At 65.9% G+C, this 54,424-nt stretch carries 56 protein-coding genes and 1 riboswitch (2 of these 57 only partly in view); of the genes, 15 read left to right on the top strand and 41 right to left on the bottom strand.

The window, feature by feature from the left end; translation table 11 throughout:
- A protein-coding gene (locus ABV408_RS01025) for an AEC family transporter (RefSeq protein WP_353980699.1) crosses the window boundary here: on the top strand, window positions 1-588 show its 3' portion. The gene continues 333 nt to the left of window position 1, outside the view; 588 of the gene's 921 nt are visible here — the last part of the coding sequence; its start codon lies off the left edge, out of view; it ends in the stop codon at window positions 586-588.
- A gap of 307 nt (window positions 589-895) precedes the next feature.
- Here ABV408_RS01025 and ABV408_RS01020 read toward each other — a convergent pair whose 3' ends face one another.
- Entirely contained in the window at window positions 896-1,810 is a 915-nt protein-coding gene (locus ABV408_RS01020) for a LysR family transcriptional regulator (protein ID WP_353980698.1), read from the bottom strand.
- Between the two features lie 121 nt (window positions 1,811-1,931).
- Between ABV408_RS01020 and ABV408_RS01015 the strand changes: the two genes are divergently transcribed.
- Window positions 1,932-2,870 carry a DMT family transporter gene (locus ABV408_RS01015; RefSeq protein WP_353980697.1) on the top strand — a complete coding sequence of 313 codons (939 nt, stop codon included), beginning with the start codon at window positions 1,932-1,934 and terminating at the stop codon, window positions 2,868-2,870.
- A gap of 7 nt (window positions 2,871-2,877) precedes the next feature.
- Here ABV408_RS01015 and trmB read toward each other — a convergent pair whose 3' ends face one another.
- The 4 genes from trmB to ABV408_RS00995 form a co-directional block, all read right to left on the bottom strand.
- Entirely contained in the window at window positions 2,878-3,603 is a 726-nt protein-coding gene (trmB, locus tag ABV408_RS01010; RefSeq protein ID WP_353980696.1) for a tRNA (guanosine(46)-N7)-methyltransferase TrmB, read from the bottom strand.
- 64 nt (window positions 3,604-3,667) lie between these two features.
- Window positions 3,668-4,465: a thiazole synthase gene (locus ABV408_RS01005; RefSeq protein ID WP_353980695.1), complete on the bottom strand. Its 798-nt coding sequence runs from the start codon at window positions 4,463-4,465 to the stop codon at window positions 3,668-3,670.
- A 28-nt stretch (window positions 4,466-4,493) separates the two neighbouring features.
- Window positions 4,494-4,694: a sulfur carrier protein ThiS gene (gene thiS / locus ABV408_RS01000; protein WP_035476393.1), complete on the bottom strand. Its 201-nt coding sequence runs from the start codon at window positions 4,692-4,694 to the stop codon at window positions 4,494-4,496.
- Between the two features lie 161 nt (window positions 4,695-4,855).
- A complete protein-coding gene (locus ABV408_RS00995) occupies window positions 4,856-6,328 on the bottom strand; it encodes an alanine/glycine:cation symporter family protein (RefSeq protein WP_353980693.1) in 1,473 nt (490 codons plus the stop codon).
- 275 nt (window positions 6,329-6,603) lie between these two features.
- On the opposite strand from ABV408_RS00995, the gene ABV408_RS00990 reads away from it, so the two are divergent.
- Window positions 6,604-7,002 (top strand): DUF423 domain-containing protein, encoded by a 399-nt coding sequence (locus ABV408_RS00990; protein WP_353980692.1) that lies wholly within the window; start codon window positions 6,604-6,606, stop codon window positions 7,000-7,002.
- Between the two features lie 15 nt (window positions 7,003-7,017).
- Here the strand turns inward: ABV408_RS00990 and ABV408_RS00985 are convergent, their stop codons facing one another.
- Window positions 7,018-7,434, bottom strand: coding sequence for a PaaI family thioesterase (locus tag ABV408_RS00985; RefSeq protein ID WP_035476385.1), 417 nt, complete (start codon window positions 7,432-7,434; stop codon window positions 7,018-7,020).
- 421 nt (window positions 7,435-7,855) lie between these two features.
- On the bottom strand, window positions 7,856-10,024 hold the full coding sequence (locus tag ABV408_RS00980) for a malate synthase G (protein ID WP_353980691.1): 2,169 nt from the start codon (window positions 10,022-10,024) through the stop codon (window positions 7,856-7,858).
- A 268-nt stretch (window positions 10,025-10,292) separates the two neighbouring features.
- Here ABV408_RS00980 and ABV408_RS00975 point away from each other — a divergent pair, with 268 nt between their 5' ends.
- From ABV408_RS00975 to ABV408_RS00965, 3 genes are read left to right on the top strand one after another with little or no spacing between them, the layout of a single operon-like run.
- On the top strand, window positions 10,293-11,306 hold the full coding sequence (locus ABV408_RS00975; RefSeq protein WP_353980690.1) for an alpha/beta hydrolase: 1,014 nt from the start codon (window positions 10,293-10,295) through the stop codon (window positions 11,304-11,306).
- A gap of 8 nt (window positions 11,307-11,314) precedes the next feature.
- On the top strand, window positions 11,315-11,821 hold the full coding sequence (locus ABV408_RS00970; RefSeq protein WP_353980689.1) for a hypothetical protein: 507 nt from the start codon (window positions 11,315-11,317) through the stop codon (window positions 11,819-11,821).
- 39 nt (window positions 11,822-11,860) lie between these two features.
- On the top strand, window positions 11,861-12,982 hold the full coding sequence (locus ABV408_RS00965) for an aminotransferase class I/II-fold pyridoxal phosphate-dependent enzyme (RefSeq protein WP_353980688.1): 1,122 nt from the start codon (window positions 11,861-11,863) through the stop codon (window positions 12,980-12,982).
- A 162-nt stretch (window positions 12,983-13,144) separates the two neighbouring features.
- Here ABV408_RS00965 and ABV408_RS00960 read toward each other — a convergent pair whose 3' ends face one another.
- The 7 genes from ABV408_RS00960 to ABV408_RS00930 form a co-directional block, all read right to left on the bottom strand.
- Window positions 13,145-13,795, bottom strand: a complete 651-nt coding sequence (locus ABV408_RS00960; protein WP_353980687.1) for a LysE family translocator — start codon at window positions 13,793-13,795, stop codon at window positions 13,145-13,147.
- A gap of 126 nt (window positions 13,796-13,921) precedes the next feature.
- Window positions 13,922-14,548, bottom strand: a complete 627-nt coding sequence (gene rhtB, locus ABV408_RS00955; protein WP_353980686.1) for a homoserine/homoserine lactone efflux protein — start codon at window positions 14,546-14,548, stop codon at window positions 13,922-13,924.
- Between the two features lie 91 nt (window positions 14,549-14,639).
- Window positions 14,640-16,160 (bottom strand): YifB family Mg chelatase-like AAA ATPase, encoded by a 1,521-nt coding sequence (locus tag ABV408_RS00950; RefSeq protein ID WP_353980685.1) that lies wholly within the window; start codon window positions 16,158-16,160, stop codon window positions 14,640-14,642.
- Between the two features lie 276 nt (window positions 16,161-16,436).
- Window positions 16,437-16,808 carry a very short patch repair endonuclease gene (locus ABV408_RS00945; RefSeq protein WP_353982188.1) on the bottom strand — a complete coding sequence of 124 codons (372 nt, stop codon included), beginning with the start codon at window positions 16,806-16,808 and terminating at the stop codon, window positions 16,437-16,439.
- 64 nt (window positions 16,809-16,872) lie between these two features.
- The gene (locus tag ABV408_RS00940) at window positions 16,873-17,667 is read right to left on the bottom strand and encodes a hypothetical protein (protein WP_353980684.1); all 795 of its coding nucleotides are present in this window, start codon (window positions 17,665-17,667) and stop codon (window positions 16,873-16,875) included.
- On the bottom strand, window positions 17,664-18,857 hold the full coding sequence (locus tag ABV408_RS00935; protein WP_353980683.1) for a DNA (cytosine-5-)-methyltransferase: 1,194 nt from the start codon (window positions 18,855-18,857) through the stop codon (window positions 17,664-17,666). Before ABV408_RS00935 ends, ABV408_RS00940 begins: the two co-directional genes overlap by 4 nt.
- A 621-nt stretch (window positions 18,858-19,478) precedes the next feature.
- A complete protein-coding gene (locus ABV408_RS00930) occupies window positions 19,479-19,796 on the bottom strand; it encodes an accessory factor UbiK family protein (protein ID WP_353980682.1) in 318 nt (105 codons plus the stop codon).
- A gap of 285 nt (window positions 19,797-20,081) precedes the next feature.
- Between ABV408_RS00930 and ABV408_RS00925 the strand changes: the two genes are divergently transcribed.
- From ABV408_RS00925 to glnK, 3 genes are all read left to right on the top strand, one after another.
- Window positions 20,082-20,420 (top strand): P-II family nitrogen regulator, encoded by a 339-nt coding sequence (locus tag ABV408_RS00925; protein WP_353980681.1) that lies wholly within the window; start codon window positions 20,082-20,084, stop codon window positions 20,418-20,420.
- Window positions 20,421-20,448: 28 nt separating this feature from the next.
- Window positions 20,449-21,699: an ammonium transporter gene (locus ABV408_RS00920; protein WP_353980680.1), complete on the top strand. Its 1,251-nt coding sequence runs from the start codon at window positions 20,449-20,451 to the stop codon at window positions 21,697-21,699.
- A 250-nt stretch (window positions 21,700-21,949) separates the two neighbouring features.
- Complete coding sequence (glnK, locus tag ABV408_RS00915) at window positions 21,950-22,288, top strand: P-II family nitrogen regulator (RefSeq protein ID WP_035476361.1); 339 nt, start codon at window positions 21,950-21,952, stop codon at window positions 22,286-22,288.
- A 109-nt stretch (window positions 22,289-22,397) separates the two neighbouring features.
- Here glnK and ABV408_RS00910 read toward each other — a convergent pair whose 3' ends face one another.
- On the bottom strand, window positions 22,398-23,174 hold the full coding sequence (locus ABV408_RS00910; RefSeq protein WP_353980679.1) for a ferredoxin--NADP reductase: 777 nt from the start codon (window positions 23,172-23,174) through the stop codon (window positions 22,398-22,400).
- A gap of 154 nt (window positions 23,175-23,328) precedes the next feature.
- On the opposite strand from ABV408_RS00910, the gene ABV408_RS00905 reads away from it, so the two are divergent.
- A complete protein-coding gene (locus ABV408_RS00905; RefSeq protein ID WP_035476357.1) occupies window positions 23,329-24,255 on the top strand; it encodes a LysR family transcriptional regulator in 927 nt (308 codons plus the stop codon).
- A gap of 135 nt (window positions 24,256-24,390) precedes the next feature.
- Here the strand turns inward: ABV408_RS00905 and ABV408_RS00900 are convergent, their stop codons facing one another.
- From ABV408_RS00900 to hemE, 10 genes are all read right to left on the bottom strand, one after another.
- Window positions 24,391-24,813, bottom strand: a complete 423-nt coding sequence (locus ABV408_RS00900; protein ID WP_035476355.1) for a host attachment protein — start codon at window positions 24,811-24,813, stop codon at window positions 24,391-24,393.
- Between the two features lie 94 nt (window positions 24,814-24,907).
- On the bottom strand, window positions 24,908-26,740 hold the full coding sequence (locus ABV408_RS00895; RefSeq protein ID WP_353980678.1) for a methyl-accepting chemotaxis protein: 1,833 nt from the start codon (window positions 26,738-26,740) through the stop codon (window positions 24,908-24,910).
- 180 nt (window positions 26,741-26,920) lie between these two features.
- The gene (locus ABV408_RS00890; protein ID WP_353980677.1) at window positions 26,921-27,316 is read right to left on the bottom strand and encodes a Rid family detoxifying hydrolase; all 396 of its coding nucleotides are present in this window, start codon (window positions 27,314-27,316) and stop codon (window positions 26,921-26,923) included.
- A 1-nt stretch (window position 27,317) separates the two neighbouring features.
- Complete coding sequence (locus ABV408_RS00885) at window positions 27,318-28,046, bottom strand: amino acid ABC transporter ATP-binding protein (RefSeq protein WP_405049934.1); 729 nt, start codon at window positions 28,044-28,046, stop codon at window positions 27,318-27,320.
- Between the two features lie 146 nt (window positions 28,047-28,192).
- Complete coding sequence (locus tag ABV408_RS00880; RefSeq protein ID WP_051896484.1) at window positions 28,193-29,302, bottom strand: amino acid ABC transporter permease; 1,110 nt, start codon at window positions 29,300-29,302, stop codon at window positions 28,193-28,195.
- Between the two features lies 1 nt (window position 29,303).
- Window positions 29,304-30,494, bottom strand: a complete 1,191-nt coding sequence (locus ABV408_RS00875; RefSeq protein WP_353980675.1) for an amino acid ABC transporter permease — start codon at window positions 30,492-30,494, stop codon at window positions 29,304-29,306.
- Window positions 30,495-30,626: 132 nt separating this feature from the next.
- Window positions 30,627-31,655: an amino acid ABC transporter substrate-binding protein gene (locus ABV408_RS00870; protein ID WP_353980674.1), complete on the bottom strand. Its 1,029-nt coding sequence runs from the start codon at window positions 31,653-31,655 to the stop codon at window positions 30,627-30,629.
- Between the two features lie 391 nt (window positions 31,656-32,046).
- Window positions 32,047-32,442: a VanZ family protein gene (locus ABV408_RS00865; protein ID WP_353980673.1), complete on the bottom strand. Its 396-nt coding sequence runs from the start codon at window positions 32,440-32,442 to the stop codon at window positions 32,047-32,049.
- Window positions 32,439-32,936 (bottom strand): DCC1-like thiol-disulfide oxidoreductase family protein, encoded by a 498-nt coding sequence (locus ABV408_RS00860; protein ID WP_353980672.1) that lies wholly within the window; start codon window positions 32,934-32,936, stop codon window positions 32,439-32,441. The genes ABV408_RS00865 and ABV408_RS00860 overlap by 4 nt, the downstream gene beginning before the upstream one ends.
- Complete coding sequence (hemE, locus tag ABV408_RS00855) at window positions 32,908-33,969, bottom strand: uroporphyrinogen decarboxylase (RefSeq protein ID WP_353980671.1); 1,062 nt, start codon at window positions 33,967-33,969, stop codon at window positions 32,908-32,910. Before hemE ends, ABV408_RS00860 begins: the two co-directional genes overlap by 29 nt.
- Window positions 33,970-34,095: 126 nt before the next feature.
- On the opposite strand from hemE, the gene ribA reads away from it, so the two are divergent.
- Window positions 34,096-34,731 carry a GTP cyclohydrolase II gene (ribA, locus tag ABV408_RS00850; protein WP_353980670.1) on the top strand — a complete coding sequence of 212 codons (636 nt, stop codon included), beginning with the start codon at window positions 34,096-34,098 and terminating at the stop codon, window positions 34,729-34,731.
- Window positions 34,732-34,873: 142 nt separating this feature from the next.
- Complete coding sequence (locus ABV408_RS00845) at window positions 34,874-35,611, top strand: hemolysin III family protein (RefSeq protein WP_353980669.1); 738 nt, start codon at window positions 34,874-34,876, stop codon at window positions 35,609-35,611.
- Between the two features lie 22 nt (window positions 35,612-35,633).
- Here the strand turns inward: ABV408_RS00845 and ABV408_RS00840 are convergent, their stop codons facing one another.
- Together ABV408_RS00840 and ABV408_RS00835 are read right to left on the bottom strand one after the other, a co-directional pair.
- On the bottom strand, window positions 35,634-36,275 hold the full coding sequence (locus ABV408_RS00840) for an NAD(P)H-binding protein (RefSeq protein ID WP_353980668.1): 642 nt from the start codon (window positions 36,273-36,275) through the stop codon (window positions 35,634-35,636).
- Window positions 36,272-37,159, bottom strand: coding sequence for an EamA family transporter (locus tag ABV408_RS00835; RefSeq protein WP_353980667.1), 888 nt, complete (start codon window positions 37,157-37,159; stop codon window positions 36,272-36,274). Before ABV408_RS00835 ends, ABV408_RS00840 begins: the two co-directional genes overlap by 4 nt.
- Window positions 37,160-37,268: 109 nt before the next feature.
- On the opposite strand from ABV408_RS00835, the gene ABV408_RS00830 reads away from it, so the two are divergent.
- Entirely contained in the window at window positions 37,269-37,754 is a 486-nt protein-coding gene (locus ABV408_RS00830) for a MarR family transcriptional regulator (protein ID WP_353980666.1), read from the top strand.
- A gap of 68 nt (window positions 37,755-37,822) precedes the next feature.
- On the opposite strand, the gene soxR is transcribed toward ABV408_RS00830, so the two are convergent.
- Entirely contained in the window at window positions 37,823-38,293 is a 471-nt protein-coding gene (gene soxR, locus ABV408_RS00825; RefSeq protein ID WP_353980665.1) for a redox-sensitive transcriptional activator SoxR, read from the bottom strand.
- Window positions 38,294-38,473: 180 nt separating this feature from the next.
- Here soxR and ABV408_RS00820 point away from each other — a divergent pair, with 180 nt between their 5' ends.
- Window positions 38,474-40,321 carry an ABC transporter ATP-binding protein gene (locus ABV408_RS00820; RefSeq protein ID WP_353980664.1) on the top strand — a complete coding sequence of 616 codons (1,848 nt, stop codon included), beginning with the start codon at window positions 38,474-38,476 and terminating at the stop codon, window positions 40,319-40,321.
- Between the two features lie 7 nt (window positions 40,322-40,328).
- Here the strand turns inward: ABV408_RS00820 and ABV408_RS00815 are convergent, their stop codons facing one another.
- The 10 genes from ABV408_RS00815 to ABV408_RS00770 form a co-directional block, all read right to left on the bottom strand.
- Window positions 40,329-40,829, bottom strand: coding sequence for a YetF domain-containing protein (locus tag ABV408_RS00815; RefSeq protein ID WP_353980663.1), 501 nt, complete (start codon window positions 40,827-40,829; stop codon window positions 40,329-40,331).
- Window positions 40,830-41,018: 189 nt separating this feature from the next.
- Window positions 41,019-42,836 (bottom strand): allophanate hydrolase, encoded by a 1,818-nt coding sequence (atzF, locus tag ABV408_RS00810; RefSeq protein WP_353980662.1) that lies wholly within the window; start codon window positions 42,834-42,836, stop codon window positions 41,019-41,021.
- Window positions 42,833-46,450, bottom strand: a complete 3,618-nt coding sequence (gene uca / locus ABV408_RS00805) for an urea carboxylase (RefSeq protein WP_353982187.1) — start codon at window positions 46,448-46,450, stop codon at window positions 42,833-42,835. Before uca ends, atzF begins: the two co-directional genes overlap by 4 nt.
- Window positions 46,451-46,722: 272 nt before the next feature.
- Complete coding sequence (locus tag ABV408_RS00800; RefSeq protein ID WP_207036352.1) at window positions 46,723-47,361, bottom strand: urea amidolyase associated protein UAAP2; 639 nt, start codon at window positions 47,359-47,361, stop codon at window positions 46,723-46,725.
- A 14-nt stretch (window positions 47,362-47,375) separates the two neighbouring features.
- The gene (locus ABV408_RS00795) at window positions 47,376-48,110 is read right to left on the bottom strand and encodes an urea amidolyase associated protein UAAP1 (RefSeq protein ID WP_353980661.1); all 735 of its coding nucleotides are present in this window, start codon (window positions 48,108-48,110) and stop codon (window positions 47,376-47,378) included.
- Complete coding sequence (locus ABV408_RS00790) at window positions 48,107-48,928, bottom strand: ABC transporter ATP-binding protein (protein WP_353980660.1); 822 nt, start codon at window positions 48,926-48,928, stop codon at window positions 48,107-48,109. The genes ABV408_RS00795 and ABV408_RS00790 overlap by 4 nt, the downstream gene beginning before the upstream one ends.
- Window positions 48,925-49,752 carry an ABC transporter permease gene (locus ABV408_RS00785; protein ID WP_353980659.1) on the bottom strand — a complete coding sequence of 276 codons (828 nt, stop codon included), beginning with the start codon at window positions 49,750-49,752 and terminating at the stop codon, window positions 48,925-48,927. The genes ABV408_RS00790 and ABV408_RS00785 overlap by 4 nt, the downstream gene beginning before the upstream one ends.
- Before the next feature lie 36 nt (window positions 49,753-49,788).
- Window positions 49,789-50,841: a putative urea ABC transporter substrate-binding protein gene (locus ABV408_RS00780; protein WP_353980658.1), complete on the bottom strand. Its 1,053-nt coding sequence runs from the start codon at window positions 50,839-50,841 to the stop codon at window positions 49,789-49,791.
- A gap of 69 nt (window positions 50,842-50,910) precedes the next feature.
- Window positions 50,911-51,048: riboswitch (guanidine-I (ykkC/yxkD leader) on the bottom strand.
- A 223-nt stretch (window positions 51,049-51,271) separates the two neighbouring features.
- Window positions 51,272-51,607: a multidrug efflux SMR transporter gene (locus tag ABV408_RS00775; RefSeq protein WP_353980657.1), complete on the bottom strand. Its 336-nt coding sequence runs from the start codon at window positions 51,605-51,607 to the stop codon at window positions 51,272-51,274.
- Window positions 51,604-51,951, bottom strand: a complete 348-nt coding sequence (locus tag ABV408_RS00770; RefSeq protein WP_353980656.1) for an SMR family transporter — start codon at window positions 51,949-51,951, stop codon at window positions 51,604-51,606. The genes ABV408_RS00775 and ABV408_RS00770 overlap by 4 nt, the downstream gene beginning before the upstream one ends.
- Window positions 51,952-52,296: 345 nt before the next feature.
- On the opposite strand from ABV408_RS00770, the gene ABV408_RS00765 reads away from it, so the two are divergent.
- A complete protein-coding gene (locus tag ABV408_RS00765) occupies window positions 52,297-52,881 on the top strand; it encodes a TetR/AcrR family transcriptional regulator (protein ID WP_353980655.1) in 585 nt (194 codons plus the stop codon).
- A gap of 10 nt (window positions 52,882-52,891) precedes the next feature.
- Here ABV408_RS00765 and ABV408_RS00760 read toward each other — a convergent pair whose 3' ends face one another.
- From ABV408_RS00760 to ABV408_RS00750, 3 genes are all read right to left on the bottom strand, one after another.
- Window positions 52,892-53,491: a class I SAM-dependent methyltransferase gene (locus tag ABV408_RS00760; RefSeq protein ID WP_035476324.1), complete on the bottom strand. Its 600-nt coding sequence runs from the start codon at window positions 53,489-53,491 to the stop codon at window positions 52,892-52,894.
- Window positions 53,492-53,573: 82 nt separating this feature from the next.
- The gene (djlA, locus tag ABV408_RS00755; RefSeq protein WP_353980654.1) at window positions 53,574-54,350 is read right to left on the bottom strand and encodes a co-chaperone DjlA; all 777 of its coding nucleotides are present in this window, start codon (window positions 54,348-54,350) and stop codon (window positions 53,574-53,576) included.
- A 10-nt stretch (window positions 54,351-54,360) separates the two neighbouring features.
- Window positions 54,361-54,424, bottom strand: the 3' end of a protein-coding gene (locus ABV408_RS00750) for a 1-deoxy-D-xylulose-5-phosphate synthase (RefSeq protein ID WP_353980653.1). The gene runs 1,949 nt beyond the window's last position; only the last 64 of its 2,013 coding nucleotides appear in the window; the start codon falls outside the window, past its right edge — the gene reads right to left on this strand; its stop codon occupies window positions 54,361-54,363.

Below are 54,424 nucleotides of genomic sequence, written 5' to 3'. Positions count from 1 at the left end.
GGCGCCGCGGCCCTGCACGGCAGCGCCGGCACCACCGTGGCGGCGGTCGCGGTGGCGCTGATGGTACCTACCGCCAATCTGCTCTGCGTGCTGGCATTCATCGCCAGCGGCACGCTGGGCCGCGCCAGTCTCGGCCGCAGCGCCCTGGCGCTGGCGCGCAATCCGCTGATCCTGGCCTGCCTGCTGGGGGTTGCGCTCAACCTCAGTGGCATCGGTCTGCCCGGCTGGAGCGCACCCGCCGTGGAACTGCTCGGGCGCGCGGCGCTACCGCTGGGGCTGGTCGCCGTAGGCGTGGCGCTACGCCCGCAGGCGCTGTTACGCGGCGGGCGGGCGTTCTGGACCTCGAGCGCGCTGAAGCTGATTGTCACGCCGCTTGCGGTGGCCGCCATCGCCGCGCTGGCCGGTCTCTCCGGCATCGAGCGCGACGTAGTGCTGCTGTTCGCCGCCCTGCCGACGGCGACCTCCGCCTATATCCTGGCGCGCCAGCTGGGCGGCGACGCCGAGCTGATGGCGGCGACGATCACCGGCCAGACGCTGCTGGCGATGCTCTCGCTGCCACTGCTGCTGCCGCTGCTCGGGGTCGGCTGAGCAGCTAAATAAAAAAGATTCTCGTTTCGCTTGCAATCACAAATGAGAATGATTACCTTTGACTTGTGGCGTCGCCAAACGCCACTGACCAACGTCAGGAATGTCAGGTTCCTGCCATGGTTATCTCCTCATCAAGCTAGTCACGGTCCTTCACGCCGCCCTGCCCAGGGCGGCTTTTTTTGCTGCAGCGCCTGCGGCGGCACAACGCCAAGCAACGCGCCTGGCGGGAGTTGGCCGCCGCTGACACGCCCTGTCGGACGCCCCCGCCGCACCACACCGCCACGGCCTGTGAGAATCACCGACGCGTTCAGCCACGCGCGCTCAGCGCATCCCACTGCCACGGTCCGCGCCCACTCAGGCGCTGACGCAGCAGCTCCGCCAATGCTTCCACCGCGGGCTGGGAGGCGTCATCGATAGCGCGGGCGAAGTGCAGGCGCGCCTCGCAACGCCTCAGCACAGGCAGGCCGTCGCTCTCATCCAGCGCGCGCATGGCGCCGGTCACCCTTTCGCGGTCGAGCACTCCGATCGCCATGCCGGTCTCGATCGCCTTCTCCACCGCGTGGATGCTGGTACTGGTGAAGATCGCCCGCCACGGCCGCCGCGCCGCATCGAGGGCATCGGCCGCCAGTTGGCGGTAGGGACACTCCGCCGGGTGCACCGCCAATGGCACGATCGCCTCCTGGTGCAGCGCACCCTGAGCCGGCCCCGCCCACACCGGGGTGGGGTGCCACAGGGGCTCGCCGCCCTCCAGCCCGGCGGCGTGGTCGAGCACCACCGCCAGGTCCAGACGCCGCGCTCGCAGCCCCCGCGCCAGCCGACCGCTGGTGTCGGTGGTGACATCGAGCAGGATGCCCGGATGGCGCGCCATGAACTGCGGCAGGGTGTCGTCGAGCAACTCGCGCGCATAGTCCTCGGGGATACCCAGACGCACGCGCCCGCTCAGGCGCTCACGGCTGAAGCGGCTGACCAGGGTGTCGTGTGCCCGTAGCAGCGCCTGCGCCTCGCGCAGCAGCAGCTCGCCGCTGGCAGTCAGGGTCACGCCGCGCGGGCCGCGCTCCAGCAGGCGCACGTCGAGCTCGGTCTCCAGCCGCTTCATCTGCATGCTGATGGCACTCAGCGTGCGGTGGCGCACCTCGGCGGTGGCCGCCAGCGAGCCGCTCTGGGCGACCACCTGGAAAGTGCGCAGCAGCTCCAGGTCGAGCGTCGATCCGACTTCAAACATATTGAACCCTTATCGATTTTTATTCGATTCATTGAAGCCTGCATAGCGTCCAGACTCAAGCCGCATCACCCCGACTCGGGTACCCCGAGACAGTCACCCCGCGACGAGAGGAGGAGTCGGCATGCGCCACGCGACGCTGAACGCAGTCCTGATGAGTGGCTTCGTGCTCTGCTGGAGTTCCGGCTTCATCGGCAGCGAACTGGCCAGCCGCGCCCCCTTGAACGCGCTGGACCTGTTCGCCTGGCGCTTCGTCATCGCCGCCGCGCTGGCCGCGCTGTGGTGGCGACTGCTCGATCGGCGGCCAGTGGCGCTGTCGGCCTGGCTGCGCGAGATGGCGGTCGGCGCCCTCACCATCGGCGGCTATCTGCTCTGCGTGGTGCTCGCCATCGGTGAGGGCGTCAGCGCCAGCGTCACCGCGCTGATCACCGCCCAGCAGCCACTGCTGGCGGCGGCGATCGCCACGCTGTGGCTGCGCGAGCAGCTACCGGCGGCGGCCTGGCTCGGCCTCGGCGTGGCCGGCAGCGGCGTGGTGCTGTGCATCGCGGGGGACTGGCAGGGAGCAGGCGGCGCCGGCTGGGCCTATGCGCTGCCGCTGCTGGCGGTGATCAGCGTCACCCTGGGCAGCGTGCTCGCCGCCCGGCGCCCGTCGGGACTGGGGCTGGCGGCGTCGCTGACCGCGCAGTTGAGCGCGGCGGCGCTGATCTTCGGTGTGGCCGCGGCGGGCGCCGGCGGCCTGGCGCTACCCGGCAGCGCGCTGCTGACCTGGCAGACGCTGGGCTGGCTGGTGCTGCTGTCGAGCTTCGGCGGCTACGGCTTCTTCACCGTCTGCCTGCGGCGTCTCGGCGTCAACGCGGTCTCCAGCGCCATCTATCTGACGCCGCCGGTGACCCTGGCGTGGAGTGCGGGGATGTTCGGCGAGCACGTGGCGCCGCTGCAGCTCGGCGGCATGGCGCTGGCCCTGGCCGGGGTGACACTGGCTCTGCTCGCCCAGCGCCGCGGCCGCCACACCCGCGGCGCGGCGCACTATCCGCGGCGTCCCGGCGGCGGCGAGTGCGCCTGAGCCTGGGTCAATCGCGACGAAAGATCAGATCCCAGACCCCATGACCCAGACGCTCGCCGCGGCTCTCGAACTTGGTCAGCGGGCGGAAGGCGGGACGCGCCACATAAGGCGCGCTCTCCGCGGGGGCGGTGTTGGTATAGCCCGGCGCCGCCGCCATCACCTCGGCCATGTGCTCGGCGTAGGCTTCCCAGTCGGTGGCCATGTGCAGGGTGCCGCCGGGCTTGAGCCGGGTGCGCACCAGCTCGACGAACGGCAGCTGCACGATCCGCCGCTTGTGATGCTTCTTCTTCGGCCAGGGGTCGGGGAAGAAAAGCTGCAGGGTGTCGATGCTCTCCGCCGGCAGACACTGCGCCAGCACCGCCAGGGCGTCCTCGCGATAGACGCGCAGGTTGGTGAGGCCACGCTTGTCGGCTTCGTCGAGCAGCTTGCCGACACCCGGCGCATGCACTTCGATACCGATGAAGTCGGTCTCCGGGTGAGTCTCGGCCTGCTCGACCAGCGACTGCCCCATGCCGAAGCCGATCTCGACCACCCGCGGGGCGTCACGTCCGAACAGCGCCACCGGGTCCTGCAGCCCGTCTTCCAGGGTCAGCCCCCAGCGCGGCCAGACCTCCTTGAGGCCGCGCTCCTGGGCGGCGGTCATGCGCCCGGCGCGCAGCACATAGCTCTTGATGCCGCGCTGATGCGGGGTGTCGGTGGCGGTCTCGTTGGGGTCCGTCGGCTTGTCGGTCATGCGGCGTGGCTATCGTCTTGGTGGGTGAAAGAGACCCACCGCCGAGGCGGCGGGCACAGGCAGCTCAGGGGTTGATGCGCCCGGCGAACGGCGACGAGGGGCTGGCGCTGTCGCGGCGCGGCATGCGCTCGGCGAGAAACGCCTCGCGCCCGGCTTCGATCGCCTTGCGCATGGCGCCGGCCATCATCAGCGGGTGGCGGGCATGGGCGATGGCGGAGTTCATCAGCACCCCGGCGCAGCCCATTTCCATCGCCAGGGCGGCGTCGGAGGCGGTACCGATACCGGCATCCACCAGCACCGGCACCTCGGCCTGCTCGAGAATCAGGCGCAGCGTGGCCGGGTTGAGCAGGCCGTTGCCGGAGCCGATCAGCGAGCCCAGCGGCATCACCGCACAGCAGCCGCGACGCTCGAGCTCCTTGGCCACGATCGGGTCGTCGCTGGTATAGACCATGACATCGAAGCCGTCGTTGACCAGCGTTTCGGCCGCGGCCAGGGTCTCGACCACGTTGGGATAGAGGGTGTGCTCGTCGCCCAGCACCTCGAGCTTGACCAGGTTGTGGCCATCGAGCAGCTCCCGCGCCAGACGGCAGGTGCGCACCGCATCCTTGGCGGTATAGCAGCCGGCGGTATTGGGCAGCAGGGTATAGCGCTCGGGCGAGATCACGTCGAGCAGGTTGGGCGCGGCCGCATCCTGGCCCAGGTTGGTGCGCCGCACGGCGAAGGTGACCACGTCAGCCCCGCTGGCCGCGACCGCAGCCGCGGTCTCGTCGAAGTCGCGGTACTTGCCCGTGCCCACCAGCAGGCGGGAGTGGAAGCGACGGCCGGCGACCGTCAGCGGGGTGTCCTCGATCAGCTGCGACATGCGTGACTCCTGATAGACATGACGGCGCTCAGCCGCCACCGATGGCATGCACGATCTCCACGCGGTCGCCCTCGGCAAGCGCGGTCTGCGCGTGCTGGCTGCGTGGCACGATCTCTTCGTTGAGCTCGATGGCGACACGGCGCCCGCCCAGGCCCAGCGCCTCGACAAGGCGCGCGAGCGTGGGGTCGTGATCGAGCTGGTGGGGTTCACCGTTGAGCTGGATCTGCATGACGACGCTCCAGAGGTCTCCAGTCGTGGGGGCGTATTGTAGCGTCTTGCGCCGGACACGGCACGCCCGCGCCAGCGCTTCGCCCGCCCCGCCACGGGCGTCAGGCCCTCCAACGAAAAGCCGGCCCCTGGGGGCCGGCCGGCAAGCTCGGATAGCGCGCCTCAGTCGTCGCGGCGCGGCCAGACGTCGGCCTCGACCTGCTCGGGACGCTTGAGCACGCCCTTGGGATCGAAGGTCGGCTCGCGCACGCCCTGGCGCCGCTGGGTCTCGTAGTCGCGCAGCACACGCAGGGCGATCGGGCACAGCAGCAGGATGGCGATCAGGTTGGTGGTCGCCATCAGCCCCATGGCGAGGTCGGCGAAGTCCCACACGAACTGCAGCTTGGCGATCGAGCCGATCATCACCATCGCCAGCACGGCGATACGTAGCACCGATACGGCAGCCTTGGCGTGGCGCTTGAACAGATACTCGATGTTGATCTGCGAGTAGGAGAAGTTGGCGATGATCGAGGTGAAGGCGAACAGCAGGATGGCGATGGCGATGAAGATCTCGCCGAAGCTGCCGAGGTGGTCGACCATGGCGTCCTGGGTCAGCTGGATACCCACGATATCCTTGCCCGGCGAGGTGGTCATCAGCTGCTCGTAGACCCCGGAGAGCAGAATCACCACCGCGGTGCAGCTGCAGATCACCAGGGTATCGATGAACACCCCGAACGACTGTACCAGACCCTGCGCCGCCGGGTGCTTGACGTCGGCCTGGGCGGCGGCGTTGGGCGCCGAGCCCATGCCCGCCTCGTTGGAGAACAGCCCGCGCTTGATGCCGTTCTCCATCGCGATCTTGATGGTATAGCCCACCGCACCGCCCACCGCCGGGCCATAGCCGAACGCGCTCTTGACGATCAGCGCCAGCATCGCCGGCACTTCGGAGAGGTTGGAGAGCAGCACCCACAGCGCCACCAGGAAGTAACCGATGGCCATGATCGGCACGATCTTCTCGGCGGTACGCGCCACCGACTTGAGCCCGCCGTAGATGACCAGCGCGGTGAACGCGACCAGCACCAAGCCGGTGATCCAGTTGGGGATCGAGAACGCCTGCGCCATGCCCTGGGCGATGGTGTTGGACTGGGCACCGTTGAACGCCAGGCCATAGGCGATGAGCAGGAAGATCGCGAACAGCACGCTCATCCAGCGCTGGCCTAGCGCGCGCTCGATATAGTAGGCCGGCCCGCCGCGGTAGACGCCATCGGCGTTACGCTGCTTGTAGACCTGAGCCAGGGTCGACTCGATGAACGAGGTGGCGAAGCCCACCAGCGCGGTCATCCACATCCAGAAGATCGCCCCGGGGCCACCGACCCACAGCGCGATCGCCACGCCGGCCAGGTTGCCGGTACCGACCCGGGCGGCCAGCGAAGTGGCGAAAGCCTGGAAGCCGCTGACGCCGGAGCCGGAGCCGCGGCTGGTGAAGGTGACCCTCGCCATGTGCGCGAACAGGCGGAACTGCATGCCCCGGGTCAACACGGTAAACAGGATACCCGCCCCCAACAGCAGGTAGAGCAGGATATAGGTCCAGACGAAATTGCTGATCGGGTTCATGATCGCGTAAATCGCGTCACGGAGCGTGTCGATGAATTCCATTTCGGAGATCCTTGGTGGAAAGCGGTGACCCGAGCCGTCCCAGACGGCTGCCGAAGCGGCTTTTTACGCGCTAGACTGACGAGCGTCAAATCACGACCCACGTCGCGTGTCGTGCAGGGGCTCTCTGCGAAGCTGTACGCAACACGCACGAACTTCGCAGAAAACGCCCCGACGCCCGCACGCGTGCTCTGGGTACGCGTCGCCAGTCCAGGTTGCCAGGCGGCCCGACAGCGCGGGCGCGCCTTACAGCATAGTCAGCGCAAGGAAAACGCAACATGCCCCAAAAGTGTAGCGCCGCGCGTCCCGCCTGGGTCGGCGTGGCCATCAGTGGCTTGCTGGTGGTGGTCGCCGGTGCCTTCGGCGCCCACGCCCTGGCCGATCGCCTCACACCGCGCTATCTCGAGGTGTTCCATACCGCGGTGCGCTATCAGGCCTGGCACACCCTGGCGATCATGGCGCTGCTGGCGTGGTGCGCGCAGCAGCCGCTGCGCGGGCAGCTGGCGGCCATCGCGCTGTGGTTCGCGGGCATGGTGCTGTTCAGCGGCTCGCTCTATCTGCTCACGCTGAGCGGTATCACCGCCCTGGGTATCGTCACGCCCTTCGGCGGGCTGTTGCTGATGGCAGGCTGGGTGATGCTGGCGATCGCCGCCTGGCGTCAACGCCCATCGGCGTGACGGCAGCCGGTGGCGTCAATCGTCGCGGTCGGGCAGCACATAGGTCGCGGTGACCAGCGCCACCGGGTCGTTGTCGCCGGTGGAGAAGAGCTGCACCTCCCCCACCGCCAGACGCCGGCCCAGCTTGAGGATGCGCGCGTTGGCGATCAGGTCGCGGTCACCGCGGGCGCGGCGCAGAAAGTGGCAGTTGAGGCTGCTGGTCACGGCCATCGCCTCGGGGCCGATCTCGGCCAGGATCGCCACGTAGAGGCAGACATCGGCCAGCCCCATCATCGATGGTCCCGAGACGCTGGCGCCGGGGCGCAGGTGTTCGTCCTCGATCGCCAGGCTCATGGTGGCGCGCATGTGGTCGACCGCTTCGATGGTCCCCTGGCGATGTGGAAAGACGTCGTCGAGGTAGTCCTCGATCTCGGCGGCGGTCATCACGGTCATCGAACTCTCCCCGGCAGCGGTTCTCGGCACGCCGGACCTCATGCCCAGGCACAGGACGCTCGAGAACGTTGCGCCCCAAGATAGCGCAAGCCGCGCATCAGGCACAGCGGGGCGCTCTGCATGTCCCTAAGATCATTCCGACGAACATCGCGAGCGTAGCGCCGCCTCACACTCGCTGCCCCACACTCGCCGCCCCAAACACGCCAACGCCAGCGACCGGGGTCGCTGGCGTCGAGATCGGGCGGTTACCGCCTTTACCTAGTGTTTCTTTCACACCGGTGGCTGGGATGGGCTTACTCGGTGGCAAGGCGCTGCGAGGGCGCTGTTAACCCATCCCTGGGCGCTACCTTTGCCATCTCTGGCAAAGGACCCTCGCTTCGCCGTGCCCCCGACGCCCATACAGGCGTTTGGCAATGCGTTCTCAGCCCTTGGCCTTGTCCACCGCGCGCCAGTGATGCAGCAGCGGCTCGGTATAGCCGGAGGGCTGCTCGCGCCCCTTGAAGATCAGCTCGAAGGCCGCCTGGAAGGCACTGGAGTCGGCCAGGTGCGAGGACATCGGCGTGTAGCCCGGGTCATGCGCGTTCTGCTCGTCGACCACCTTGGCCATGCGCTCCAGCGTCGCGCGCACCTGGGCCTCGTCGACGATGCCGTGATACAGCCAGTTGGCGATGTGCTGGCTGGAGATACGCAGCGTGGCGCGATCCTCCATCAGGCCCACATCATGGATGTCCGGCACCTTGGAGCAGCCCACGCCGTGCTCGACCCAGCGCACCACGTAGCCGAGGATGCCCTGGCAGTTGTTGTCGAGCTCCTGCTGGATCTCCTCGGCGCTCCACGCCGCCTCGGGGTCGACCGGGACCGTCAGCAGATCGTCGAGCAGATCGCTCTCGCCCTGCTCCTCGAGCTCGCGCTGGATCGCGGCGACATCGATCTGGTGGTAGTGCAGCGCGTGCAGCACCGCGGCGGTGGGCGACGGCACCCAGGCGGTATTGGCACCGGCCTTGGGGTGCCCGCTCTTCTGCTCCAGCATCGCCGCCATCAGGTCCGGCATCGCCCACATGCCCTTGCCGATCTGGGCACGCCCACGCAGGCCACAGGCCAGCCCGACCTGGACGTTGCTGCGCTCGTAGGCGGCGATCCAGCGGCTGCCCTTCATGTCGCCCTTGCGCAGCATCGGCCCGGCGTTCATCGCCGTGTGCATCTCGTCGCCGGTGCGGTCGAGGAAGCCGGTGTTGATGAAGGCGACTCGCGCCTTGGCGGCCTCGATACACGCCTTGAGGTTGACCGAGGTGCGCCGCTCCTCGTCCATGATGCCCATCTTGAGGGTGTGCTCGGCCAGCCCCAGCAGCGTCTCGACGCGGGCGAACAGTTCGTCGGCGAAGGCGACCTCCTTAGGGCCGTGCATCTTCGGCTTGACGATGTAGACCGAGCCGGCGCGCGAGTTGCCGCCATCACGCGCCAGATCGTGCATGGCGATCAGCGCGGTGACCACCGCATCGAGCATGCCCTCGGGGATCTCGTTGCCGTCGCCGTCGAGGATCGCCGGCGTGGTCATCAGATGGCCGACGTTACGCACGAACATCAGCGAACGCCCCGGCAGGGTCAGGCTGCCGCCGTCGGGCTGGATGTACTCACGGTCGTCGGCGAGGCGGCGGGTGACCGTCTTGCCACCCTTGTCGAAGCGCTCTTCGAGGTCGCCCTTCATCAGGCCCAGCCAGTTGCGATAGACCAGCGTCTTGTCCTCGGCGTCGACCGCAGCGACCGAATCCTCGCAATCCATGATGGTGGTCACCGCGGCCTCGACCAGCAGGTCCTTGACCCCGGCCGGGTCGGTCTTGCCGATGGCGTGACTCGAGTCGATCTGGATCTCCAGATGCAGGCCGTGGTTCGAGAGCAGCACCGCCTCGGGCGCGCTGGCCTCGCCGCGATAGCCGACGAACTGGCTGGGGTGCTGGAGCCCGGTCTCACGACCGCCTTCCAGTGCTACCGTCAGCCTGCCGTCGCGAATCAGGTAGCGCGTGGCGTCGCGGTGCGACCCGGTGGCCAGCGGCGCCGCCATGTCGAGTACGTTGCGCGCGTAGGCGATCACCTTCTCACCGCGCTTGGGGTTGTAGCCCTTGCCCTTCTCGGCGCCGTCGCTCTCGGCGATGACGTCGGTGCCGTAGAGCGCGTCATACAGGCTGCCCCAGCGCGCATTGGCCGCGTTGAGCGCATAACGCGCGTTGCTCACCGGGACCACCAGCTGCGGGCCGGCCTGGCGCGCAATCTCGGCATCGACGTTGGTGGTGCTCGCGGTCACACTGGCCGGCGCCTCGACCAGATAGCCGATATCGGAGAGGAACTGGCGGTAGGCGGCCATGTCACGGATTTCACCCGGATGCTCGGCGTGCCAGCGGTCGAGCTCCGCCTGCAGCCGGTCGCGCTCGGCGAGCAGTTCGCGGTTGCGCGGCGCCAGCTCGTGGATCAGCGCATCGAAACCGAGCCAGAACGTGTCGGGGTCGAGCCCGGTGCCGGGCAGCGCTTCCTGTTCGAGAAAGCGCTCGAGCTCGGTCGCCACCTGCAGACGGTGATGAGAAACACGCTGCGTCATACTAGCCTCCAGTGCGGGCCGCGGCCCGGCGTCAGAAGAGACGGACGCCGCACGGGCGGCGCCCCGGAAAACAATCCATGCAAGTCATTTTATGGAAATAATTTCCACAGAAATCATTCACCCATGATAGAGCGCGCTGCCGGCGATGTCTCGTTCGACCTTGGTCCACCTCATCGCCTCCGGCACCATAACGCCGGCGTCAGGCAACCTCCGTCATGGTTTCACAGGCCACTGGCGGTTAGCATGAGAGGTCTCAGGAGACTCGCGCATGCTCGACTTTTCGCCATTGAAGGCCCTCGGTCCCATCCACCGTATCGCGTCGCCCGGCACCTCGCCACTCGCCGCCTACCTGGACCACTACCATCTGACACCGCTGCTCGACGCCCACCCCGGCACCCAGCTCCACGCCGGCTTCCTGAACGCGGCGGGCGACGCCGGCAAGACCTTCGACCTGTGGTGCCAGGTGTGGGCGCCTCCGGCCCCGCGCGGCACCCTGTTCGTGGTGCACGGCTACTTCGACCACCTGGGCCTCTACGGCCATCTGCTCGCACGGCTACTGGCGCAGCAGTGGCAGGTCGTACTGTGGGACCTGCCCGGCCATGGCCTCTCCAGCGGCGCACGCTCGACCATCGACGACTTCACCGACTACGTGCTCTGCTTCAACGCCGTCGAGGCCGCAATGCAGGCGCGCGAGCTGGCGCCGGGGCCCTGGCTGGCGGCCGGCCAGAGCACCGGCGCCTCGATCGTCGCCACCGACACCCTGACCCGTGGCAGCGAGGCGCCATGGCAGGCGCTGGTGCTGCTGGCACCGCTGGTGCGCCCGTGGGGCTGGAACCAGTCGCGCTGGCTGCACAGCCTGGCCAGCCCGTTCGTCGACACCATTCCGCGCAAGTACCGTCCCAACACCAACAATATCGCCTTCGCCGACTTTCTGCGCCTGCACGACCCGCTGCAGGACGATCGCCTGGCCCTGACCTGGGTCAGTGCCATGCGCCGCTGGATGCCGACCCTGCTCAAGCGCCCGCCGGCCGAGCTGCCGGTGCTGATCCTGCAGGGCGAGCAGGACATGACGGTCGACTGGCGCTGGAATCTCAAGGCGCTCAAGCGCAAGTTTCCGCGCGCCGAGATCGTCCGCCATCCGGAAGCGCGCCACCATCTGGTCAACGAGTCTGCCACCATCCGCGACACCCTGTTCGACCAGCTCGACAGCTTTCTCGTTGCCCCCGGCACGCCCGCAACGACTCAAGCGCCGCCGCAACAGCCCCCGGAAGCGACGTCGTGAGCCGCCGGGTGCTCAGAGCTCTCGTCGGGCTCGGCCTGATGACGCTGCTGAGCGCCTGCAGCGGGCTGGCCAGCGCGCCCGAGACGCCGCGCCAGGCGCTGCGGGGCCTGGCGGCGAGCGCCGCCACGGGGCTGCTGAAGAAACCGCCGTGGCCCGCCGCGCAGACACCGAAGATCACCGTGCTGCTGGGGCCGGCGGAGGTCGCCGCGCGCCTGCCGATCTCGGCCGCAGCGCTCAACGAGGCCCTGGGGCGCGCCCTGCTGAGCCAGCCGGACTCCCCCCACGTGCTCGATTGGGTCCCGGCGCAGCTCGACGGCGCCACCCCCGACCAGTGGCTGCTGCAGGCCAGCCTGAGCGCCGATGCGCCGCCGCTGGTGCTGAGCGACCGCACCCTGCAGCCCTACCGGCTACGCTTCGACCTGACCCATGTCGCCACGCCGTCCGAGCACTGGCAGTGGCAGGCCAGCGGCGCGCTCGATCTCGACGCCCTGCCCGGGTCCCGCGGCGCGCCCTGAACCGTCTTCCCCTTTCATTTGCAGCCGGATCGAGAGCCCATGTCACGCTTTGCCCGCCACCTCGACACCCAGGATGGACCGCACAACCCCTTTCCCGGGCTGCCCGCGCTGGAGCGCAGGCTCGGCCATGCGCTGCCGCACCGCATCGGCTCCAACGAGGGGCTCGACATGCCGCACCGGGCGCTCAGCGCGCGCTTCGGCCCTGAGCTCGCGACTCTGGCGCGCACCTACGGCGACGCCGAGGCGTGGTCACTGCGCGCGCACCTGAGCCAGGCCCTCGACCTGCCCCATGACGCCCTGCTGGTGGACGCCGGTGCCGACAGCCTGATGGCGCTGGCACTGCGCGCACTATGTGAATCCGGGCCCTGTGATTCCGGCAGCCCGGTGATCACCAGCGCCGGCACCTATCCGACCTGGAGCTACTTCGTGCGCGGCCACGGCGGCCGCGAGATCGAGGTCGACTACGCCAGCGCCAACGGTCACCTGGCGCCGGATCTCGACGCCCTGGCGGCAGCGGCGGTGCGCGAAGGCGCGCGGGTGGTCTATCTGGCCAACCCTGACAACCCCAGCGGCCATCTCCACCGCGACGCCGACGTGCTGGCCCTGCGCGACGCCCTGCCCGACGATTGCACGCTGGTGCTCGACGAGGCCTACCACGACTTCCGTGACGACGCCTGGGCGCCGGCGGCAAGCGCAGTATGGCCGGGGGTGATACGCCTGCGCACCTTCTCCAAGGCCCACGGGCTGGCCGGGCTGCGCGTCGGCTACGCCATCGCCACGCCCGAGATCCTGGCCGTCATGATGAAAGTGAGGATTCACTACGCGGTTTCATCGCTGGCGCTGGCTGCGGCCGAAACCCTGCTGGCAAACCCGGAGGAGACCCGCGCCCATGTCGCCGCAGTCATCCAGCGGCGCGAGGCCCTTTCAAGCTGGCTCGCAGCGCAGGGCGCCGAGGTGCTACCCAGCGCCACCAACTTCGTGGCCGTGCGCCTCGACAGCGCCGAGCGGGCCGCTGCCGTGCACCGTCGTCTGCTCGACGAGGGCACGCTGATCCACCGCCCGGCGCATCCGGCCCTGGGCCATATACTGCGGATCAGCGCGCTGGATGACGCCCTGGTACCGGGGCGGCTCGATGCCGTCGCCGAGGCGCTCAACGCTTAGGCTCTGTCTAGAAAAGCCGGCGAGCGAAGGCAAGGCCGGGGCACGCAGCAAAGACAAAAACCGGCGAAAGCGGGCCAAACGGCGCTTTTGCCGATTTTTAATGCCGTATAGCCGGGCGCGGGTAGTTTTCCTATAGCGTCTGGCCAGGAGCTCGGCGAAAACTCAAGAATAATTGGAGTTGAGCAGCAGCCCCATGGAGGCCAATATAAAAATCGCCCCACTCGCCCGATAGATCCATGACACGCTAGTTTGGGAAAGGAACCTTCCATGAATCTTGTGGGCCAGATAGGCATACATCGACAAGAACAGGAAAGAGAAAGCAATCAACGTTACCGTCAATATCAAAAAATCCATCACGCTTGCCGAGTTCACATCGATGAACTGTGGGAACAAGGCAAAAACGAAAATCAACGCCTTCGGGTTGCTCGCCGCGACCATCAATGCCTCAGCATAGACATGTCGCTTTGATGCCAAGCCGTTGTATGAGGCTTCTGTGGCGTCGCCTTGTCCGGACAAACCGGGCGCGGCGCTTTTATACAACAGATTCTTAACACCAAGATAGAATAAGAACAAGGCACCCAGAACCTCGATGCCTTTAAAGAAGATCGGAAATTGAATGAGAAAACGACCGATCCCAAACGCCGAGATCAGGCACAGGGCCAACAGGCACGACACATTCCCCAAAACGGCCACGAGTGCAGAGCCGAGTCCAAACCTGATGCTATTGGTCATGATGAGCAGTACTGCCGGGCCGGGTGTGGCGGTTGCGGCCAGACACACCACGACATAAAGAAAATAGGACTCAATGCTCATCCTTCGACACCCTGGCCTTCGTCTTGATGATTCTCTTACCAGCTAAGGCCTGCCGTGAGCCGACATGCCCCACCTAGGAACGACTTATTTTCCATAATCATCACAGCAATAAAGGCTAACAGGCCCTCAGGCACGACGATAGAGCGCCAGCACCCCAGCCGCCAGGATGAAAAACGAACCAAAGACGCGGTTGACGATGCGCATGCGTGCGGCCGAGGTGATGAAGGCCTTGAACTGGCTGGCCAGTACCGCATAGCCGCCCATGACGAGGATATCGACCCCCAGCAGGGTAATACCCATCACCAGCAACTGGCCGGCGTGGGACGCCGCCGGCTCGCCCATGGCGATGAATTGCGGAAACAGGGCGACCAGAAATACCGTCGCCTTGGGGTTGGTCAGATTGACCAGCGCAGCCTGCCAGAACTGCCGGTGCGGGGCGCTCTCCGCACGGCTCTGGATGGCGACCGCCCCGCTGGCACGCCACTTCTGGATGCCCAGCCACACCAGATAGGCGACCCCGATCCACTTGATCACCAGGAAAGCGGTGGTCGAGGAGGCCAGCAGCGCCCCCAGACCGATCGCCACCACCAGGATCTGGATCGCATAGCCCAGCTGCAGCCCCAGAATGGTGGGCAGAGTGGCGCGAACCCCGTGGGTCATGCCGCTGTTCATGGTGTTGATGGCACCGGCCCCGGGAGACAGGCTCACCAGACAAGCCGCCAGCAGAAAGGTCAGCCAGATGCCGAAGGTCATCGTCTTGCTCTCTCAAACGTAGGGAGGAGGCAGTCTACCACCGAGGCGATGACCGCTTGGCGACACAGGTACTCGGCTCGCGCCGCTGCCCTCAGCCGCGCAGCGGATCGCCGGCGTTGAGCAGCCGGTCGAGCTGGCGATAGCCGATCGCTTCCATCAGTTGGGGCCGCCCGACCCGTGACTCCTCGCCCAGATCGGTCAGGGTCAGAGCGACCCGCAGCACCCGGTGGTAGGCGCGAGCCGAGAGCTTGAGCCGATCCAGCACGCCGGCGAACCACTCGCGCTCGGCCACGCTGAGGGCACAGGCGGCTTCCAGCTCCGGGCCGGGCAGCTGGGCGTTGAGCCAGCCGCGGGCGCGCTGACGCTCGCGCGCCGCCAGCACCCGCCGACGTACGCTGGCCGAGGACTCGCCCGGGGTCTGATCGGTCAACTGGGTAGCCGGCAGCGCCGGCACTTCCACCTGCAGATCGATACGATCGAGCAGCGGCCCGGAGAGGCGCGACTGATAGCGCTGGATCTGCGCCGGGCTGCAGTGGCAGCGCTGGCGCGGGTCGCCAAGGTGGCCACAGGGGCACGGGTTCATCGCCGCTACCAGCTGGAAGCGGGCCGGAAAACGGCGCTGGTGGTTGGCCCGCGAGATCAGGATCTGGGCCGACTCCAGCGGTTCGCGCAGCACCTCCAGTACATGGCGGTCGAACTCGGGCAACTCGTCCAGGAACAGCACGCCGTGGTGCGCCAGCGAGATCTCGCCGGGGCGGGGCTTGGAGCCACCGCCCACCAGCGCCACGCTGCTCGAGGTATGGTGCGGGTTACGAAATGGGCGCTGGCCCCAGCGATCCATGATCGAGAGCCCGCACACCGAACGCACCGCCGCCACCTCCAGCGCCTCGTCACTGCTCAGCGGCGGCAGGATGCTGGCCAGGCGGCTCGCCAGCATGGTCTTGCCGGTACCCGGCGGCCCCGCCAGCAGCAGGTTGTGCCCTCCGGCCGCAGCCACTTCCAGCGCCCGGCGCGCCTGGTGCTGACCTTTGACATCGGCCATGTCGGGCTGAACCATCTCGGCGCGCGGCGGCGTCCCAAGATGGTGCGCCGCGAGCCGCTCGCGGCCCAGTAGATGCCCCACCACCGCCAGCAGATGCCTCGCCGCGAACACCTCGCACCCCTCGGCCAGGGCGGCCTCGTCGGCATTGGCCGCGGGCACGATCAGCCCCCGCCCGGCGGCCCGTGCGGCCAGCGCCGTCGGCAGTACACCGGTGACCGGGCGCAGCGTGCCATCCAGCGCCAGCTCGCCGACCACCTCGAGCTGCTGGGCCGCCTCTACCGGTATCTGGCCGGAAGCCATCAGGATGCCCAGGGCGATCGGCAGGTCGAAGCGGCCGCCATCCTTGGGCAGGTCGGCGGGCGCCAGATTGAGAGTGATACGCCGGGTGGGGAACTCGAAACCGGCGGTGAGCAGCGCGCTGCGCACCCGCTCCCGGCTCTCGCGCACGGCGGTCTCCGGCAGCCCTACCAGGGTCACCCCCGGCAGGCCGTTGCTGAGATGCACTTCGATCAGCACTTGCGGCGCATCGAGCCCGAGGCTGGCGCGCGTGCGCACGATGGCTAGGGTCATGTCGCCTCCGTGACGGCGCGTCCCGGCGGATGCCGGGGACGCAGGCGGGCCGGCGGCTCTTCACCGCCGGCCCGTGCAGGATAAGGGGCCGATTATCCTGTTATCGCCCTCATGATCTGGTACTTTAGGATCAACAACCAGGCCTAAATTAGTGACCACCTATTACCTGTACCATTGCAAACTTAACCACCCTCAGCGACCACTGAAAACAAGAGTCTCAAAACCGCTCAGATCCCACTGCACGAAGAAACCATAAAGCGGGAAAGAGCCAAAAAATTAATAAAATCGTGTCAATACGGCAGCCACTTCCTCGGCTGCAGCCTGCGGACTCTCGTGCTCCCAAAAACGAAGCACGATCCAGCCTGCTTCCTTGAGTAGCCTATCGGTATCTCTGTCACGCTCAACATTTCTAGCAAGCTTCTCCACCCACCATTTGGTATTAGTCTTCGGAACAGTTCCGTGCATAGGACACGAGTGCCAGAAGCAACCGTCAACGAAAATAGCAACCTTGCAGCGAGTAAAGACTAAATCGGCGCGTCTTCGGGTGTCAGGGAGCAGAAAGTCAACACGGTACCTGTAGCCTTGAGAATGTAAGATACGGCGAATGGCAATCTCAGGAGCTGTATCCTTTCGGCGCTGCTTTCGCATTCTTTTCTGGACTAACTCAGAAGATGCCTCAGGCCTCTGGCTCATGCCACCACCATGCTACAAATTAGTTGTCATCGCCTTCTGGCTCGGCCCAAGTTATTGACTTCGTGTAAGTCGCTCTAGCCACAGCTTCATCAATCGCCTCTCGCAAAGAGAAAGTATCTTCTACCCGAGGCCGACCACGACGAGGAGGAGGATTCTCTACATTAAGAAATCGAATAATCCCTGAAGGATATCCTTCTTCCCCTGTGGTGTAGAGAGCGACATATCCCATATCGCAACGAGAGGACTGACCGGCCAGGGCCGCATCAAGCCTTCCCGTTCGCTCTCTCAGCTTGACCACCGCATTCGCGAAGGATGAGCTGGAACGTTCAGTCTTGTCGGCAACGCTGGCTAGAGGCATGAACACAATGCCAATCATGAAGGCATGAGGTAGGTGCTCATGCACAAGCCGGACTTCGTCGCCAAGCTCGTAGAGCCGCCCTGTTATATTCTTGTCGAAGTATCTGCTTTTTCCATCTCTAAAATTCAATCCCTTTAGTGATGCTCCGACCTCAAGCCCAAGAATCGGATCAGTTACGGTAACATCAATTCGCTTGGAAGTTCCCGACCCGAGAGGAGTTAACGGCTCTGTGCCGCTCTCTAAGGAGTCTGGAAGGATGCGCTTTTTACGTAAATCTGATTTTCGAAATTGATCAGCAATGGCAACCGCACAAGCATTCGCGAAGTTCTCACTCCAATGCCGCTTTCCATTTTGATCATCACTTTCGTTTCGATCACCTGCGTGCTCCAAGGCCCGAACGATCCCGGGTTCTGGATCAAGATCAGCCCAGCGATTAGGTTCTTGATTATCGATCATGCGTTGGCAATTTTTCTTAAGTGTGGTCGCTGACTAACAATGTCTTTAGACTGCGGGGTAGTTAGCTCGACGTGCTCTTTCACGTCTGAGAGAAAATCAGAGTTGAACCTCAAGGATGAGCGTAAGGCACGCTTGAGGAATCCAGCCGAAGCTCGATGAGAAAGGGGGCTCAGCACCTCCGGTGTCAGAACGTCTGTTAGGTGCTGATACGTACGCTGCACAGGCCAATGAGAGGCTTTGAATTCCCAAATCTGACCATTCGCACCATAGGCTGCATCAGGCCAGCGACTCCCTGGTCTCAGCAAAGAGCTTTCCACAACCACATCGCCAAGGTTGTATAGACGCCCAACAAGCCAGTCAGAGACGCCAACAGTCACAGCATTCCCGACCAACTTCCAGCGTGGTCCTTTTTTAGAGCCAACTTGTGCCTTTTCGGTCCATCCTCTTTCGAAGCCTTGGAGTACCTCTGCATCTTCAATCGAAGGGATTACCAGCTTCATGCCAGGAGCATTGTCCGGTAACCAGATCCCGGGGGGAGAAGGTATCCCCAAACCTGAACCGCCCTTCAATGGAGGCACTGCATCTTGGGCCCAACCAAGCCCCCGGAGCCCCTCAGTCCAGTAGAAGCCATAGGCATCGGAGCGAAGGTGCGAGTTGCCAGGCTCTCCCGCATCGTCCGCAAAGAGAACATTGCGAGGATCGTGGCGGCGCGATGCAACAAACAGAACTCGGTGACGACGCTGTGGAACACCAGAAAACTGGGAGTTCACCAGGCGGTAAGCCCAACTGAAGCCCAGCTCCTCCAGCTTCGAGACAAGAAATGCCATCGCTTGGCCCTTGTTTAGGGCGAGCATGTTGCGGACATTCTCTAGGACTAACCATTCTAAGTCTCTGCTCTCAAGGAGCCGGAAAACGTGCGAGACAAGTCCTGATTCTTTGCCAGAGATCCCAGCGGTTCGTCCTGCCTGAGAAAGATCAGTGCATGGGAAGCCTGCCGTGACGATCTCCACTCCATCAGGCAAGTGTTCCAGATTGGCAATGTCCTCCCAGACCGGAACATCGGGGAAGTGCGATTGGAGAACGGTCCGGGACGAATCCCAGACGTCACAAAGAAGCTCGGTTGGGACGTTACGCTGATGGAATGGGAGCTCTAGCCCACCGATACCACTGAACAGTCCAGCTATGCTCACTTCGCGAGCCCCCACGGCTTATCTGAATGTATAGCCAGTACTTTACCACTAGCCTCCGGGAGATACATCGACCTAGCGGTACAGAATACACCAAGGAATATAAACACTTGAATAAAAAGCAATTTTCACATAGAGCCATGCGCAGAGCATGCTCAAATCATGGCGCCATGACTCGACTACTTCCAGCGTCAGACTCGCCTTTTGTAGGCACTTGAGAAAAACCAAGCGTGCGACAACGTACCAAGCTGGTGCATGAGTCGACACCCAAGGCCTTGCAGATGCTCCTACCCTTCACCAAATTCTCCGCCTCTAACAGCCCCCCGGCAGGCCGTTGCTGAGGTGCATTTCGATCAGCACTTGCGGCGCCTCGAGCCCGAGGCTGGCGCGCGTGCGCACGATGGCTAGGGTCATGTCGCCTCCGTGACGGCGCGTCCCGGCAGATGCCCGGGACGCAGGCGGGCCGGCGGCTCGTCACCGCCGGCCCGTGCAGGATAAGGGGCCGATTATCCTGTTATCGCCTTCATCACCCGACCCTTTAGCACTAGCGCCCCGATACCCTGCGCGAGTCTTAGCTTACGCAGGGCTGTCTATCCCCCCGCTCAGGGCTGTTCACCAACCCGCTCAGGGCTGTACGCCATCGCCGCTGCCGTCGGTATCGTCCTCGGCCAGCGCCGCGTCGGGCTGGGAGGCGCGCTCGCTGTACAGGGCGTTCTCGAGCGCCGCCACCTGCGCTTCCAGCGCCTCGACCCGCTCCCGGGTACGGGTGAGCACGTCCATCATGATGTCGAAGTCCTCGCGCGAGACGATATCCATGCGCTCCATGGCGCCGCGCAGTACGCCCTGGACGTTGCGCTGGATGTCGCCCGGGGCCTGGGAGGCGCCCTGCAGCTTGTCGCCGATCTGCTTGGCCAGACGCTCGAAACGGTCGTGTGTCGACATGGTGTGATCTCCTGATTCGTGACTGCCCTTCAGCATACGCAAACTGCGCCACTGGCGCCCGCGCCAGATGCCTGCCGGCGGCACGATTCGCCAGCGCGCCTTCTCAGTGCAACGGCATGTGACACACGCATCAATTTGGTGCGACTAGCCGCGCGCATGTTCGGCATGCCAAGCGCCCCCGCCCCGAAGTCGCGAACTAAGTTAATGATTTTAAAGACGTTATTTTCGGATGGCACGGCTTCTGCATGGTCGCTTCAGGCGCAAGCCGACTACGGGAGACAAGGGATGAAGCTCATCACCGCCATCATCAAACCCTTCAAGCTCGATGACGTGCGCGAGGCGCTGGCCGACAACGGCGTCCAGGGCATCACGGTCACCGAGGTGAAGGGCTTCGGCCGTCAGAAAGGCCACACCGAACTCTATCGCGGCGCGGAATATGTCGTCGACTTCCTGCCCAAGGTGAAGATCGAGGTCGCCGTCGATGACGATCGCGTCGACGGGGTACTGGACGCTATCCGCGAGGCCGCCAACAGCGGCAAGATCGGTGACGGCAAGCTGTTCGTCACGCCACTCGAAGACGTCATCCGGATTCGTACCGGGGAACGCGGGGCCGACGCCGTATAAAACGGCGCGGAACGAGGAGACACACAGAATGAACGATCAAGTCGTACAACTATCCTATGCGCTCGACACCTTCTATTTTCTGGTGACCGGCGCCCTGGTGATGTGGATGGCGGCTGGCTTCGCCATGCTCGAGGCGGGCCTGGTGCGCGCCAAGAACACCACCGAGATCCTGACCAAGAACGTCGTTCTCTACGCCATCGCCTGTACCATGTACCTGCTGGTCGGCTACCACATCATGTACTCCAGCGAGAGTGGCGGCGTCATCCCCAGCCTGGGCTTCCTGATCGGCGCCGAGCACAGCGTCAGTGACGTGATGAGCAGCGGCGGCGACGTCTACTACTCGGCCCGCTCCGACTTCTTCTTCCAGGTGGTGTTCGTCGCTACCGCCATGTCGATCGTCTCCGGCGCCGTGGCCGAACGCATGAAGCTGTGGGCGTTCATGGCCTTCGCGGTGGTCATGACCGGCTTCATCTACCCGGTTCAGGGCTACTGGAAATGGGGCGGTGGCTTCCTCGACGCCGCCGGCTTCCAGGATTTCGCCGGCTCCGGTGTGGTCCACCTGTGCGGCGCTACCGCCGCGCTGGCCGGTGTACTGCTGCTGGGTGCGCGCAAGGGCAAGTACGGCAAGAACGGCGCCATCTACGCCATTCCCGGCGCCAACCTGCCGCTGGCCACGCTGGGTACTTTCATCCTGTGGCTGGGCTGGTTCGGCTTCAACGGCGGCTCCGAGCTGATGGTCTCCAACGTCGATGAAGCCAACGCGGTCGCCCAGGTGTTCGTCAACACCAACGCCGCCGCAGCCGGTGGCGTGATCGCCGCGATCATCCTGGCCAAGCTGTGGTTCCGCAAGGCCGACCTGACCATGGCCCTCAACGGTGCCCTGGCCGGCCTGGTCGCGATCACTGCCGAGCCGCTGGCCCCCACCGCGCTGGGTGCGACGCTGATCGGTGCGGTCGGTGGTCTGCTGGTGGTGTTCGCCATCGTGACTCTCGACAAGCTCAAGATCGACGACCCGGTCGGCGCCATCTCGGTGCACGGCGTGGTGGGTGTCTGGGGCCTGATCGCGGTGCCGTTCTCCAATACCGATGCCTCTTTCGGCGCGCAGCTGCTGGGCATCGCCTCGATCTTCGCCTGGACCTTCATCGCCAGCCTGGTGGTCTGGGGCATCCTCAAGGCGATCATGGGCCTGCGCGTCTCCGAAGAAGAAGAGTACGAAGGTGTCGATATCGCCGAGTGCGGTATGGAGGCCTATCCTGAATTCAACGTCGGCAAGAAGTGAGCCGATTCACCGAGTGAGCTGGCGTGCTCCCCTGGCCCCCTTCGGGGGGCCTTTTTTCATTCCCGCACATCGCGGTGTATGTTTAAGATAGAGTGAGCCGCCGGGCAGTCGTCAGAGGCGCTAGGCCAGGGCCGCGGGCCAGGACTGGGCCAAGACCTGGAGCTACACCCATTTCGCACAGGCCTCGTCCGCACACCGCGACGAGACGATCCGTTCAGAAGAGCGCCACGCACGCGAGGAGAATTCCCCCATGAAACTGGTCACCGCCATCATCAAACCCTTCAAGCTGGACGACGTGCGAGAGTCCCTGTCCGAGATCGGCGTACAGGGCGTCACCGTCACCGAGGTCAAGGGCTTCGGGCGTCAGAAGGGCCACACCGAGCTCTATCGTGGTGCCGAGTACGTGGTCGACTTCCTGCCCAAGATCAAGCTGGAAGTGGCCGTGGACGACAGCATGAGCGACCAGGTGATCGACGCCATCACCAAGGTCGCCAATACCGGCAAGATCGGCGACGGCAAGATCTTCGTGTCGCCGCTGGAACAGGTGATCCGTATCCGTACCGGTGAGACCGGCAAGGACGCGGTGTAAGGCGCAAGCGCTCACCCTGTAGCCGCAAAAAAGCCCTCGTCGACGCGCTGTCGACGAGGGCTTTTTTGCGCTGCGAAGAGTTCTCCGGGCAGTCATGCCCGGGTAGAGATCACTTCTCGACGAAGGCGCGCTCGATCACGTAATCCCCCGGCTCGCCCATACGCGGCGAGATGGAGAAGCCCAGCTCGTCGAGCAGGTCGCTGGTCTCGTCGAGCATGGCCGGGCTGCCGCAGATCATGGCGCGATCCTGCTTGGGGTCCAGCGGCGGCAGGCCGGTATCCTCGAACAGCTTGCCGCTGCGGATATGGTCGGTCAGACGCCCGGTGGTGTGGAAATCCTCGCGGGTCACGGTGGGGTAGTAGACCAGCTTTTCACTGATCTCCTCGCCCAGATACTCGTGCGACGGCAGCTCCTTGCCGATGAAGTCGGCGTAGGCGAGTTCACTCACCTGGCGCACGCCGTGGATCAGCACCACCTTCTCGAAACGCTCATAGACTTCCGGATCCTGGATCAGACTCATGAACGGTGCCAGGCCGGTACCGGTGGAGAGCATATAGAGATTGCGCCCCGGCAGCAGGTCGTCGCACACCAGCGTGCCGGTGGGCTTGCGGCTGACCATGACCTGGTCGCCGACCTGCAGGTGCTGCAGGCGCGAGGTGAGCGGACCGTCGGGCACCTTGATGCTGAAGAACTCGAGGTGGTCCTCGTAGTTGGGGCTGGCGATGGAGTAGGCGCGCACCAGCGGCTTGCCTTCCACTTCCAGTCCGATCATCACGAACTGACCGTTCTTGAACCGCAGCCCGCGATCGCGGGTGGTGCGGAAGCTGAACAGGGTGTCGTTCCAGTGGTGGACGCTAAGGACTTCTTCCAGCGCGAACTTGCTCATGCCAGGCTCCTATGAACGGATCGGAAAATGATCAGATCGAAAAAGAATAAGTGACTGATCCGGGTAGATGCCGAAACTATAAGAAGCGGATGCTATTCTGTTAAGCGGATTATCTGGATAAGGTTTATCGATCCTGTCGATATAGGAGTCGATCATGCGCTACACCCTGCGTCAGCTCGAGGTGTTCGTCGCCATCGCCCAGCATCAGAGCGTGTCACGCGCGGCCGAGACCCTGGCGCTGTCGCAGTCGGCGACCAGCGCAGCGCTGGCCGAGCTGGAGCGCCAGTTCGACTGCCAGCTGCTCGACCGTATCGGCAAGCGGCTCAAGCTCAACGCCCTGGGTTTCCAGCTGCTGCCCAAGGCAGTGGCGCTGCTCGACCGCGGCGAGGAGATCGAGGAGCTGCTCAAGGGCCAGCGCGGCATCGGCTCGCTGGAGGTCGGCGCCACGCTGACCATCGGCAACTATCTGGCCACCCTGCTGATCAGCGACTTCATGCAGCGCTATCCCGAGAGCCGGGTGCGGCTGCAGGTGCGCAACACCGCGTCGATCGTCGAACGGATCGCCCTGCACGAGCTCGACCTGGGGCTGATCGAGGGCGACTGCCAGCACGACGACATCGTCATTCAGCCATGGATCGACGACGATCTGACCGTGTTCTGCTCGCCTCGCCACCCGCTGGCCGCCGAAGGCAGCGCCGATATCGAGCGTCTGCTGCGCGAGTCGTGGATCATGCGCGAAGTGGGCTCGGGCACCCGGCGCACCCTGGAGCACGCCATGCGCCATCGGCGTGGCCGCTTCGATATCCTGCTGGAGCTGGAGCACACCGAAGGGATCAAGCGCGCCGTGGAGTCGGGGCTGGGCATCGGCTGCGTCTCCCGGCTGGCGCTGCGCGACGCTTTCCGGCGCGGCAGCCTGGTGCCCATCGCGACCCCGGAGCTCGACCTGACGCGCAGCTTCGCCTTCATCTGGCATCGCCACAAGTACCTCACCACGGCGATGCGCGAGTTTCTCAGGCTATGCCGCGAGATGACCGCCGACGCCCGGCGCAGCGACGAGATCGATCTGCCACCAGTGCCGTGACCTCGGCAGACGGGTAGCGGGCTTGCGTGGCGTGGCCGCCACCAGGAGGCAGAAAACAAAAACGCGGATGGCGTCAGACGCCATCCGCGTTTCGCCACGCCCCGGGATGTTCAAGGCCGAAGACGTTGGCGGATCTCAATGCCAGCCGAGCTGTGCGGCGATATCCGCCTCGCTGGCCTTGGAGAGATCCTTGTCGATGGACTGGGTGACCATCTCGAGGGTGGGCTTGTCGAGCTTGTCGCGCAGTTGGCCCAAGAACTGCGGCGCGGCGATCAGAATCAGCTCGTCGGCCTTGCCCTGGGTACGCGCGTCGCGCAGGTAGCCCGCCACTTCCTTGGCGAAGAACATCGCCTGCTTCTCGGAGGTGGCATCCTCGTTGCCGGTCTGGCGCCGGCTCGGCCCCGAGGTCGACTCGCCCTTGCCGCCGGTGCGCAGATCACCGGTATGCAGTTGCGATTCCGGATGCGTCAGCGTCTCGATCTCACGCATGACCCGCGCCTCGCGGGCGAAGATACGCGCACGCGCGGCATCGGCGACCACCACGTAGACCTTGTCCATGAGCCATTCTCCTTTTCCGTGGATGGGCCATGTCCGTGGCGCGGACATGGCCGTGGATAGCACGCTCTAAGCGTGGTCGAGAATGGCGCTACGCTCAAGCGTGGCTGAGCGCCGGCCGCGCGGCGTCGGCGTCGAGCTTGAAGCCGCCGACGATCGCCGCCAGCTGGGTCGCCTGGTCGTGGAGCTGTTCGGCGGCAGCCGTGGACTGGGCCACCATGGCCGCATTCTGCTGGGTCATCTGGTCGAGCTCGCCCACGGCCTGATTGACCTGCCCCACTCCCTGGCTCTGCTCCTGGGCGGCGACGTTGATCTCCGAGAGCGTCGTCGCCACCCGCGAGATGGCATCGACGATCGCACTCATGCTGTCACCGGCGGAGCGCATCAGTTCGGTGCCCTCACGGGTCTGCGCCACCGAGGTGCCGATCAGCGCCTTGATCTCGTCGGCGGCGTTGGCCGAGCGGCTCGCCAGCTGGCGCACCTCGCCGGCGACCACCGCAAAGCCGCGCCCCTGCTCGCCGGCGCGCGCCGCTTCCACCGAGGCGTTGAGCGCGAGCAGGTTGGTCTGGAACGCGATCTCCTCGATCAGGCGGACGATATCGGCGATCTGCTCGGTGCGCCCGTTGAGCGCCTCGATGGTCTCCACCGCGCGCCCCACCACCTCGCCGCCACGCACCGCACGCTCGCTGGCATCGCGGGCCAGCTGGTCGGTCTCGCTGGCGGCAGTGGCGGTATTCTCCACCGTGCCGGAGATCTGCTCCATGGCGCTGGAGGTCTCCTGCAGATGGCTCGCCGCGGTCTCGGTCTGGCGCGACAGATCCTGGCTGGCACGGGCGATCTCCTCGGAGGCCTGGCGCACCGCCTGGCTGGTGACATTGACCTGGCCCAGCACCTCGGAAATCTTGCCGGCGAAAGCGTTGAACGCCATGGCGATCTGGGCGATCTCGTCGCGCCCGTCGATCGTCAGGCGGCGGCTCAGGTCACCGTCACCGTCGGCGATATCGGCCATGGCATCGCGTGCCGCCTCGAGCCGGCGAAAGCCCGGCGACACCAGCAGCCACAGCAGCAGTGAAACGATCAGCGCCGCCACCAGCAGCGACACCAAGGTGGTCTTGAGCAGGCTGCTGGCGCCGGCATTGGCCTCGGCGCGATCCAGCGCGATCACCAGGCGCCAGTCGGTACCCGGCACCGCCACCGCGTAGAGCAGCACCGCGCGGCCGTCGATCACGCTCGGCGTCGGCAGCGGGCTCTGGGTCACCGCCGCGAGCTTGGCGGCATCGAGATCGGCGGCGATCGCACTCGCCGGCTTCAGGCTCAGGTCGGCATCACGATAGGCGACGATGGTGCCGTCAGTGTCGGCCAGGAAGGCGAAGCTCTTGGGCGTGGGCTGGATCGAGAGCACGTTCTCCTGCACCTCGTCGAGGGGCACATCGGCACCGGCCACGCCCAGCAGCTTGCCATTACGCTGGATCGGCGTGGCGAAGGCCACCACCAGCTTGTTCGTCACCAGGTCGAGATAGGGCTCGCTGGCGGTGGTCTGCCCTGCTGCCACCGCGTCGCGGTACCAGGGGCGCTGGGTCGGATCGTAGTCCGCCGGTGGCTCCCAGCCGTCGTTGGTGATCAGGCGCTTGTCCGGCGTGCCCAGATAGACCTGGCTGAAGCCGCCGGCGCTGGCGGTCTGCTGCAGCGCGGGAATCAGCGTGTCGCCACCCACTGCCGGAGCCACCGCTTCGATCAGCTTGCGCTTCGAGGTGGCCCAGGCAGCGATCGCGTCACGATGCCCCTTGGCCACCGACTCGAGCAGATCCTGATTGACCGACTGCTGATGGCGGCTGACCAGCCAGTAGCTGATGCCGCCGGTGGCCGCGAGTGCGACCAGGATCATCGCCAGGCATCCGGCCATGATACGAATCTTGAAGGATTTCAGCATGCTAAGGTCCGTTGGAAGGGTCCGTTGAAGGTTTGGCCCAACTATCATCGGCCCCTCGAACATGAACTTTATGCTGGCGAGTTCGATGCCACTCCATACGGCGGGTTGCGCGCCGGAGCCGCGCGCCGGCACGCTTCGTCGACCGCGATGCCGGCGCAGCGCGCCACCCTGGCGGCGTCTTCAGCCGACGGCCGGCGGGATCCAGGCGATCATGTCGACCTCGACATCGGCGCCCCCGGCCAGCCCGGTGACACCGATGCAGGTGCGCGTCGGCAGCGGTGCCTCGAAGTAGCTGGCGTAGACGCCGTTGACCTCGTCGAAGTGGCCCATGTTGGTGATGAAGACTCGGCTCTGAACCACGTGCTCGAAGCCGCTGCCCACCGCCTCCAGCACGATCGCCAGATTCTGCATCACGCGATGGGTCTGTTCGGTGAAGGTCCCCAGCAGCATCTCGTTGGTCTCCGGCACCGTCGGCATCTGCCCGGTGATGAACACCAGATCCCCTACCCGGCAGGCGTGGGAAAAGGGCGCGATCGGCTGCGGCGCACCGGCGACCATGCGCTTGTCGATGCCCATGTCAGTGTCCCAGGATCTGGCTCAGGAACAGCTGCGTACGCTCCGAGCGCGGATTGTTGAAGAAGGTCTCCGGTGGCGCCTCCTCGATGATCTGGCCCTGATCCATGAAGATCACCCGGTCGGCCACGGTCTTGGCGAAGCCCATCTCGTGGGTCACGCAGAGCATGGTCATGCCCTCATGGGCAAGCTCGATCATGACGTCGAGCACCTCCTTGATCATCTCCGGGTCGAGCGCCGAGGTGGGCTCGTCGAACAGCATCACCTCTGGGCGCATGCAGAGTGCGCGGGCGATCGCCACGCGCTGCTGCTGGCCGCCGGAGAGCTGCCCCGGGTACTTCTTCGCCTGATTGGCGATCTGCACCCGTTCCAGGTACTCCATGGCAGTCTTCTCGGCTTCCACGCGCGGCTTCTTCTGCACCCAGATCTGCGCCAGGCAGCAGTTCTCGAGCACCGTCAGGTGCGGGAACAGATTGAAGTGCTGAAACACCATGCCGACATTGCGCCGGATCTGCTCGATCCGCTTGATGTCATGGTTCATGGGGATGCCGTTGACCACGATCGAGCCCTGCTGGTGCTCCTCCAGATGGTTGATACAGCGAATCATGGTCGACTTGCCCGACCCCGACGGGCCACAGATGACGATGCGCTCGCCCCGGGTCACGGTCAGGTCGATGTCACGCAGCACGTGGAAGCTGCCATACCACTTGTTGAGATGCTCGATCTGGATCATCGGCTCACCGCTGGAGGCCGAGCCCGCGACCGCTTGCGCTTCACTCATGGCTTGATTCCTACATTCATTGTCGTTGTCTCGCCCATCGCCCGAGCGGCACTCGGCAGCCCGGGGCGTCACGTTTCAGGCGCTGGCCACTGGCGGGCTCAACGCCGATAGCTGGTATTGAGGCGCCGCTCGATGTACTGGCTGTAGCGCGACATGCTGAAACAGAAGATCCAGAACACCAGCGCCGCGAACACGTAACCCTCGGTGGAGAAACCCAGCCAGTTGGAGTCGGTGAGCCCGGCACGGATGATCGCCAGCAGATCGAACAGCCCGATGATCAGCACCAGCGAAGTGTCCTTGAACAGCGCAATGAAGGTGTTGACAATCCCCGGGATCACCAGCTTCAGCGCCTGCGGCAGGATGATCAGCCCCATGCGCTGCCAGTAGCCCAGGCCGAGCGCCTGACCGGCCTCGTTCTGCCCCTTGCCGATCGCCTGCAGCCCGCCACGCACCACCTCGGCCATGTAGGCGCTCCAGAAGAACATGATGCCGATCAGCGCCCGCAGCAGCTTGTCGAACTCGACGTTGCCGGGCACGAACAGCGGCAGCATCACCGAGGCCATGAACAGCACCGTGATCAGCGGCACGCCGCGCCAGAACTCGATGAAGATGACGCACACGCTCTTGACGAACGGCATCTTGGAGCGCCGCCCCAGGGCCAGAATCACCCCCAGCGGCAGCGACCCGACGATACCCACCGTGGCCACGGTCAGGGTCAGCATCAGGCCGCCCCAGGCACGGGTGGGCACCTCGGGCAGACCAAAGTGACCGCCCAGCAGCAGGAACCAGGCGATGATCGGGAAGCCGACCAGCGTGAACAGCCCGACCAGACGCTTCTTGGGCAATCGCGGGATCGCCAGCCACGCCACCAGCACCGCCATCAGCGCGAACACGATGTCCACCCGCCAGCGCTCGGCGGCCGGATAGAAGCCGTAGATGATCGACTCGAAGCGGGCCGAGATGAACACCCAGCAGGCGCCGCTGCCGGTACAGTCCTCACGGGTCGAACCGAGGAAGTTGGCATCGACCACCGCCCACTTCAGAAACGGCCACAGGATCCACGCCAGCAGGCCGATCACCGCCACCGAGACCACGCTGTTGAGCGGCCCATTGAACAGATTGGCGCGCAGCCAGCCGCTGATCCCGCGGCGCTGATCCGGGGCCTCGCGCGCTTCGATCATCTGAGTGCGAAACGTCGATTCACGCATCTCATCGCTCCTTCAGCAGCGTGCGGGCGTTGTAGAGGTTCATCAGAAACGACACCGTCAGGCTGATGACCAGATAGACCGCCATGGTCATGGCGATGATCTCGATCGCCTGCCCGGTCTGGTTCAAGGTGGTGCCGGCGAACACTGCCACCAGATCGGGATAGCCGATCGCCGTGGCCAGCGACGAGTTCTTGATCAGGTTGAGATACTGGCTGGTCATCTGCGGCACGATCACCCGCATCGCCTGCGGAATCACGATCTTGCGCAGGGTGATGCTGCCGGGCAGGCTCAGCGAGCGCGCCGCTTCGGTCTGACCGTGGGAGACCGAGAGAATGCCGGAGCGCACGATCTCGGCAATGAACGCCGCCGTGTAGATCGACAGCGCCAGCCACAGCGCCACCAGCTCGGGCAGGATGTTGATCCCACCGCGGAAGTTGAAACCGCGGAGTTCGGGGAGCGTCCACGCCAGCGGCGCGCCGCTGACCACGAACACGATCAGCGGCACCCCGATGACGACCGCCGCCCCGATCCAGTAGACCGGTAGCGCCTGGCCGGTGGCCGCCTGGCGGCGCTTGGCGAAACGCGCGAAGAGCAGCGTGGCGACCACCGCGATCAGCAGCGCCCAGAGCGTGGCGGAAAACCCCGCCAGCGGCTGCGGGTCGGGCATCACCACCCCACGCACGTTGAAGAAGAACAGATCGAACAGTGACAGGCTATCGCGCGGCGAAGGCAGTGCCCGCAGCACGGCGTAGTACCAGAACAGGATCTGCACCAGCAGCGGGATGTTGCGGAAGATCTCCACGTAGATGGTGGCCAGCCGCGCCAGCAGCCAGTTGGACGACAGCCGGGCGATGCCCACCGCGAAGCCAATCAGCGTCGCCGCGACGATCCCCAGGGCGGAGACCAGCAGGGTGTTGAGCAGGCCGACGACGAAGGTGGCGCCGTAGCTGGAGTCGCTGGTGTAGTCGATCAGCGATTGCGGTATCGAGAAGCCGGCACGCCCCTCGAGGAAGCCGAAGCCGGTCTGGATGCCGCGGGCTTCGAGATTGTTCAGGGTATTGTGGACGAGATAACCGATGAAGATCGCCAGGATCAGGAACAGCACGGCCTGGATGATCAGCGCACGAACGGTGGGATTCCGCCACAGCGGCCCCTGCCCTCGGCGTGGCAGCGAGGTGGATGGACGCAGCATGAGAAGTCAGGTCTCTACTCGAGCGGTGAGCGGCAACGACTCCCGGCGCGTAGCCGGGAGACGACGTCGGGAAACGTCTGCTGACCGCCCGTCGAGCGCCCTCTCGGGTACTCGACGGGCGGCTTCACGCACTCAGCGAACCGGCGGCGCGTATTGGATACCGCCCTGGTTCCACAGCGCGTTGATACCGCGCTCGAGGCCCATCGGCGAGTCCTTGCCCACGGTGCGATCGAACATCTCGCCGTAGTTACCCACCATCTTGACGATGTTGTAGGCCCAGTCGTTGCTGATACCCATCTGCTCGCCGAAGTTGCCATCCTTACCCAGCAGGCGGGCGACATCCGGGTTGGGCGGGTTGTCGCGCATCTGGTCGACGTTCTGGCTGGTCACCCCCAGCTCTTCGGCGTCGAGCATCGCGAACAGGGTCCACTTGACGATATCGAACCACTGGTCGTCGCCCTGGCGCACCACCGGCCCCAGCGGCTCCTTGGAGATACGCTCGGGCAGAATCTCCACACTGGAGGGATCGGCGAGCTGCAGACGCAGCGCCGCCAGCTGCGAGGAGTCGGAGGTGAGCACGTCACAGCGGCCGCTGTCGAAGCCCTGGGCGGTCTGGTCGGAGGTGTCGAAGGCGACCTGCTGGAACTGCATGTCGTTGGCCTTGAAGTAGTCGGCCATGTTGAGTTCGGTGGTGGTGCCGGCCTGCACGCAGATGGAGGCGCCATCCAGCTCCTTGGTGCTCTTGATGCCGAGATCCTTGCGCACCAGGAAGCCCTGGCCGTCGTAGAAGTTGACCCCGGTGAAGTTGAGGCCCAGCGAGTTGTCGCGGGTCGCGGTCCAGGTGGTGTTGCGCGAGAGCACGTCGATCTCGCCGGACTGCAGCGCGGTGAAACGCTCCTTGGCGGTCAGCGGCGCGAACACCACCTTGGTCGGGTCGCCCAGCACGGCGGCGGCGATGGCGCGGCACACTTCGACATCGATGCCGGTCCACTTGCCGTTCTCGTCGGGGGAGGAGAAACCGGTGAGCCCTGTGCTGACGCCGCACTTGAACTCGCCGTTGCTTTTCACGTTGTCCAGGGTGGCAGCCTGAGCCTGCGACGCCGCCAGGGCCGTCAGCGCGGCGGCGGAGAGAAGAGACAGGCTTTTGTTCTTGTGGCGCATGGTGGAATCCACTCCCTTGCGTTGTCATTTAAGTGCATGTCGAAGCATGCCCAGAAGAAATTAGCAAAGTCCGTTCCACTTTCGCGCTACCGCCCGTAAATCCGTGATTCAACGCTCGCCTAGGAGGCTTACGATCTCCACCGGCAGGGCCGACAAGGCGCAAACCGCAGAAACACGGGCAACATTCTGTTTCAAAAGCGTGCCGACGCGAGCCCCTTGCACCAAAAAGCATCATCGGAAGACAGCGCTAGCGTTGAATCGCGCACGCCAGGTCGGCGGCCATGCCACTAATGGATAAGCATCAGCCGCTCGATAGTCGACATGGCGCGTGGTGCCCGCGTGCACCAGGGACGCGGGCCGAGTCGTCATGGGCAGGGGGAGAGGAACCGCTTCAGGGCATGTCCGTTGCGGTCGCAGCAGCGCGCCGACGGCGACAGCGACGTATTCTGGCGCCGAGCAGCGCGGCCACGGTGGCACCCAGCGCGTTGGCCAGAATATCTTCCCAATCACCGCCGGCGCGGCCGGGAACCCGTAGCTGCAGATACTCGATGACGAGACCGAACACGAGCGCGATCAGCCAAGCCCGCGCCCAGGCCCAGCGCCGCACGGCGAGGCCAAGCCACAGCGTGAGTCCAGCGTAGCCGACGACATGATTGAACTTGTCCCACGGCAGGTGTCGCGGCATCTCGGCAGCCGGTGTCAGGCTGCCCCAGGCCACCGCAATGGCCCAGACCAGAACGGCCAGGACGGCCAGCCTGCGCCACGCGCCATAACGCTGTCGTGTCATCGCGGTACCTCGCAAAGTGTCGTCGGCAGGCCCAGGCGTGAGCAGAGCGTGGCATCGAGCCGTTCGCGCCAGCGTGGGTCATCCTCCAGCCGCGCATCAGTATCCGGGGCCAGGCGCCGACGGTAGCGTCCGACCCCACGGTAGACGGCGTTGCGCAGCGGCGCCGGCACCAAGCGCAGCCATGCCAGTAGCCGCCAGCCCCCTCGCAGCCGGCGCCCCAGCCGCCACAACGCCTCGCTCTCCTCGTAAAGCTCACCGCCGGTGACATAGCGGATCGTATCGCAGCGCGCGAGATCGCGGCCGAAATGGCGCCCCACGTGCTGCCCCAGCGCGCTATCGAGACCGCTCAGCGCGAGGCCGGCGCCCGCGTCGCGCTCATGCGCCAGCAGCCAGCGCACCGCACGCCGGCAGAACGGGCAGTCGGCATCGAACAGCAGCAGGCCGTCGATGCCGCTGGCGCCGGCTTCAGCGGTGATAGGCCGGGCTCGCTGCATGCAGCGCGTCGAAGAAGGCCGTGACGTGATCGGGATCGGTGAACTGGCTGATGCCGTGACCCAGGTTGAATATGTGGCCTGGGCCATGACCGTAGCTGGCCAGCACCCGCTCGACCTCGGCGCCGATCTGCGCCGGCGGCGCGAACAGCACGTTGGGGTCGAGATTGCCCTGCAGCGCCACGCGCTCGCCGACCCGACGCCGCGCGTCGCCGAGTTCGGTGGTCCAGTCGAGACCGACGGCATCGCAGCCGCTGTCGGCGATCGACTCCAGCCACTGCCCGCCGTTCTTGGTGAAAAGGATCACCGGCACCCGGCGGCCGTCGTGCTCGCGGATCAGCCCACCCACGATGCGCCGCATGTAGGCCAGCGAGAACGCCTCGTAGGCCGGGGTCGACAGCGCCCCACCCCAGGTGTCGAAGATCTGCACCACCTGAGCGCCGGCACGGATCTGGGCATTGAGATAGTCGGTCACCGCGGTGGCGAGCAGGCCCAGCAGGGTGTGCAGCGTCTGCGGATCGCCGTAGAGCATGGCCTTGATATGGCGGAAATCCTTGCTCGACCCGCCCTCGACCATGTAGGTCGCCAGCGTCCAGGGGCTGCCGGAGAAGCCGATCAGCGGCACCCGACCATCGAGCTCGCGGCGGATGGTGCGCACCGCGTTCATCACGTAGTCGAGATCGTGCTCGGCATCCGGCGCGCTGAGCGCGGCAACCTCGGCGGCGGTACGCACCGGATGGCGGAACTTTGGCCCCTCGCCGGTCTCGAAATAGAGCCCCAGCCCCATGGCGTCGGGGATGGTGAGAATATCGGAGAACAGGATCGCGGCATCGAGCGGGTAGCGCGCCAGCGGCTGCAGCGTCACCTCGCAGGCCAGATCGGCGTTGCGGCACAGGTCCATGAAGCTGCCGGCATCGGCGCGGGTGGCGCGGTACTCCGGCAGATAGCGGCCGGCCTGACGCATCATCCAGACCGGCGTGCGGTCCACCGGTTGGCGAGCCAGGGCCCGCAGCAGGCGATCGTTTTGCAGTGTCATAGCGCTCTTCGCACGGGAGATTTGCCTGCAGTGTAACGGATACACGCGCAAGCCTGATATAATGCTGCCCCTCAACGTCAGGGTGAGCCCGCGCCTTACCCGCAGGGCCCGTTTCGCGAGGTCAACGTGTCGATCCGTTTCATCGCCGCATCGCAGCTGCCCACACCCTGGGCGACCTTCACGCTGCACGGCTTCCAGGAAGAGTCCACCGGCAAAGAGCACGTCGTGCTCACGCTCGGCGATGTCACCACGCCGGAGCCGGTGCTGGCTCGCGTCCACTCCGAGTGTCTGACCGGCGACGCCCTGTTCTCGATGCGCTGCGACTGCGGCTATCAGCTGCAGGAAGCGCTCAAGCGCATCGCCGACGAGGGGCGCGGTGCGCTGCTCTACCTGCGCCAGGAGGGGCGCGGCATCGGCCTGCTCAACAAGATCCGCGCCTATGCCCTGCAGGACACCGGCGCCGACACCGTGGAGGCCAACGAGCGTCTCGGCTTCGGCGCCGACCAGCGCCGCTACGATATCTGCGTGCCCATGCTCGACCACCTCGGTATTCCCGCGCTGCGCCTGATGACCAACAATCCGCGCAAGGTCGAGGCACTCAGCCGCGATGGCGTGCGCATTCACGAGCGTCTCTCGATCACCACCGGGCGCAACCCCTTCAACGAGCACTACCTGACCACCAAGGTCGGCAAGCTCGGCCATATGATGGCGCTCGACGACTTCACCCCCGCCAGCGACGTCGACATCGAGCGCGACGCCTGAATCGGCATCGCCGAGCCTTCCGGCGACGTCATCGTTGCGTCATCATGGGACGACAGACTGAACGCCCGACCGGCGTTCCGGTCCAAACGGTGTCCCCGCTCTCGATCCTGCCTGGCCTCTGCAGGCAGAAGGCTCAGTCATCATGCCCGATTCCGCTTCGCACCCTCTGTCGTCTTCTCGATACTCGACATCGAAACCCGAGCACGCCTCACCGCCCCAGGCCGCTGAGGAGGAGGAAGAGTACACCCGGCTGGAGGAGTGGCTGCACAGCATCAGCCACGGGATCGGCGCCGCGCTGAGTCTCGCCGGCATGATCGTGCTGATCGTACTCGCCAGCATCGCCGCCGAGGTCGACCCGTGGAAGATCGTCAGCGTCTCGCTCTACGGCAGTTGCCTGCTGGCGCTCTACACCGCCTCGACGCTCTACCACGGCTTTCGCAGCCAGCGCCTGAAACGCGTCTTCCAGGCCTTCGACCACTGCGCCATCTATCTGCTCATCGCCGGCACCTACACCCCCTTTCTGCTGGTCAACCTGCGCGGGCCCATGGGCTGGGCGCTGTTCGGCGTGATCTGGGGGCTGGCCCTGGGCGGTATCGCCCTGCGCCTGATCTGGCCGCAGCGCTTCAACCTGCTGCGGGTGTTCATCTACCTGATCATGGGCTGGCTGATCGTGATCGCCTCTGACAGTCTCACCACACAGCTATCCCCCACCGGCCTCGCCCTGCTGGTCGCCGGCGGCATCACCTACACGGTCGGCGTACTGTTCTACGCCCTGCGCGTGATCCCTTTTCACCACGCCATCTGGCACCTGTTCGTGATCGGCGGCAGCGTCTGCCACTTCCTCGCCATCTATACCGCGGTGCTGCCGTTCGAGACATGATCCGAGCTCAGCTTCAGAATCGTCAGCCCCAGCCCACAGCCAGCAGGGTTCGCCATGGGGCTGGAGAGACGGCCAGATCGAGCATGGCAACCGCGTAGTCTTCCACCGAGATTCGTGACCGCCCTTGCGCATTCGTCACCAACCGGCTCCGTCCCAGTACATAGTTTCCGGTGCGCTCCCCTGGAACAAGTTCGGCTGCCGGTCTCAGGCAGAGCCAGTGCGCGGATGAGGTCGCCAGATAAGCTTCCTGAGCCGCGCAAGCCTCGGCGATGGGGCGCACGCTATCGGGCAAGAAGCCGGGACGAGACAAAACCGTATCGTTGGCGCAATCGGACAACTGCAGGTTAGCCGCGCCGCCCACCACCAAGACTGGCCTGCGCTCATCGTATGCCGCCTCCACCACGGCTCGGGTCAGCATCGGGAGTTCCGACTCACGCCCAGCGGCTGGACGCAGCGCACTGATCACCACGTCCTGGCTCCGTATGATCTCTCTCAACACCTCCGGCTGGGTCGCAACATCCAGACGTCGGCGACTTGAGGCACCTTCGGATACATTGGCGTCGTCCGAGCGGCTGACACCCAGCACGTCATGTCCCCGACGCCGCGCTTCCGCAATCAAACGGCTTCCCACCATGCCCTTCGCCCCCAATATGACGAGCTTCATGCGCGACTCCCCCCGCTTATCCCCTTGAATGCGCGCGCCGAACGCGCCACGCGCTGACTGCTCCAGACGCTGAGCAATACGACACCGGTACCGAAAAGCTGCAGGGCGGAGAGGCTTTGATCCAGCCATAGCCAGCCCAACAGCACAGCACTGAGAGGACTCAGAAAGCCCAGGGCCGAGACCCGCGTGGGGCCAAATATCTCGATACCGCGAAACCACAGCCAGTAAGTCAAGGCAGCCCCCGCTCCCCCCAACCAGAGGTAGCCCGCGACATTACGCCAGGACGGCGCAGGAAAGCCGGGCTCCAGCAGTAGTGCTACCGGTAGCAGCAAGATGCCGCCGGCAACCAGTTGCCAGGCGGTAAAGGTGAGCGCCGAGACTGGCGGCCGCCAACGTTTGGTCAGCACGCTCCCCAGCGCCATCGAACCGGCAGCCCCCAGTGCGGCCACCACTCCGGCACTATCCAGCTGCATGTCCGGCTCGATCAGCAGTAGCGCAACCCCGAACAGTCCAGCCAATGCCGCGATGACGCTCGCACCGCGCCAGGGCGCGCCCAGTAGCCATTGCGACAGCATCAACACCATCAGCGGCTGCGTCGCACCCAGCGTGGCGGCGATCCCTCCGGGAAGCCGATAGGCGGCCACGAATAGCAGCGCCCAGAAGACGGTGAAGTTCAAACCGCCCAGCAGCAACAGTCGTCCGACCCACGACAAAGGCGGCAGACGCCTGACACAGAGCAGCAGCAATAAGCCGGCGGGCAGGGCACGCAACACACCCGCCATCAGCGGAAAACCCGGCGGCAACAGCTCGGTGGTCACCAGATAGGTCGAACCCCAGATCGCCGGCGCCAGCGCTGCACCGGCCAATGTCCACGCCTCTCGCATCGTCTCTCTCCCTGCGCCCTAATTAGTTTGACATCAAACAATATAGTTCGACGTCAAGATACATCGTTATTGTTTGACGTCAAGATAAAAACATCCGATGCTACGTGACATGGACCAAGTCGATCACATTCTGCGTCAGTGGCACGCCGAGCGGCCCGATCTCGATGTCGTGCCCATGGGCCTACTGGGCCGCCTGAAGCGTCTGACGCAACATATCTCCCGACGTACGGAGGCGGTACTGGCCGAGCACGGCCTGACCCCCGCGGATTTCGACGTGCTGGCGACGCTGCGCCGCGCCGGGAGTCCCTATACGCTGACACCGTCGACACTGATCGCTTGGACTATGGTCACCTCCGGCACCATGACCCATCGCATCGACCGCCTAGTCAAACCCGGTTACGTTGAGCGCATTCGCAACCCTGAAGATGGCCGCGGATTCCAGATTCGATTGACGCCACAGGGACTTGAACTGATCGATGAGGCCGTGGATAGCCACGTCGACAATCAGCACGCCATGACTCGATGCCTATCCGACGACGAGCGTGCGGAGCTGGACCGCCTACTGGGTAAGTGGCTGGCCTGTTTCGAGTCGTAATACTGCCCCGGTCTCGCTGTCCCGGCACTACGCGAATATCTCTTCACGTGGGCCACGCGGACATCGGCCTATCCCAGCCGCTGCGCACCTTCGCCGTCGCCGCCGAGCACGTCACCGGGGTTGCGTAGCGGGCACTGCGACAACGACAGACAGCCACAGCCGATACAGCCATCGAGCTGGTCGCGCAGCAAAGTGAGCTGATTGATGCGCTCGTCCAGGGCTGCTCGCCAGCGCTCTGACAAGCGCCGCCAATCCGCCGCCGTCGGCGTGCGCGAATCGGGCAGCGTGGCCAGCGCCTGCTGGATCTCAGCCAGCGGCACCCCGGTACGCTGGGCAATCTTGATCACCGCCACCCGGCGCAGCACGTCGCGGGTGTAGCGGCGCTGATTGCCGGCATTGCGCCAGCTATGGATCAAGCCCTTGGTCTCGTAGAAGTGCAGCGTCGAGACCGCCACGCCGCAGCGCCGGGCGACATCGCCCACGCTGAGCGCCTGCTTGGTCGCGGCGAGCCGGCGGGGCCGGGTGTTGGTACTCTCCATTGGGGCTTTACCTCAACCATACTCGAGGTCTTACGCTGGCGGAAAACGTCCGCCGCGGCAAGCGCCAGCGACAGGCTCGCGCCGCGTTCGGCATACAATGACCGCAGGTGGGTATCGATCAACGCCACGTGTTGCCGAAACGACCACGCCACGCTCCTCCTCCGCCACTGCAGGTTTGCCATGTTCCAATGGTTCGAAAAACGTCTCGACCCCTTCCCGTCGGCGGAGCCCCAGCGCCCGCCGGACACCCTGATCGCCTTCTGCCTGCACTATACCCGTGGGGCCTGGCCCTACCTGCTGGCGGCGACCACGTTGATGGCGCTGATCGCCGGCGTCGAGGTGTGGATGTTCGGCTTCCTCGGCAATATCGTCGACTGGCTCGCCGACCAGAACCGCGCCACCTTCCTCGCCGACCAGGGCTGGAAGCTCGCCGGCATGGCGCTGGTGGTACTGGTGGCGCTGCCGGGGATGGTGTGGCTGCACTCGCTGTTCCAGCAGCAGACGATGATGGGCAACTATCCCATGCGTATCCGCTGGCAGGCGCACCGCTATCTGCTGCGCCAGTCGATGGGCTTCTATCAGGACGAGTTCGCCGGACGCATCGCGACCAAGGTGATGCAGACGTCACTGGCCGTGCGCGAGTGCGTGATCAAGCTGTTCGACGTGCTCAACTACGTCAGCGTCTACTTCCTGGGCACGCTGTTGCTGGTGGGCAACGCCGACTGGCGCCTGGCGATACCGCTGGTGGTCTGGCTGGGCGGCTATCTGGTGCTGCTGCGGATATTCGTGCCGATCATGGGCCGGGTGTCGAAATCCCAGGCCGACGCGCGTTCGCGCATGACCGGACGCATCGTCGACAGCTACAGCAATATCCAGACGGTCAAGCTGTTCTCCCACGCCAGCCGCGAAGCGGCTTTCGCGCGTGAGGGCATGGCCGGCTTCCTGGTCACGGTCTACCGTCAGATGCGCCTGGTCACCGGCCTCTACGGGCTGCTCTATCTGCTCAATGCGCTGCTGCTGTTCAGCGTCGGCTGGCTGTCGCTATCGCTGTGGCTCGACGAGGCGGTGAGCGTGGGCGCAGTGGCGGTGGCACTGGGCCTGGTGATGCGTCTTTGGGGCATGTCGCAGTGGATCATGTGGGAGGTCTCGGCACTGTTCGAGAACATCGGCACGGTACAGGACGGCATGGCGACGCTGTCACTGCCGCACCAGATCGAGGATCGCGACGACGCCACCCCGCTTGCGGTGCCCCGCGGCGAGATCGTGTTCGACCATATTCGCTTCCACTACGGCAAGGGCAGCGGCGTGATCGACGACCTGGCGCTGACCATCCGCCCGGGCGAGAAGATCGGTCTGATCGGCCCCTCCGGCGCGGGCAAGTCGACCCTGGTCAACCTGCTGCTGCGCTTCTACGAGCTGGAGCACGGGGCGATCCGCATCGATGGCCAGGACATCGCCACGGTCACCCAGGAGAGCCTGCGCGCCAAGATCGGCATGGTCACCCAGGACACCTCGCTGCTGCACCGCTCGGTGCGCGACAACCTGCTCTACGGTCGCCCGGATGCCAGCGACGAGATGGCCTGGCGCGCCGCCCGCGAGGCCCACGTGGCCGAGTTCATCGAGGGGCTGCGCGATATCCAGGGGCGCGCCGGCTTCGACGCCCATGTCGGCGAGCGTGGGGTCAAGCTCTCCGGCGGCCAGCGCCAGCGTCTGGCGATCGCCCGAGTGATGCTCAAGGACGCGCCGATCCTGATTCTCGACGAGGCGACCTCGGCGCTGGACTCCGACGTCGAGGCCGCGATCCAGGAGAATCTGGACCGGCTGATGCAGGGCAAGACGGTGATCGCCATCGCTCACCGCCTCTCCACCATCGCCGCCATGGACCGGCTGGTGGTGATGGAGCAGGGGCACATCGTCGAACAGGGCACCCACGCCGAGCTGATCCGCGCCAACGGCCTCTACGCCCGGCTATGGCAGCGCCAGTCCGGCGGCTTCCTGGAGAGCGAGGCGCTCGACGCCGAGGCGTGATCGATGCTCAGCGTGGCGGCACACCCTCGACGCCGGCCAGCGCCGAATCGCTGGTCCCGGCGTCGGGGATCACGCTGAAGGTGCCGTCGGTCTCCAGCACCACGGCATGCACACTCTCGATGTCGGCGATGCCGCGCTCGCGCAGCGCGGCCAGGATCTCCACCGCCACCACCCGCTCGCGGGCCATCGCCGCGTGGCGCAGCGTGCCATCGTAGAGCAGCAGGGTCGGGCGTGACTTGACCAGATTCTCGATCCGCTTCGAGCGCACCGAGCTGAAGGTGATCACGAACTGCAGAGCGACGATCAGCACGAACGCCACCACGCTCTGCGCCAGCGACACCGTCGGCGTGATCAGCGCCGTGGAGAGGGTCGAGCCCAGGGCGATGGTGATCACGAAGTCGAAGGCGTTCCACTTCGACAGCGTGCGCTTGCCGGAGAGCCGGATGATCACGACCAACGCAACGAAGCTCAGGAAACCGATGACGAGGGTATGGGCAATCGGGGACAAGGGCAGGCTCCGCTGAAGACAAGAACCCTCAGACTAGGTGCCAGGATGGCGCTGCGCTAACCACCGCAGCGTCCCTCGCCCTCTTGGCTCCATCCTGCTACCGCCCTACCCCTGCGCCCTCAAATGCGCCCTGCCTGAGCTTTCGCCTACGTTCCAACCCCAGTGCTCACCTGGGGCCGCGACACGTGCTCAGACACTGGCGGCGAGCCAGCCGCGCCATCCGCCGAAGCGGGTCACGTCCTCGGCCAGCCCGTCATGTTGCAGAGCCCCAGCGGCGGCGATGAAGCCACAGCACCAGGTGCCGTCATCGAGCTCGACCTGCCCCAGCCCCAGCGGCGAGGGAATGCCGGCGAGAAAACTGCCGATGCTGGCAATCGGCAGGCGCCAGACCTCCACGTCGATGGCGGCGCCATCGACGTCGTCGCGCACCATTGCCGGGCGTGCCGGCGGGCCGCCGGCCAGCGCATAGAGCCGATAGTGCGGGCTGGAGCGGGTCACGGCGACCTTCACCGCGCCACGTTGCCTGAGCTGATGATTGAGCGCCAGCCCGTCGAGATGCGCACCGCACACCACCAGCGCCAGGCTGCCATCGCGGGCCTCGGGCAGCGCCGGTGAACGCGCACGCGCGAGACCGGTGGCGCCCAGTGGCAGCTCGAGATGCCGCTCCAGCGCCCGCCCCAGGCTCAAAAGCGAGAGATCGGCGAAGGCCGGCCCGAACAGCGTGACGCCAAACGGCAGGCCGCCCTCGGTGAAACCGGTGGGCACGGCCAGGGCGCTGTAGTCGAGCAGGTTCATGAAGTTGGTCCAGGTACCCAGCTGCGAGTTGACGTCGATGGGCGCCGCGGCCACCTCGGCCTTGGTTGGGTGCGTCACGGTAGTCGGTGCGAGCATGACGTCGACCCCGGCGAGCAGGGCATCGGCCTGACGCTTGTGCTCGGCGAGCTGATAGCGGGCGGCGAAGGCATCCACCGCTAGCGGCTTTCCACCGCCCTCGATCACCCGACGGGTCACCGGATGCAGCACCTCGGGACGCGTCTCGATCCAATCGCGCACCGCATGGTAGCGCTCGGCGACCCAGGGGCCCTCGTAGAGCAGACGCGCGGCGGCGAGTAGCGGCGCGCAGTCCAGCTCGACCCTTTCACCCCCCAGGGACTCGAGATCTGCGATGGCCCGGCGCATGCCTGCGCTATAGTCAGCATCGGTGTGCCACTGTGAAGCGAGGGGCACGCCGAAGCGAAAGCGCGCGGGCGCCGCACCGTAGGCCTGTCCGGCCACGGCGAAGTCGTGGTGCCGCGACCAGGCACAATCGGGATCGTACGCAGCGGCGACGTTCAGCACCGCATGGGCATCGTCGGCGCTCAGCGCGAACAGGCTGATGGTATCCAGCGTAGCGCAGGCCGGCACCACGCCGGCGGTGCTCAGCAGCCCCAGCGTCGGCTTGACCCCGAACAGGTTGTGGAAACAGGCCGGGACGCGTCCGGAGCCGGCAGTATCGGTGCCCAGGGCGAAGCTCACCTGGCCCTGGGCGGTGACGACCGCCGAGCCGCTGCTAGAGCCGCCGGGGATGCGCTCGGCGGCGAAAGCGTTGGCGGGCACGCCGTAGTCGTCCGGGGCGCGCTCGCCGACCAGTCCGGTGGCGAACTGGTCGAGATTGGTCTTGCCCAGCGGGATGGCGCCGGCCTCGATCAGCCGCTCAACCACGAAGGCAGAGTGCCCCGGGGTATAGGCGTAGGCCGGGCAGCCCGCCGTGGTGGGCACCCCGGCGAGATCGATATTGTCCTTGATCGCAAAGGGGATGCCGTAGAGCGGCAGGTCGGCCGGATCGGCGTCATCCAGGCGCCGCAGATAGGGCTCGAGCTGCTCGCGCGACAGCCGTGTGATCCAGGCGGGATCGGCGGCACGCGCCTCGGCGTCCGCCAGCAGTTGGGCGATCAGCTCACGCGGGGTCAGTTCATGGGTACGATAGCGCGCCAGCAGCGCGGTGAGGGTCATGTCGATGGCACTCATGCCGAGGTCTCCTGGTGGGCGCTCTGTTCGAGAATCACGATCGGCTGACCCGGGGCGACGGCGCCGCCCTCGCTCAGCGGTAAGCGGGTCACCTTGCCCGCCTCGCGGGCGGTGATCTCGACCTCCATCTTCATCGATTCGACCAGGGCAACGACCTGGCCGGGCGTGACCACATCGCCGACGTTGACCATCAGCTTCCACAGACTGCCGGTGACCGGGCTGTCGACGCCCGACTCGTCGCCGTCGAGCTTTGTGGCTTCGCCGGCCTCCGGCGCCTGGTCCTCGAAGGTGAACTGGCCGTTGGCACGCCAGGCAGCCATCTCCTGCTGGAAAGCGGCCTCGCGGCGTTCACGGAAGCGGTCTATGCGCTCGGCGTGGGCATCGATCTCGGCCTGGTAGTCGGCGAGCCGGAAGCGCGTGCGCTCGATCTCGAGCGGATAGCGCCCGTGGGGGAAGTCACGGCGGATGCGCAGCAACTCCTCATGGCTCACCTCGAAGAAGCGCAGCTGATCGAAGAAACGCAGCAGCCAGGGGTTGTCGAAGTGCTCGGTGCGACGATAGCGGTTCCACATCTGCAGGGTGCGCCCGACGAACTGATAGCCACCGGGGCCCTCCATGCCATAGACGCACAGGTAGGCCCCGCCGATGCCCACCGAGTTCTCCGCCGTCCAGGTGCGCGCCGGGTTGTACTTGGTGGTGACCAGGCGCTGGGCCGGATCGAGCGGGGTGGCCACCGGGGCGCCGAGATAGACGTCGCCCAGACCCATCACCAGATAGCGGGCGTCGAATACGATCTCGCGGACCTGCTCGATGCTGTCGAGCGCATTGATGCGGCGGATGAACTCCAGATTGCTGGGACACCAAGGCGCGTCCGGGCGCACGCTGCGCTGGTACTTGTCGATCGCTTCCTGGCAAGCGGGGTCGTCCCAGGAGAGCGGCAGGTTCACGGTGCGCGCTTCGACCTCCAGCGACGCCACATCGCGCAGTTCCTCCTCGGCACGTTCGAGATGCGTCAGCAGCTCACCCAGGTCGAGTTCGTCGGGCTCGTAGTGAATCTGCAGCGAGCGGATGCCCGGGGTGAGTTCCCGCAGGCCGGGCAGCGGGTTGTCGCGCAGCCACAACATCCAGGCGTGGGCGCGGAAGCGCAGCGCGATGTCGAGCTCCATGGCGCCGAACTCGACCAGCAGGAAGTCGTCGCCGGCGCGCCGGTAGACGAGCCGTTCGCCGGCACTTGCGGCCGCCACCTCGCGCAGCACCGGGCTGCCGCGCTCCGCGATCAAGGCCTCGGTGTCGCCACCGCTCAGCGCTGCCAGCTGGGCCTGCTGGCGCGCCTCGAGGGCGCGGGCGGTGGCCAGATCCACCGGCACGAAGCGCACACGATCACCGGCGGTGAGCTGGCCGAGTTTCCAGCGCTCGGCGCGCACCACCGTCGCCGGGCAGACGAAGCCACCCAGCGAGGGGCCATCCGGGCCGAGGATCACCGGCATGTCGCCGGTGAAGTCGATGGTGCCGAAGGCGTAGGCGTTGTCATGGATGTTCGACGGGTGCAGCCCGGCCTCGCCGCCGTCGGCCCGTGCCCACTCGGGGCGCGGGCCGATCAGGCGCACCCCGGTGCGGCTGGAGTTGTAGTGCACTTCCCACTCGTGGGCGAAGAGCGTGTCGATATCCGCCTCGGTGAAGAAATCCGGCGCCCCGTGCGGGCCATAGAGCACGGCAATGTCACGCACCGGGGCGTCGGCACCGCCGAAGCAGGGCCTGAGCGCCTCGAGCAGAATGCGTGGCGCGGTGGGCGCCAGCGCGGACAGGGCCAGCATGTCGCCGCTGCGCAACGCGCGGCCGGCATGGCCGCCGAACTGGCCCAGGGTGAAGGTGCTGCGCGAGCCGAGATAGCGCGGGCAGTCGATGCCACCGCGTACCAGCAGGTAGGCACGCGCGCCGGCACGCGCCTTGCCCAGGGTCAGGGTAGCGCCGGCGGGGATCTCCAGCACCTGCCAGAAGGCCACCGGCTCGCCGTCGAGATCGGCGGACAGCTCGCAGCCGGTGAGCGCGATCTGGGTGGCACGGTGGAAGCGCAGCGCCGGGCCGGTCAGGGTGATCTCCAGCCCCGCCGCATCGGCCGGGTTGTCGAGCAGGCGGTTACCAAGACGAAACGACCAGTCGTCGAAGGGGCCCGAGGGGGGCACCCCCACATCCCAGTGGCCCTGGCGTCCGGGGTAGTCCTGAATCGTGGTCAGCGTGCCGGCGGTGAGCACCTCGATGGCCGGCGGTGTCCAGGCGAGATCGACCAGCCAGCGGGTGTGCAGCTCGGCATCACGGAAGCGGGCATCCCGCAGCACATGGGACAGCCAGGTGCGGTTGGTCTCGAAGCCGTAGACGCTGGCACCCGCCAGGGCGTCGGCCAGGCGCGTGCGGGCGGTGTCGCGATCGTCGGCGTGGACGATCACCTTGGCCAGCATCGGATCGAACAGCGCCGAGACCTCCAGCCCCGCCTCGATGGCGTGATCGACGCGCAGCCCCGGCGCCTCGGGGAAGACGACCTCGGTGAGCAGACCGGCGCTGGGCCGAAAATCGTGACTCGGGTCCTCGGCGTAGAGACGTGCCTGGATGGCATGGCCGCGCGGCTCGAGTTCGCGGATCAGCGTCTCGAGCGGCGCCAGCTCGCCGGCGCCGAGGCGAATCATCCACTCGACGAGATCGACGCCCCAGACGGCCTCGGTGACACCGTGCTCGACCTGCAGGCGGGTGTTGACCTCGAGGAAATAGAAACGCTCGCGCTCCGCATCGTAGATGAACTCCACGGTGCCGGCATTGCGATAGTCGACGGCCTCTCCCAGGCGCACGGCGGTGGCGTGCAGTTCACGCCGCACGGCCTGTGGCAGATCGGGTGCCGGGCACTCCTCGATCACCTTCTGATGGCGGCGCTGGGTGGAGCAGTCGCGCTCCCCCAGCGCCACGACCTTACCCTGGCCGTCGCCGAACAGTTGGACCTCCAAATGCCGCGCCCGGGCGATGTAGGCCTCGACAAAGACGCCGGCATCGCCGAAGTTGCGCTCACCGAGGCCACGTACCGAGTCGAAGGCGCGCTCGAGCTCGCTGGCATCGGCGCATACCTGCATGCCGATGCCGCCGCCGCCGGCGGTGGACTTGAGCATCACCGGGTAGCCGATGCGTGCAGCCTCCCGCCGGGCCGCCTCGAGATCGTCGAGCAGCCCGGAACCAGGCACCAGCGGCACCCCGGCGCATTCGGCCAGCGCCCTCGCCGCGTGCTTCAGGCCGAAGTCGCGAATCTGCTCGGGGGTGGGGCCGAGAAAGACCAGCCCGGCCGCCTCACAGGCCTGGATGAAGTGAGTGTTCTCGGAGAGAAAGCCGTAACCGGGGTGCACCGCCTCGGCGCCACTGCGTCGAGCGATATCGATCAGCTTGTCGATGGCGAGATAGGTATCGGCGGCGCCGCCCTCACCGAGGGAGTAGGCCTCGTCGGCGGCGAACACATAGGGCGCGTCGCGGTCGGCTTCGGCGTAGACCACCACCGAGCCGATACCCAGGCGCACGAGCGTGCGCTGAATACGCGCGGCGATGGCCCCGCGATTGGCGATCAGAACTTTACGGAACATGACATCGGTCCATGACTCGGCGGGCCGTCCCGCCAGGACTGGGGTCGTCATGGAGTCGTCTCCATGACCAATGACGCTGCATACTAGGTGCTGTCTGAAAATTCGACGAGCGAAGGCCAGGCAAGGCAAAAATCGGCGAAAACGCGGAATTTACGGGGTGTAAATGAGCATTTTGAGCCGATTTTTAACGCCGCATGGGCGAGCGCAGTACTTTTCAGACAGTGCCTAGGCTGGCGATTCGTCGCAAACGCTGGCCAGACAGGTCGGTCTCGCTAATCCCAGATCAGCAGCTCGATCGGCGTCGGGTCATACCCATTGCACGGGTTGTTGAGCTGCGGGCAGTTGGAGATCAGCACCACCACGTCCATCTCGGCGACCATCTCCACGTACTTGCCCGGCGCCGAGATGCCATCCTCGAAGGTCAGCCCCCCCTCTTCGGTCACCGGAACGTTCATGAAGAAGTTGATGTTGTGGGTAATGTCGCGCTTGGTCAGGCCGTACTCGGGGTGGTCGGCAATCGCCTGCATCCAGTTGTCGCGGCACGAGTGCATGTGGCGCTTCTCCAGGTCGTAGCGCACGGTGTTGCTCTCGCTGGCACAGGCCCCGCCCAGGGTGTCGTGACGACCGCAGGTGTCGGCGGTGATGGTCAGCAGTACCCGGCCCTCATTGGAGCGCAGCTTCGAGCCAGCGCTCAGGTAGACCTCGCCCTGCTCGCGCAGGGTGTCCATGGCGCTATAGCGCTCGGCGGTGTCGTGGGCGTTGAAGAACAGCGTGTCCGCAGCCTGGTTGCCCTCCAGGTCGAGCAGCCGCAGGGTCTGGCCGGCGCGGACGATGCCGATATAGTGATCGCCGGCCTCGACCGTGGTGCGGCTGACGGCGTTCTCGGGGCGCTGGTTACTCTCGATGATCATGTCGCGGTGCTCCCTTACAGGCCGAGGTGATAGAGGCGGTTGTTGGCGAAGCCACGGGCGTTCTCCGGCCGCGAGCGGTAGCAGATGTCGTCCTCGGTGGGCGCCGGCGCGGTCCCCAGCGCGATCTCCACGCCGCGGTGTGGATAGTCGGGGCTGGGATCGAGCGGATGCGGGCAGGTGTGCAGGATCACCAGCGTGTCCATCTCCAGGCGCAGGGTGACGCTGGCGCCGGGCTGACAGTGCCCCGGGACATAGCGCAGGCGCCCCTGGGCATCGCTCTCCACCCGCGAGAACAGGTTGAGGTTGGCGGCCATGTCGCGCCGGCCGAGACCGTACTTGGCCAGCTCGACCAGGAAGCTGTCGTAGCCGGTGCGAGTCCAGGCGTTGTGCGCCTGTTGATAGCTGACCGACTGCCAGCCCTTGGCGAGCAGGTGGTGCGGCATCAGGTTGCCGCCGACGCTGTCGTGCCAGCCCAGATCGTCGGCGACGATCGAGGCGAAGATGCGCCCCATGTCGGAGTAGAGGCAGTGGCCGCGGGTCAGCTTGAAGGTGTGCTGGGCTTTCAGCGTATCCGGCAGATTGAGACGTTCGAGCAGATTCTCGGGGTTGTAGCAGAGCAGACCGACGTTGGTGTCGGCCTCGCGGGCCGTCAGCGTCAGCGTGGTGCCGCGGCGCAGGCGCAGCGACCAGTGGTGGCCACCGGGGAGGTACGTGGTATAGCGCGCGTCGTCGCCGGAGTGGGTACTCATGTCAGCGTCTCCTGGGAGGTCGGGTGAAAGCGGCCGGTGGCATCGAGACGCTCGACGAGCGCCTCGGGCGGGCGCTGCTGCGCCCCGACCGGCAGGTCGTAGGTGATGGTGGCGCCATAGGCGTTGGGCGCCTGGGGGTCGTGGCGGACCTTGTCGAACACCCATAACCGGGTGCCCAGCGCGAAAGCCTCTTTGACGTCGTGGGTGATCATGAAGATGGTCAACTGCTGCTCGCGCCACAGCCGCGTGATCAGAGCGTGCATGTCCTGGCGGATACCGGGGTCCAGCGCGCCAAAGGGCTCGTCGAGGAGCAGGATGCGCGGCTTCATCATCAGCGCCTGGGCGATCGCCAGACGCTGCTGCATGCCGCCTGAAAGCTCGTGCGGGTACTTCTCCAGCGCACCGGCCAGCCCCACCTCCGTGAGTCTGGCGACGGCGTTGTCGCGGGCTCGCCGGCGGGCCACACCGTAGAGCTTGCCCAGCAGCGGCGAACGGGCGAGCTCCTCGGCCATGGTCACGTTGCCGAGCACACTGAGGTGCGGGAACACCGAGTACTTCTGGAACACCACCCCGCGATCCGGGCCGGGTTCGTCGGGCAGCGGGCGGCCATCCAGACGCAGGCTGCCGCGCGAGATGCGCTCGGTGCCCAGCAGCAGCTTGAGGAAGGTGGTCTTGCCACAGCCTGAAGCGCCGACCAGGGTGACGAACTCACCGCACTCGACGCGGAAGCTCAAGCGCTCGAGCACCAGCTGATCGCCGTAGCGCTTCTCCAGGTGCTGCGCTTCCAGCAGCGCGGGCTGTCTCTCTGTCTGACTCATGACGCGTCGCCCTCCTCGGCGTGGTACCAGGGAAAGGCGCGCTGCGAAACCAGTGCCAGAGCGCGGTCGAGGAGGAACGCCAGCAGCGTGATCCAGGCCACGTAGGGCAGGATCACATCCATGGCCAGATAGCGGCGCACCAGGAAGATGCGATAGCCCAGCCCATCCTGGGCGGCGATCGCTTCGGCCGCGATCAAAAACAGCCAGGCGCTGCCCAACGCCAGCCGGGTCGAGGCGAGCAGGCGCGGCGTGAGCTGGGGCAGCAGGACCCGCAGCAGGACCTGCCAGGAGTTGGCGCCCAGGGTCTGCGCCTTGATCAGCTGTTCGTCCGGCAGGCGCAGCGCATGGCTCTGCAGATCGCGAATCAGAAACGGCGTGACGCCGATGACGATCAGCGCCACCTTGGCCATCTCGCCGGTGCCGAAGGCGATGAACAGCACCGGCAGAATGGCCATCGGCGGCACCAGCGAGAGCACCGTGACCAGCGGCGACAGCTTGGCCCGCAGCAGCGGCAGGCCGCCCGTCAGCAGCCCGATCGTCAACCCGATCAGAGCGCTGATGGCGACCCCGAGCCCCAGCCGCTCGAGACTCGCCAGCGTATCGCCCCACAGTGGAATGGTGCCGGTGCGCACACTGGCCTCGGTCGCCAGCTGGTGAAAGGTCTCCAGCATGGTGGTGGGCGCCGGCAGCAGGCGCTCGTTGGGATTGGCTGCGAGCCTGGCCCGGGAGAGGCCAAGGTAGACCAGGCCCAGCAGCGCAAAGGGAAGCGCCCCCAGCAGCCAGCGGCCGCCGCGCGACGGCCGGATGTTGATGAGTCGTTTCATGGAGGGAGCCTCGTCAGGTCGATGGCGTGGCGTCGCTCACTTTTGCGAGGCGGCGTAGGCTTCCGTATAGGTCGGATCGAAACGCAGCTTGATGTTGTCCGCACTCCCGAACACCCCGCTGGGGTTCTGAATGCCGACGAAGCCGGGATTGGGCGCCATCTCGCCCAGCAGGCCATGCTTGAAGCTGAATTCGGCGACGCGTCGCATGGTCTCCAGCAGCGCCTGGCCGCGCAGCAGCGAAGCCGCTTCGACAGGGTCGGTATACAGGTGGGTAGCGGCGAGCTGATGGCGATAACCGGCAAGATCGGTACCAGCGGCCTCGGCCATTTGCGACAGCGCCGCCTCGTCGCCAGCCGCCATCTTCTGCATCACCTCGTACCAGGCACCGACCAGGGCCCGGCCGAAATCGGGATTGGCCTTCAGGGTGTCGGTATTGACCACCATCAGATCGAGGATTTCACGCGGGATCTGGTGCGAGCTGTAGACCAGATGGGCGTCATCGAGCTGCTCGATCGCGCTCAGTTGGGGGTTCCAGGTCACCACCGCCTGGACATCGTCGTGGGGGAAGATCGAGACGATATCGGCATCCGTGGTGTTGACGGTCTCGATGTCGCGCTCGCTCAGCCCGACGCTCTCCAGCGCCCGCGCCAGCAGATAGTGCGAGACGCTGAACTGCACCAGATTGACCTTGCGTCCCTTGATGTCGGCGAGGTCGTCGCTGCCCTTGAGCACGACGCCATCGTTGCCGTCGGAGTAGTCATTGACGATCAGCGCGGTGGAGTCGACGCCGCTGGCGGCGGGCAGGGTCAGGGCATCCATGTTGGTCATGGCACAGCCGTCGACATTACCGGCGGTGTACTGATTGACCGATTCGATGTAGTCGTTGACCTGCACCACATCGATGTCGATACCGTACTTGTGGGCCCATTTGTCGACGATCCCCTGGGTGTCGGCATAGCCCCAGGGCATCCAGCCGGCGTAGATAGACCAGCAGACCGAGAAGTGATCGCGCGACTGCGCGAAAGCGGCAGGGGTCACAGCCAGCGAGGCAGCGGTGAGCAAGCTCAGGAAGGCGTGGCGTAGGGTCATGGATTCGAGTCTCCGACGGCGGTGATGGACAAAGCGCTGGGAGTATCGGTAGCAGCATGCTGTACCTGATCCTCCCGGGCTTTTGTCCCGCCGTGTAACCTGATCCGCCGCACCCGTTCGACCGGCTCGGTAGGCATCAGGTCGGCAGCTCTCGGACCAGCCATCGTGCGCGACACCCTCACGACCGGAACCCTAGCCACCCATTGAAACCGAATTGTTCATCCACGGTAGCGAGTGCTACCGATCACTCCCAGTTCGTTCTCTTGCTGCATCATGCTCAAGCAAGAACCCGGCCAGAAACGAATAAACCTTCATTAACATGAGACTAGCTGCCATGGGCAGACCGTGTGGCCGTCTGCGCGTGGCGCCGATGCGCCAGGATGGCACGCCTCAGGCGGCCCACGCGTCAATCCGGTGCATCACCCCACCCCTAGCTCGCCAGCTTCAACCCCACCACCGCGACCACGATCAGGCCGACGAAGGCGAGCCGCAGCGGCCGGCGCGACTCTCCCCACAGCCACATGCCCAGCAGCGTGCTGCCGAGGGTGCCAATGCCGGTGAAGATGGCGTAGGCCACGCCCATGTCGATCGAGCGCATGGCGATCGACAACAGTCCCAGCGAGCAGCCGAAACCCATCACGAGCAGCGCCACGCCGCTGGCACGCTGGCCGCGATGCACGCGCGCGAAGCCGCTCACGCCGACGATCTCGCAGGCGCCGGAGGCGAGCAGCGCCAGCCAGTGCCAGGTGGTGATATCGAGCGTCATGCGCTCACCTGCTGCAGCCCGATCACGCCCACCATCAGCAACACCAGAAAGCCCAGCACCGGCCACTGGAACGCCACCCCGAACAGCAGCCAGTCGGCGATCACGGTGCCCGCCGCGCCCATGCCGACGAACACCGTGTAGACGGTGCTGGCGGGGAGATAGCGCACGGCGCGGGAGGCCAGCCACAGACTGACCACCGCCAGACCAACCGTGAGCCCCCACGCGAGGGCGCTGTCGGCGTGCTTGAGCCCGCTGGCCCAGCCCACCTCGGCGACACCGGCTAGCGGCAGAAGCCCCCAGCGGGCGCGCAGACGGAAAAGTGGAGTTCGATGTGTTCGGCTCATGCTGGCTCTCCCCTGCTCGTCTCGGTCGAATGGCCGGACTAAGAACGCCTTTCACAATCGCTAGACGACGTGGGCTTATCCGGAGGCAGGGCGTCGCAAGGGCGCTGTGAACCCCTCCCTGGGCGCTACCTTTGCCATCCCTGGCAAAGTACCCTCGCTTTGCCCTGCCCCCCGGCGCCCATCGTCAGAGGGTTTGGAGATGGGCTCTAACCGCGGATCGGCGATACAGTCTTTGTCGCTACGGTCTTCGCTGCCGCAGCCTTGCTAACTAACGGTCGTTAGTTTATTGATACCCGTCAACTCTGGCAAGCTCTCGCTTTTCGCCGCCCCGCCCAGGAGTGCCGCTTGGACACCCGCAGCCATCTCAAGCAGATCGCCCTGACGCGCTTCGCCCGCCACGGCTACGAGGGCGTCAGCCTGGCCCAGATCGCCACCGACGCGGGGATCAAGAAGCCCTCGATCTACAACCACTTCGAGAGCAAGGCCGCGCTCTTTCTCGAACTCGCCAACGACGCCGAGAACACCATCCTGGCGCTGGTGACGGAGAGCCTGGCCAGCCAGCGCCAGGCGCCCTTCGAGCAGCGCCTGCGCCATCTGGTGGAGTGCTGCTGCACCATCTCCTACCGTGAGCACCAGGGGGTGTTCTACAAACGCTTCTTGCTGTTTCCGCCCCAGGAACTCGGTGCCGAGGCGCGCGCGCTCAGTGCCCGCGCCGAGCAGCGTCTCGACCAGCGTCTGGGCGAGATCTTCAGCGCCGGCCAGGCGGACGCCGCCCTCGACCCGACGCTGGACGAGGCGGCCTTCATCGCCGCCTTCTACTGCCTGGTGGATGGGCTGCTGTCGGAGACTTTCATGTACGACAAGGCCGCGCTGGCGCGGCGCTTCGAGAGCATATGGCAGGTCTTCTGGCGCGGCGTGCGCGCGGGCTGAACGGCGCCGCTCAAGCCGCCAGCGGTTTGCGCCAGGCCTGGTAGCAGTGGCGGTTGCGAGCCTGTGCCACCACCGAGTGGGCGCACAGGCCGGGGATATCGGCGGCGGCGAGACCGTCGAGCGCGGCGATGGTATCCGGCGGACAGGCGTTACGCGGGGCGATGTCGTTCCAGCCGAGCAGGAACAGCCCACCCGGGCGCAGACAGCGGCTGGCGCCGGCGAAGGCGGCCTCGATCGCCGCCGGGTCGTCGAGCCCCCAGCCCAGCACGCCGTTACAGATCACCGCGTCCAGCGAGGCGGGGGTGATGTGCGCTTCCAGATGAGCCATGTCAGCGACGATATGGCGCGCGCCGCCGAAGACCGCCTTGGCCGGGTCGATCTCCATGGTGATCACCTCGGCCGAGGGCAGTAGCGCGGGGTAGTGACGGGTGTACCAGGCGCAGCCGACCAGGAGCACGTCCGCCACCGCCGGGTCGGCGTCGAGCGCCGGCAGCACGCACTCTTCCAGCAGGCGGCGATCGCCGTAGCGGTAGCGCAGGACCAGGCCGCGCCGGTCGATGGCGCCGAGCAGTCTGGCGGTGGTGCGATAGAAACCGGCTTTCCCTGGCATGCAGGACGTCCTGTGAGCGCAGATCCGGTTCGATCCTATCCAAGCCGGGGCGCGGCGTCGATGCCGGCCGCGACGGGCGGTGTCAGGCGCGGCTCTCGCGCTGCTTGCGGATCACCTCGTAGGCGTTGCTGATCTCCGCAGTGCGCTCCTTGGCCATCTCGCGCATGCTCTCCGGCAGCCCTTTGCCAGCCAGCTTGTCCGGGTGGTTCTCGCTCATCAGCTTGCGATAGGCGCGCTTGACCTCGGCGTCGCTGGCCTCTTCGGAGATGCCCAGCACCCGGTAGGCGTCCTCCAGGCTCTGGCCGCTGCTCGCCTGGCTGCCACCGGCCTGGTGCGGGCCACCGCGCAGCATCGCTTCGATCTGCTGGATCTCGGCTTCCGAGAAGCCCAGGCCACGGGCCACCCGCAGCAGCATGGTGTGCTCGGCTTCGTGCATCTGGCCGTCGGCGGCGATCGCCGCCAGCTGCACCTGCAGGAAGACCTGCAGCAGCGCGCGCTGGCCGCCGGTGACCCGGCGGATGGTGGCGACCTCGGCGTCGAGATCGAACTCGGGGCTCTTGCCCCGGTTGAACGCCGCCTTGGCCCGCTCGCGCATCTCGCCACTGAGGTGCAGGCGATCGAACAGCATCTCCGCGGTGCGAATCTCGTCGTGGGTGATGTGGCCGTCGGCCTTGCAGATACAGCCCATCACCGCAAAGGTGGATTCGAGAAACTGGTGCTGGATGCCCACCACCCGCCCCACCACGGATTGGCGCAGCTTGCGGCTGATCCACCAGCCGATCCCGGCCCCGATCAGAAGACCCGGCAGCTTGCCGGCGAGGTAGCCGATGAAGGCGCCGATCAGAATGGCAATAGACATGGAAGTCCTATCAGTTGTCGTTGAGGTTCAGGCGAGCGCGGATCGCCGCTTCGATCCCGGCGGCATCCAGGCCG

The sequence above is a fragment of the Salinicola endophyticus genome, assembly GCF_040536835.1.
Lineage (GTDB): Bacteria > Pseudomonadota > Gammaproteobacteria > Pseudomonadales > Halomonadaceae > Salinicola > Salinicola endophyticus_A.
This window is presented reverse-complemented; position numbering and strand designations above follow the sequence as displayed.

Excerpts from the sequence above, each read along its gene's own strand:
- uca (WP_353982187.1), bottom strand. The coding sequence starts at position 46,450 with ATGTTCCGTAAAGTTCTGATCGCCAATCGCGGGGCCATCGCCGCGCGT.
- ABV408_RS00985 (WP_035476385.1), bottom strand. The coding sequence starts at position 7,434 with ATGACCGTGATGACCGCCGCCGAGATCGAGGACTACCTCGACGACGTC.
- atzF (WP_353980662.1), bottom strand. The coding sequence starts at position 42,836 with ATGAGTGCCATCGACATGACCCTCACCGCGCTGCTGGCGCGCTATCGT.
- ABV408_RS00875 (WP_353980675.1), bottom strand. The coding sequence starts at position 30,494 with ATGCTGCGTCCATCCACCTCGCTGCCACGCCGAGGGCAGGGGCCGCTG.
- ABV408_RS00860 (WP_353980672.1), bottom strand. The coding sequence starts at position 32,936 with ATGCAGCGAGCCCGGCCTATCACCGCTGAAGCCGGCGCCAGCGGCATC.
- ABV408_RS00760 (WP_035476324.1), bottom strand. The coding sequence starts at position 53,491 with ATGCCAGGGAAAGCCGGTTTCTATCGCACCACCGCCAGACTGCTCGGC.
- ABV408_RS00895 (WP_353980678.1), bottom strand. The coding sequence starts at position 26,740 with ATGCTGAAATCCTTCAAGATTCGTATCATGGCCGGATGCCTGGCGATG.
- ABV408_RS00790 (WP_353980660.1), bottom strand. The coding sequence starts at position 48,928 with ATGAGTCAGACAGAGAGACAGCCCGCGCTGCTGGAAGCGCAGCACCTG.
- ABV408_RS00845 (WP_353980669.1), top strand. The coding sequence starts at position 34,874 with ATGCCCGATTCCGCTTCGCACCCTCTGTCGTCTTCTCGATACTCGACA.
- ABV408_RS00910 (WP_353980679.1), bottom strand. The coding sequence starts at position 23,174 with ATGAGCAAGTTCGCGCTGGAAGAAGTCCTTAGCGTCCACCACTGGAAC.
- ABV408_RS00960 (WP_353980687.1), bottom strand. The coding sequence starts at position 13,795 with ATGAGCATTGAGTCCTATTTTCTTTATGTCGTGGTGTGTCTGGCCGCA.
- ABV408_RS00785 (WP_353980659.1), bottom strand. The coding sequence starts at position 49,752 with ATGAAACGACTCATCAACATCCGGCCGTCGCGCGGCGGCCGCTGGCTG.
- ABV408_RS00820 (WP_353980664.1), top strand. The coding sequence starts at position 38,474 with ATGTTCCAATGGTTCGAAAAACGTCTCGACCCCTTCCCGTCGGCGGAG.
- glnK (WP_035476361.1), top strand. The coding sequence starts at position 21,950 with ATGAAACTGGTCACCGCCATCATCAAACCCTTCAAGCTGGACGACGTG.
- ABV408_RS00865 (WP_353980673.1), bottom strand. The coding sequence starts at position 32,442 with ATGACACGACAGCGTTATGGCGCGTGGCGCAGGCTGGCCGTCCTGGCC.
- ABV408_RS00965 (WP_353980688.1), top strand. The coding sequence starts at position 11,861 with ATGTCACGCTTTGCCCGCCACCTCGACACCCAGGATGGACCGCACAAC.
- ABV408_RS00775 (WP_353980657.1), bottom strand. The coding sequence starts at position 51,607 with ATGACGCTCGATATCACCACCTGGCACTGGCTGGCGCTGCTCGCCTCC.
- ABV408_RS00780 (WP_353980658.1), bottom strand. The coding sequence starts at position 50,841 with ATGACCCTACGCCACGCCTTCCTGAGCTTGCTCACCGCTGCCTCGCTG.
- ABV408_RS00885 (WP_405049934.1), bottom strand. The coding sequence starts at position 28,046 with ATGATCCAGATCGAGCATCTCAACAAGTGGTATGGCAGCTTCCACGTG.
- ABV408_RS00905 (WP_035476357.1), top strand. The coding sequence starts at position 23,329 with ATGCGCTACACCCTGCGTCAGCTCGAGGTGTTCGTCGCCATCGCCCAG.
- ABV408_RS00870 (WP_353980674.1), bottom strand. The coding sequence starts at position 31,655 with ATGCGCCACAAGAACAAAAGCCTGTCTCTTCTCTCCGCCGCCGCGCTG.
- ABV408_RS01015 (WP_353980697.1), top strand. The coding sequence starts at position 1,932 with ATGCGCCACGCGACGCTGAACGCAGTCCTGATGAGTGGCTTCGTGCTC.
- ABV408_RS01020 (WP_353980698.1), bottom strand. The coding sequence starts at position 1,810 with ATGTTTGAAGTCGGATCGACGCTCGACCTGGAGCTGCTGCGCACTTTC.
- ABV408_RS00920 (WP_353980680.1), top strand. The coding sequence starts at position 20,449 with ATGAACGATCAAGTCGTACAACTATCCTATGCGCTCGACACCTTCTAT.
- ABV408_RS00800 (WP_207036352.1), bottom strand. The coding sequence starts at position 47,361 with ATGATCATCGAGAGTAACCAGCGCCCCGAGAACGCCGTCAGCCGCACC.
- ABV408_RS00990 (WP_353980692.1), top strand. The coding sequence starts at position 6,604 with ATGCCCCAAAAGTGTAGCGCCGCGCGTCCCGCCTGGGTCGGCGTGGCC.
- ABV408_RS00975 (WP_353980690.1), top strand. The coding sequence starts at position 10,293 with ATGCTCGACTTTTCGCCATTGAAGGCCCTCGGTCCCATCCACCGTATC.
- ABV408_RS01005 (WP_353980695.1), bottom strand. The coding sequence starts at position 4,465 with ATGTCGCAGCTGATCGAGGACACCCCGCTGACGGTCGCCGGCCGTCGC.
- ABV408_RS00835 (WP_353980667.1), bottom strand. The coding sequence starts at position 37,159 with ATGCGAGAGGCGTGGACATTGGCCGGTGCAGCGCTGGCGCCGGCGATC.
- hemE (WP_353980671.1), bottom strand. The coding sequence starts at position 33,969 with ATGACACTGCAAAACGATCGCCTGCTGCGGGCCCTGGCTCGCCAACCG.
- ABV408_RS00930 (WP_353980682.1), bottom strand. The coding sequence starts at position 19,796 with ATGTCGACACACGACCGTTTCGAGCGTCTGGCCAAGCAGATCGGCGAC.
- trmB (WP_353980696.1), bottom strand. The coding sequence starts at position 3,603 with ATGACCGACAAGCCGACGGACCCCAACGAGACCGCCACCGACACCCCG.
- thiS (WP_035476393.1), bottom strand. The coding sequence starts at position 4,694 with ATGCAGATCCAGCTCAACGGTGAACCCCACCAGCTCGATCACGACCCC.
- soxR (WP_353980665.1), bottom strand. The coding sequence starts at position 38,293 with ATGGAGAGTACCAACACCCGGCCCCGCCGGCTCGCCGCGACCAAGCAG.
- ABV408_RS00980 (WP_353980691.1), bottom strand. The coding sequence starts at position 10,024 with ATGACGCAGCGTGTTTCTCATCACCGTCTGCAGGTGGCGACCGAGCTC.
- ABV408_RS00925 (WP_353980681.1), top strand. The coding sequence starts at position 20,082 with ATGAAGCTCATCACCGCCATCATCAAACCCTTCAAGCTCGATGACGTG.
- ABV408_RS00945 (WP_353982188.1), bottom strand. The coding sequence starts at position 16,808 with ATGCGAAAGCAGCGCCGAAAGGATACAGCTCCTGAGATTGCCATTCGC.
- ABV408_RS00995 (WP_353980693.1), bottom strand. The coding sequence starts at position 6,328 with ATGGAATTCATCGACACGCTCCGTGACGCGATTTACGCGATCATGAAC.
- djlA (WP_353980654.1), bottom strand. The coding sequence starts at position 54,350 with ATGTCTATTGCCATTCTGATCGGCGCCTTCATCGGCTACCTCGCCGGC.
- ABV408_RS00795 (WP_353980661.1), bottom strand. The coding sequence starts at position 48,110 with ATGAGTACCCACTCCGGCGACGACGCGCGCTATACCACGTACCTCCCC.
- ABV408_RS00830 (WP_353980666.1), top strand. The coding sequence starts at position 37,269 with ATGGACCAAGTCGATCACATTCTGCGTCAGTGGCACGCCGAGCGGCCC.
- ABV408_RS00900 (WP_035476355.1), bottom strand. The coding sequence starts at position 24,813 with ATGGACAAGGTCTACGTGGTGGTCGCCGATGCCGCGCGTGCGCGTATC.
- ABV408_RS00940 (WP_353980684.1), bottom strand. The coding sequence starts at position 17,667 with ATGATCGATAATCAAGAACCTAATCGCTGGGCTGATCTTGATCCAGAA.
- ABV408_RS00890 (WP_353980677.1), bottom strand. The coding sequence starts at position 27,316 with ATGGGCATCGACAAGCGCATGGTCGCCGGTGCGCCGCAGCCGATCGCG.
- ABV408_RS00880 (WP_051896484.1), bottom strand. The coding sequence starts at position 29,302 with ATGCGTGAATCGACGTTTCGCACTCAGATGATCGAAGCGCGCGAGGCC.
- ABV408_RS00950 (WP_353980685.1), bottom strand. The coding sequence starts at position 16,160 with ATGACCCTAGCCATCGTGCGCACGCGCGCCAGCCTCGGGCTCGATGCG.
- ABV408_RS00840 (WP_353980668.1), bottom strand. The coding sequence starts at position 36,275 with ATGAAGCTCGTCATATTGGGGGCGAAGGGCATGGTGGGAAGCCGTTTG.
- rhtB (WP_353980686.1), bottom strand. The coding sequence starts at position 14,548 with ATGACCTTCGGCATCTGGCTGACCTTTCTGCTGGCGGCTTGTCTGGTG.
- ABV408_RS00770 (WP_353980656.1), bottom strand. The coding sequence starts at position 51,951 with ATGAGCCGAACACATCGAACTCCACTTTTCCGTCTGCGCGCCCGCTGG.